The 57,671-nt window shown below is 56.5% G+C and carries 50 protein-coding genes and 3 tRNA genes (1 of these 53 running past the window's edge); 26 read left to right on the forward strand and 27 right to left on the reverse strand.

Annotated elements, in window-relative coordinates; translation table 11 throughout:
- Positions 1–1,249, reverse strand: a 1,249-nt coding sequence (locus tag NP603_RS04725; RefSeq protein WP_256609776.1) for an autotransporter-associated beta strand repeat-containing protein, incomplete at its 3' end; no start/stop codon positions are given.
- 388 nt (positions 1,250–1,637) lie between these two features.
- On the opposite strand from NP603_RS04725, the gene nifB reads away from it, so the two are divergent.
- The 7 genes from nifB (at position 1,638) to NP603_RS04760 (ending at position 6,720) form a co-directional block, all read left to right on the forward strand.
- Positions 1,638–3,131, forward strand: coding sequence for a nitrogenase cofactor biosynthesis protein NifB (nifB, locus tag NP603_RS04730; protein ID WP_064042575.1), 1,494 nt, complete (start codon positions 1,638–1,640; stop codon positions 3,129–3,131).
- An 89-nt stretch (positions 3,132–3,220) separates the two neighbouring features.
- Positions 3,221–3,505: a 4Fe-4S dicluster domain-containing protein gene (locus NP603_RS04735; RefSeq protein ID WP_054763154.1), complete on the forward strand. Its 285-nt coding sequence runs from the start codon at positions 3,221–3,223 to the stop codon at positions 3,503–3,505.
- Positions 3,506–3,510: 5 nt separating this feature from the next.
- Positions 3,511–3,936, forward strand: coding sequence for an ArsC/Spx/MgsR family protein (locus NP603_RS04740; protein ID WP_256609777.1), 426 nt, complete (start codon positions 3,511–3,513; stop codon positions 3,934–3,936).
- On the forward strand, positions 3,933–5,213 hold the full coding sequence (locus tag NP603_RS04745; RefSeq protein ID WP_256609778.1) for an FprA family A-type flavoprotein: 1,281 nt from the start codon (positions 3,933–3,935) through the stop codon (positions 5,211–5,213). Before NP603_RS04740 ends, NP603_RS04745 begins: the two co-directional genes overlap by 4 nt.
- A 204-nt stretch (positions 5,214–5,417) precedes the next feature.
- On the forward strand, positions 5,418–5,705 hold the full coding sequence (locus tag NP603_RS04750) for a 2Fe-2S iron-sulfur cluster-binding protein (protein WP_054763155.1): 288 nt from the start codon (positions 5,418–5,420) through the stop codon (positions 5,703–5,705).
- Between the two features lie 20 nt (positions 5,706–5,725).
- Positions 5,726–6,076, forward strand: coding sequence for a 2Fe-2S iron-sulfur cluster-binding protein (locus tag NP603_RS04755; RefSeq protein WP_256609779.1), 351 nt, complete (start codon positions 5,726–5,728; stop codon positions 6,074–6,076).
- A gap of 41 nt (positions 6,077–6,117) precedes the next feature.
- Positions 6,118–6,720: a nitrogen fixation protein NifQ gene (locus NP603_RS04760; protein WP_256609780.1), complete on the forward strand. Its 603-nt coding sequence runs from the start codon at positions 6,118–6,120 to the stop codon at positions 6,718–6,720.
- 241 nt (positions 6,721–6,961) lie between these two features.
- Here NP603_RS04760 and NP603_RS04765 read toward each other — a convergent pair whose 3' ends face one another.
- The 3 genes from NP603_RS04765 to NP603_RS04770 all read right to left on the reverse strand — a co-directional run bounded on the left by NP603_RS04765 (position 6,962) and on the right by NP603_RS04770 (position 10,076).
- Positions 6,962–7,231: a BrnA antitoxin family protein gene (locus NP603_RS04765; RefSeq protein ID WP_256609781.1), complete on the reverse strand. Its 270-nt coding sequence runs from the start codon at positions 7,229–7,231 to the stop codon at positions 6,962–6,964.
- Positions 7,215–7,514, reverse strand: coding sequence for a BrnT family toxin (locus NP603_RS21975; RefSeq protein WP_371928754.1), 300 nt, complete (start codon positions 7,512–7,514; stop codon positions 7,215–7,217). Before NP603_RS21975 ends, NP603_RS04765 begins: the two co-directional genes overlap by 17 nt.
- Positions 7,515–7,829: 315 nt before the next feature.
- A complete protein-coding gene (locus NP603_RS04770) occupies positions 7,830–10,076 on the reverse strand; it encodes a TonB-dependent receptor (protein WP_256609782.1) in 2,247 nt (748 codons plus the stop codon).
- A gap of 953 nt (positions 10,077–11,029) precedes the next feature.
- On the opposite strand from NP603_RS04770, the gene NP603_RS04775 reads away from it, so the two are divergent.
- Both NP603_RS04775 and NP603_RS04780 read left to right on the forward strand, forming a co-directional pair.
- The gene (locus tag NP603_RS04775) at positions 11,030–11,518 is read left to right on the forward strand and encodes a TlpA family protein disulfide reductase (protein WP_256609783.1); all 489 of its coding nucleotides are present in this window, start codon (positions 11,030–11,032) and stop codon (positions 11,516–11,518) included.
- A 130-nt stretch (positions 11,519–11,648) separates the two neighbouring features.
- Positions 11,649–12,974 carry a cyclic di-GMP phosphodiesterase gene (locus NP603_RS04780; protein WP_256609784.1) on the forward strand — a complete coding sequence of 442 codons (1,326 nt, stop codon included), beginning with the start codon at positions 11,649–11,651 and terminating at the stop codon, positions 12,972–12,974.
- Here the strand turns inward: NP603_RS04780 and NP603_RS04785 are convergent.
- The 5 genes from NP603_RS04785 to NP603_RS04805 form a co-directional block, all read right to left on the reverse strand.
- Positions 12,959–16,033 (reverse strand): multidrug efflux RND transporter permease subunit, encoded by a 3,075-nt coding sequence (locus NP603_RS04785; protein ID WP_256609785.1) that lies wholly within the window; start codon positions 16,031–16,033, stop codon positions 12,959–12,961. The two genes, NP603_RS04780 and NP603_RS04785, sit on opposite strands and share 16 nt — an antisense overlap.
- A complete protein-coding gene (locus tag NP603_RS04790; RefSeq protein WP_256609786.1) occupies positions 16,030–19,107 on the reverse strand; it encodes an MdtB/MuxB family multidrug efflux RND transporter permease subunit in 3,078 nt (1,025 codons plus the stop codon). The genes NP603_RS04785 and NP603_RS04790 overlap by 4 nt, the downstream gene beginning before the upstream one ends.
- Positions 19,104–20,294 (reverse strand): MdtA/MuxA family multidrug efflux RND transporter periplasmic adaptor subunit, encoded by a 1,191-nt coding sequence (locus NP603_RS04795; RefSeq protein WP_256609787.1) that lies wholly within the window; start codon positions 20,292–20,294, stop codon positions 19,104–19,106. The genes NP603_RS04790 and NP603_RS04795 overlap by 4 nt, the downstream gene beginning before the upstream one ends.
- A 107-nt stretch (positions 20,295–20,401) precedes the next feature.
- Entirely contained in the window at positions 20,402–20,677 is a 276-nt protein-coding gene (locus NP603_RS04800; RefSeq protein ID WP_256609788.1) for a cupin domain-containing protein, read from the reverse strand.
- Positions 20,678–20,740: 63 nt separating this feature from the next.
- Complete coding sequence (locus NP603_RS04805; protein WP_256609789.1) at positions 20,741–22,198, reverse strand: GumC family protein; 1,458 nt, start codon at positions 22,196–22,198, stop codon at positions 20,741–20,743.
- 314 nt (positions 22,199–22,512) lie between these two features.
- On the opposite strand from NP603_RS04805, the gene NP603_RS04810 reads away from it, so the two are divergent.
- A complete protein-coding gene (locus NP603_RS04810; protein WP_256609790.1) occupies positions 22,513–23,736 on the forward strand; it encodes a cyclic di-GMP phosphodiesterase in 1,224 nt (407 codons plus the stop codon).
- 44 nt (positions 23,737–23,780) lie between these two features.
- Positions 23,781–24,938 (forward strand): cyclic di-GMP phosphodiesterase, encoded by a 1,158-nt coding sequence (locus tag NP603_RS04815; RefSeq protein ID WP_256609791.1) that lies wholly within the window; start codon positions 23,781–23,783, stop codon positions 24,936–24,938.
- Here the strand turns inward: NP603_RS04815 and waaC are convergent.
- The 9 genes from waaC to NP603_RS04860 all read right to left on the reverse strand — a co-directional run bounded on the left by waaC (position 24,935) and on the right by NP603_RS04860 (position 33,904).
- The gene (waaC, locus tag NP603_RS04820) at positions 24,935–25,954 is read right to left on the reverse strand and encodes a lipopolysaccharide heptosyltransferase I (protein WP_256609792.1); all 1,020 of its coding nucleotides are present in this window, start codon (positions 25,952–25,954) and stop codon (positions 24,935–24,937) included. The genes NP603_RS04815 and waaC overlap by 4 nt on opposite strands.
- The gene (gene waaF / locus NP603_RS04825) at positions 25,951–26,964 is read right to left on the reverse strand and encodes a lipopolysaccharide heptosyltransferase II (protein WP_256609793.1); all 1,014 of its coding nucleotides are present in this window, start codon (positions 26,962–26,964) and stop codon (positions 25,951–25,953) included. The genes waaC and waaF overlap by 4 nt, the downstream gene beginning before the upstream one ends.
- Before the next feature lie 6 nt (positions 26,965–26,970).
- Complete coding sequence (locus NP603_RS04830) at positions 26,971–27,897, reverse strand: branched-chain amino acid transaminase (RefSeq protein WP_256609794.1); 927 nt, start codon at positions 27,895–27,897, stop codon at positions 26,971–26,973.
- 100 nt (positions 27,898–27,997) lie between these two features.
- Entirely contained in the window at positions 27,998–28,843 is an 846-nt protein-coding gene (locus NP603_RS04835; protein WP_256609795.1) for a CHAD domain-containing protein, read from the reverse strand.
- Positions 28,844–28,845: 2 nt separating this feature from the next.
- Complete coding sequence (gene pssA / locus NP603_RS04840; RefSeq protein ID WP_256609796.1) at positions 28,846–29,586, reverse strand: CDP-diacylglycerol--serine O-phosphatidyltransferase; 741 nt, start codon at positions 29,584–29,586, stop codon at positions 28,846–28,848.
- A 158-nt stretch (positions 29,587–29,744) separates the two neighbouring features.
- The gene (locus NP603_RS04845; protein ID WP_256609797.1) at positions 29,745–30,518 is read right to left on the reverse strand and encodes an outer membrane protein OmpK; all 774 of its coding nucleotides are present in this window, start codon (positions 30,516–30,518) and stop codon (positions 29,745–29,747) included.
- Between the two features lie 65 nt (positions 30,519–30,583).
- Positions 30,584–31,600 (reverse strand): ketol-acid reductoisomerase, encoded by a 1,017-nt coding sequence (gene ilvC, locus NP603_RS04850; RefSeq protein ID WP_140913126.1) that lies wholly within the window; start codon positions 31,598–31,600, stop codon positions 30,584–30,586.
- A 76-nt stretch (positions 31,601–31,676) separates the two neighbouring features.
- A complete protein-coding gene (gene ilvN, locus NP603_RS04855) occupies positions 31,677–32,168 on the reverse strand; it encodes an acetolactate synthase small subunit (protein WP_256609798.1) in 492 nt (163 codons plus the stop codon).
- Positions 32,168–33,904, reverse strand: coding sequence for an acetolactate synthase 3 large subunit (locus NP603_RS04860; RefSeq protein ID WP_256609799.1), 1,737 nt, complete (start codon positions 33,902–33,904; stop codon positions 32,168–32,170). Before NP603_RS04860 ends, ilvN begins: the two co-directional genes overlap by 1 nt.
- Before the next feature lie 235 nt (positions 33,905–34,139).
- On the opposite strand from NP603_RS04860, the gene NP603_RS04865 reads away from it, so the two are divergent.
- Positions 34,140–34,748 carry a 4'-phosphopantetheinyl transferase family protein gene (locus NP603_RS04865; RefSeq protein ID WP_256609800.1) on the forward strand — a complete coding sequence of 203 codons (609 nt, stop codon included), beginning with the start codon at positions 34,140–34,142 and terminating at the stop codon, positions 34,746–34,748.
- Between the two features lie 65 nt (positions 34,749–34,813).
- Here the strand turns inward: NP603_RS04865 and rpsI are convergent, their stop codons facing one another.
- From rpsI to def, 8 genes are all read right to left on the reverse strand, one after another.
- Positions 34,814–35,203 (reverse strand): 30S ribosomal protein S9, encoded by a 390-nt coding sequence (gene rpsI / locus NP603_RS04870; RefSeq protein ID WP_256609801.1) that lies wholly within the window; start codon positions 35,201–35,203, stop codon positions 34,814–34,816.
- Between the two features lie 15 nt (positions 35,204–35,218).
- Positions 35,219–35,647, reverse strand: a complete 429-nt coding sequence (gene rplM, locus NP603_RS04875; protein WP_054759837.1) for a 50S ribosomal protein L13 — start codon at positions 35,645–35,647, stop codon at positions 35,219–35,221.
- 77 nt (positions 35,648–35,724) lie between these two features.
- Positions 35,725–37,086, reverse strand: coding sequence for a sigma-54-dependent transcriptional regulator (locus NP603_RS04880; RefSeq protein ID WP_256609802.1), 1,362 nt, complete (start codon positions 37,084–37,086; stop codon positions 35,725–35,727).
- Positions 37,079–39,238 carry a sensor histidine kinase gene (locus NP603_RS04885; protein ID WP_256609803.1) on the reverse strand — a complete coding sequence of 720 codons (2,160 nt, stop codon included), beginning with the start codon at positions 39,236–39,238 and terminating at the stop codon, positions 37,079–37,081. Before NP603_RS04885 ends, NP603_RS04880 begins: the two co-directional genes overlap by 8 nt.
- On the reverse strand, positions 39,220–39,786 hold the full coding sequence (locus NP603_RS04890) for a DUF4390 domain-containing protein (RefSeq protein WP_256609804.1): 567 nt from the start codon (positions 39,784–39,786) through the stop codon (positions 39,220–39,222). Before NP603_RS04890 ends, NP603_RS04885 begins: the two co-directional genes overlap by 19 nt.
- Positions 39,761–41,056, reverse strand: coding sequence for a 16S rRNA (cytosine(967)-C(5))-methyltransferase RsmB (gene rsmB / locus NP603_RS04895; RefSeq protein WP_256609805.1), 1,296 nt, complete (start codon positions 41,054–41,056; stop codon positions 39,761–39,763). The genes NP603_RS04890 and rsmB overlap by 26 nt, the downstream gene beginning before the upstream one ends.
- Positions 41,053–41,979 (reverse strand): methionyl-tRNA formyltransferase, encoded by a 927-nt coding sequence (gene fmt, locus NP603_RS04900; protein WP_256609806.1) that lies wholly within the window; start codon positions 41,977–41,979, stop codon positions 41,053–41,055. The genes rsmB and fmt overlap by 4 nt, the downstream gene beginning before the upstream one ends.
- Positions 41,980–41,981: 2 nt before the next feature.
- The gene (gene def / locus NP603_RS04905; protein WP_256609807.1) at positions 41,982–42,494 is read right to left on the reverse strand and encodes a peptide deformylase; all 513 of its coding nucleotides are present in this window, start codon (positions 42,492–42,494) and stop codon (positions 41,982–41,984) included.
- A gap of 240 nt (positions 42,495–42,734) precedes the next feature.
- Here def and NP603_RS04910 point away from each other — a divergent pair, with 240 nt between their 5' ends.
- The 4 genes from NP603_RS04910 (at position 42,735) to topA (ending at position 47,738) form a co-directional block, all read left to right on the forward strand.
- Positions 42,735–43,766, forward strand: coding sequence for a LysM peptidoglycan-binding domain-containing protein (locus NP603_RS04910; RefSeq protein WP_256609808.1), 1,032 nt, complete (start codon positions 42,735–42,737; stop codon positions 43,764–43,766).
- Positions 43,767–43,883: 117 nt separating this feature from the next.
- Entirely contained in the window at positions 43,884–44,930 is a 1,047-nt protein-coding gene (gene dprA / locus NP603_RS04915) for a DNA-processing protein DprA (RefSeq protein ID WP_371928773.1), read from the forward strand.
- 8 nt (positions 44,931–44,938) lie between these two features.
- Complete coding sequence (locus tag NP603_RS04920) at positions 44,939–45,406, forward strand: Smg family protein (protein WP_256609810.1); 468 nt, start codon at positions 44,939–44,941, stop codon at positions 45,404–45,406.
- Between the two features lie 16 nt (positions 45,407–45,422).
- Positions 45,423–47,738 (forward strand): type I DNA topoisomerase, encoded by a 2,316-nt coding sequence (gene topA / locus NP603_RS04925; RefSeq protein WP_256609811.1) that lies wholly within the window; start codon positions 45,423–45,425, stop codon positions 47,736–47,738.
- An 11-nt stretch (positions 47,739–47,749) separates the two neighbouring features.
- Here topA and NP603_RS04930 read toward each other — a convergent pair whose 3' ends face one another.
- A complete protein-coding gene (locus tag NP603_RS04930; protein ID WP_504137675.1) occupies positions 47,750–48,220 on the reverse strand; it encodes a DUF192 domain-containing protein in 471 nt (156 codons plus the stop codon).
- A gap of 68 nt (positions 48,221–48,288) precedes the next feature.
- On the opposite strand from NP603_RS04930, the gene NP603_RS04935 reads away from it, so the two are divergent.
- The 10 genes from NP603_RS04935 to NP603_RS04980 form a co-directional block, all read left to right on the forward strand.
- Positions 48,289–48,372, forward strand: a tRNA-Leu gene (locus NP603_RS04935).
- A gap of 107 nt (positions 48,373–48,479) precedes the next feature.
- Positions 48,480–49,772 (forward strand): trigger factor, encoded by a 1,293-nt coding sequence (gene tig / locus NP603_RS04940; protein ID WP_256609813.1) that lies wholly within the window; start codon positions 48,480–48,482, stop codon positions 49,770–49,772.
- A 48-nt stretch (positions 49,773–49,820) separates the two neighbouring features.
- Entirely contained in the window at positions 49,821–50,426 is a 606-nt protein-coding gene (gene clpP, locus NP603_RS04945; protein WP_256610005.1) for an ATP-dependent Clp endopeptidase proteolytic subunit ClpP, read from the forward strand.
- Positions 50,427–50,528: 102 nt separating this feature from the next.
- Positions 50,529–51,806: an ATP-dependent Clp protease ATP-binding subunit ClpX gene (clpX, locus tag NP603_RS04950; protein WP_256609814.1), complete on the forward strand. Its 1,278-nt coding sequence runs from the start codon at positions 50,529–50,531 to the stop codon at positions 51,804–51,806.
- 159 nt (positions 51,807–51,965) lie between these two features.
- Positions 51,966–54,374, forward strand: coding sequence for an endopeptidase La (lon, locus tag NP603_RS04955; RefSeq protein WP_256609815.1), 2,409 nt, complete (start codon positions 51,966–51,968; stop codon positions 54,372–54,374).
- A gap of 207 nt (positions 54,375–54,581) precedes the next feature.
- Entirely contained in the window at positions 54,582–54,854 is a 273-nt protein-coding gene (gene hbs / locus NP603_RS04960) for a non-specific DNA-binding protein Hbs (protein WP_054759825.1), read from the forward strand.
- Between the two features lie 13 nt (positions 54,855–54,867).
- Positions 54,868–54,943 (forward strand) — tRNA-Val (locus NP603_RS04965).
- Between the two features lie 6 nt (positions 54,944–54,949).
- Positions 54,950–55,026 (forward strand) — tRNA-Asp (locus tag NP603_RS04970).
- A 98-nt stretch (positions 55,027–55,124) separates the two neighbouring features.
- A complete protein-coding gene (locus NP603_RS04975; protein WP_256609816.1) occupies positions 55,125–56,993 on the forward strand; it encodes a SurA N-terminal domain-containing protein in 1,869 nt (622 codons plus the stop codon).
- A 238-nt stretch (positions 56,994–57,231) separates the two neighbouring features.
- Positions 57,232–57,671, forward strand: the 5' end (the start) of a protein-coding gene (locus tag NP603_RS04980) for a peptide-binding protein (protein WP_256609817.1). The gene runs 1,408 nt beyond the window's last position; 440 of the gene's 1,848 nt are visible here — the first part of the coding sequence; it begins with the start codon at positions 57,232–57,234; its stop codon lies off the right edge, out of view.

Consider the following 57,671-nt stretch of genomic DNA (forward strand, 5'->3'; position numbering starts at 1 on the left):
CGCTGCCGGCCGTGGTTTTGTCGGCACCGTTGCTGCCGGCCAAAACGGCGCTGACGTTGCCGGATTGCAGTATGAATTTGCTATCCGAAGTCAGCGTCCCGGTGCCACTGATCGTGCCGGATTGCAGTGTGACGCCGGCGACGCTGTCGCTGAACGCGCCCATTGCAAGCGTGCCGCCATCGACGACGATACTGGAGCCGTCGGCGAATACATTGCTGGCGCCCAAGGCCAGGCTGCCGGCGCTGATCGTGGTCGTGCCGGTGTAGCTATTGGCGCCGCTCAAGGTAACGCTGCCGACCGTGGTTTTATCGGCGCCCTGGGTTCCGGCCAGAATGGCGCTGACGGTGCCGGATTGCAGTATGAATTTGCTATCCGAGGTCAGAACCCCGCCGCTGCCGCTGATGGTGCCGGATTGCAGCGTGACGCCGGCGACGCTGTCGCTGAACGCGCCCATTGCAAGCGTGCCGCCATCGACGACAATACTGGAGCCGTCGGCGAAGACGTTGCTGGTGCCCAACGCCAGGCTGCCGGCGCTGATCGTGGTCGTGCCGGTGTAGGTATTGGCGCCGCTCAAGGTAACGCTGCCGGCCGTGGTTTTGTCGGCACCGTTGCTGCCGGCCAAAACGGCGCTGACGTTACCGGATTGCAGTATGAATTTGCTATCCGAAGTCAGAACCCCACCGCTGCCGCTGATCGTACCGGATTGCAACACGACACCGGCGACGCTGTCGTTGAACGCGCCCATTGCAAGCGTGCCGCCATCGACGACGATACTGGAGCCGTCGGCGAAGACGTTGCTGGCGCCCAAGGCCAGGGTACCGGCGCTGATCGTGGTCGTGCCGGTGTAGGTATTGGCGCCGCTCAAGGTAACGCTGCCGGCCGTGGTTTTGTCGGCGCCCTGGGTTCCGGCCAGAATGGCGCTGACGGTGCCGGATTGTAAGTCGAATGCGCTGTTCGAGGTCAGCGGCCCGCTGCCTTGCAGCACGGCGTTGGCGGAAGCCAGGGTGAATTTTTGCACGGTTGCGGCAACATCCAGATCCAGGTTGTCGTCGGTATTCAGCACCGCGTCGTCGGCATTGCCCGGCACGGCGGCGCAGCTCCAGTTGCCGTCGCTGGACCAGACCGAGTCGCCGCCCTCCCAGGTACAGACAGCGGCCGCGGCGGGATCAGGCAAGGACAGAAACGCTACGCCCAACCGGAACGAAAATCCTAAAACGCCCATCGCGGCGGGAGAACGAAACCTGTTCATAAGCGTTGGCCCTGCTCCATATTAAGGTCGTAGACGCGTTATCCGTTGGGTTGGGCGGCAGCGCAGCCCTATTCGCCAGGGAGGCGAATGTTGATTTATGTGAAGTCTATCACGCGGATTGCGGCATCACACTCGAAATAGTAGGGTTTTCACCGTGAAGTTGCCGCGCCGGGCTCGGTTATATCCGACCGCAAAACCCAATTTTTTCCGAAATTTCCACAATTCCGCGCCGCGGTTTGTGCTCTTGCAAACATCGGCCTGTGATATTTGCGACAAGCTAAACGGTGTTGGATTGTAAAACATATGTAAATCAGTATGTTATGGATAAATAAGAACTGGCATGCCCTGTGCTACCTCTCTTGCAACCCATTTAAGCGAGGTGAAGATCATGGAATTGCCAGTTTTGAACGAAACTCCCGCGGCCAGCGCAGGCGGCTGCTCCTCCCACTCCTGCGGCTCATCCGACGACCAATTAGGCCATTTGTCCGACGAGATCCGGGCCAAAGTGGAAAATCATCCGTGCTATTCGGAAGACGCCCACCATTATTTTGCCCGCATGCACGTCGCGGTGGCGCCGGCCTGTAACATCCAGTGCCATTACTGCAACCGCAAATACGACTGCTCCAACGAGTCGCGGCCGGGCGTGGTTTCGGAACTGTTGACGCCGGAACAAGCGGTAAAGAAAACCATGGCGGTGGCGGCCAACATTCCGCAAATGACCGTGCTCGGCATCGCCGGCCCTGGCGACCCGCTGGCCAATCCGGAACGCACCTTCGAAACCTTCCGCCGCCTGAGCCAGGATGCGCCGGACATCAAACTGTGCGTATCGACGAATGGCCTGGCTTTGCCGGAATCGGTCGAGGAACTCTCCAAACACAACATCGACCACGTCACGATCACGATCAACTGTGTCGATCCGGAAATCGGTGCCCAAATCTATCCGTGGATTTTCTGGGAAAACAAACGGATCAAGGGCGTGAAGGGCGCGAAGATTCTGATCGAACAGCAGCAAAAAGGTCTGGAAATGCTGACCGCCAGAGGCATTCTGGTCAAAGTCAACTCTGTAATGATTCCCGGCGTCAACGACAAACACTTGGCCGAAGTCAGCAAAATCGTCAAAGCCAAGGGCGCTTTCCTGCACAACGTCATGCCGCTGATTGCCGAAGCCGAACACGGCACCTTCTACGGCGTAATGGGCCAACGCGGTCCGACTCAGGATGAGTTGATGGACCTGCAAGACGCCTGCTCCGGCGACATGAACATGATGCGCCATTGCCGGCAATGCCGGGCCGACGCGGTCGGTCTGCTGGGCGAAGACCGCGGTGACGAGTTCACGATGGACAAGATCGAGGCGATGGAAATCGATTACCAATCGGCGATGGAAAAACGCAAGGTGATTCACGAAGCGATTGCCGAGGAAATGCACAGCAAGCGCGCCGCGAAAGCCGAAAAAGCCGCCAGCCACGCCGACGAGCCCAAACTGAACACCCGTCCGGTGTTGATGGCCATCGCCACCAGTGGCCAGGGCGTGATCAACCAGCACTTCGGTCATGCCAAAGAGTTCTTGATCTACGAAGCCTCGCCGGACGGCGTGCGCTTCATGAGCCACCGCAAAACCGATCTGTATTGCAGCGGCGACGACACCTGCGGCGACGGCGAGAGCGTGTTGCAACGCACGATCCGGGCGCTGGAAGGCTGCGAAGTGGTGCTGTGCTCCAAGATCGGCTACGAGCCTTGGGACATGCTGGAGCAAGCCGGTATCCAACCCAACGGCGAGCACGCGATGGAACCGATCGAGGACGCGGTCATGGCGGTTTATAAGGAAATGGCCGCGGCCGGCAAGCTGGATGAGAGCAACGCCGAGCAGCGCGCAACCGCTTAACAACCCCGGCCGGGTTGCACAACGCAAACTCGGCCATCGAATCCAATGCCGGGTTACGGCCGTAACCCGGCCTGCATAGGACGAACGTCATGGCTCTACAAATCATTGAATCCTGTGTCAACTGTTACGCCTGCGAGCCTTTGTGCCCGAGCAAGGCGATTTTCATGTCCAGCAAAGCAGGGCATTTTCGGATCAATCCGAACAAATGCACCGAATGCGAAGGCGATTACCAGGATACCCAATGCGCCAGCATCTGCCCGATCGAAGGCGCGATCCTGGATGCGAACGGCATTGCCGTCAACCCGCCCGGTTCGTTGACCGGCATCCCACCGGAAAGAATGGCCGAGGTGATGGCGGAACTCCAAGCCCACTGACGGCTATGGCTACCGTCCACTTTTACGAGAAGCCGGGCTGTTTGAACAACACCCGGCAGAAACAGCTATTGAGCGCAGCCGGCCATTTGCTGGTGGTCTACGACTTGTTGCAACAGCCCTGGGCCAAGCAGCAGGCCAAGCTGCGTTCGTTTTTCGGCGACAAGCCGGTGGCGGAATGGTTTAACCGCAGCGCGCCGGCCATCAAGCAGGGTTTGATCGATCCGGCAGCGCTCGACGAACAACAGGCGATTGCGTTGATGGTGGAACAACCCTTGTTGATCCGGCGGCCGCTGATGGAAGCGGACGAGCGGCGAGTGTCCGGCTTCGACGAAGCCGAAGTCGATGCCTGGCTGGGATTGAAATCCGCGCCGAGCGGCAAAGATCTGGAAACCTGCCCGCGCCAAGCCCACGCCGAGGCGTGCAGGCCATGAACGGCGTCAAGCTGGAAGGCGACGACGGCACGCCGATTGCCGTGCCGCTATCCGAGCGGGTGCATTGGGTCGGCGCCTTCGACCCGAATCTGCGCATCTTCGACATCATTTTAAAAACCGCCAACGGCACCAGCTACAACGCCTATGTCATCCGCGGCAGCGACGGCGTTGCGGTGATCGACACGGTCAAGGAAGGCTTCGCCGGCGACTTTTTTGCCCGGCTGGAAAGCGTCGCCGCTTACAGCGAAATCAAAGTCATCGTCCTCAATCATCTGGAACCGGACCACACCGGGGCGTTGCCGGAACTGATGCGACGGGCACCGCAGGCGCAATTGTTCATTTCCCAGAAAGCGCAAACGATGCTGAAAGGTTTGCTGAAGCAGGATACCTTGAGCTTTACGCCGGTGGTGACCGGCGATTCGGTGTCGCTGGGCGACCGCAGTCTGGAGTTTTTGCACACGCCGTATCTGCATTGGCCCGATACGCAGTGCACCTACGCCCCGGAAGAAAAGATGCTGTTTTCCGGCGACGTGTTCGGTTGCCATTTCTGCGACAAGCGTCTGTTCAACGACAGCGTCGGCGATTTCCGCTTCTCGTTCGAATACTACTACGCCCACATCATGCGGCCGTTCAAGGAGTACGTGGTGCGGGCGCTGGAGTTGATCGAACCGTTGCCGCTGACGCTGATCGCGCCGACCCACGGCCCGATTCTGCGCGACCGGCCGCAGCACTACATCCAGCGCTACCGGCAACTCTCCAGTCCGGCCTTGCACAACGAACTCAGCCCCAATCAGAAAACCCTGCTGATTTTTTACATCAGTTCCTACGGCAATACCCGGCGCATGGCCGAGGCGATTTACCAGGGGGCGATGCAGGTCGAGGACGTGCGGGTGTCGCTGTACGACCTGGAAGGCGGCGAGGTTGGGCCGTTCGTCGATCTGATCGAGGAAGCCGACGGCCTGGTGCTGGGCACGCCGACCATCAACGGCGACGCGGTCAAGCCGATCTGGGACCTGTTGTCGTCGCTGGCGGTCGTGAATCTGAAGAACAAACTGGGCGGCGTGTTCGGTTCCTACGGCTGGACCGGCGAGGGCGTGCGTCTGGTCGAGGACCGTTTGCGCGGCCTGAAATTGCGGGTGCCGATTCCGGGCTTGCGGGTGAAATTGATCCCGACCGACGACGAAATCCTGGAATGCACGGCCTTTGGCTTGGAACTGGCGCAGGAGTTGACCGGCGCCCGCTTATCGAAAGTGATTAATTTTGCGGATCTGGCCTGAGCCGGATGCGTGTTCAACAGTTTTAGACATACGTCACGCGTTGAGCCGGTGCAGTAGGCCGGCTAAGCCGATCCCAGGACGGATAGGCGAACCCCGCCGGCTTTCGAGCGGGCGGGAATCGGGAATCTTTGCGGATTCCAAAACGGCAGTCCTCAGATTGGAGGTTGCCGAGATGACACTTAAATAGCGTAAGGAGTTTTTTCAATGGCCAAAGCGACCATTACATTCGAAGACATCAACGTCACCGTCACCGTACCTGCCGGGACCCGAATCATCGAGGTTTCCGAGAAGGTCGGTTCCGGTATTACCTACGGCTGCCGAGAGGGCGATTGCGGCACCTGCATCATGAAAGTGACGTCGGGCTGGAATCATCTGACCGAGCCCTCGGTATTGGAAGACAAAATTCTGCGGGAAAACATGGCCGGCAAGCACAACCGTCTGGCCTGTCAGGCGCAGGTGTTGGGCGGCGAGATTTCCGTCAAACCGGTGTAAGCCGTTCAAGGAGACAACACATGGCATTAGTCACATTTTCAAGCCCGGAATACCGGGACAAAACCGTTTACGCCGTCGCCGGCAGCCACACCCAAACCGTGTTGAAGTTGGCGCTGGAAAACAAAATCCCCATCAACTTCGAATGCGAAGACGGGGAATGCGGTACCTGTCTGGTCAAAGTCACCAGTATCGACAAGAAAAACCAACGCATGGGCGGTCCGCTGACCGAAAAAGAAAAAGCGGTGCTGAAACAGCTTGGCAAGGTCACCAGCGAAGAGCTGGAGAAAATGATCGTCGACGACCTGCCCTGCGAATGGCGTCTGGCCTGCCAGATGATCGTCAGGGACGAAGACATCCGCGTTGAGTATTAGTCCGTTCCATCCCTAAACGCCGGAGGACCGAAATGAATTGCATGCCTGCTGTAGAACCGACCCAAACCATTCCGAGTCTAGCGGTTACGCCAAAGTCACGGCAGCAAATTTATCAGGAACTCGCGGCGTGCGCCGGCTGGTCGCCCAACAGCGTCTGGCTGGCGCAAATCATCGCCAGTTGGGCGGTGGGAGAGGGCGCGTTGCCGGATCGGCTGGGTTTGGCGCCTGAGCAATTCGTCGCGTTGCTGGCCAGCCATTTTCCCGGGTACGCGTTGGATGAGGCCGCTGTGTCCGGCGTCACACTGGATTACAGCCGGATGCTGGAAAAGCAGGATCTGGAAACGCTATTGCGCCAATTCGCCGCGCAACCGGGCGCCGATACCGAATGGCTGATTGCGCTGATCGTCGCCGCCTGCCTGGGCAGCGACCATTTGTGGCAGGATTTGGGTTTGTGGTCGCGCGCCGATCTGTCGGCGATGCTGGCCTACAACTTCCCCGACTTGGTCGCGCGCAACAGCAAGGATATGAAATGGAAGAAATTTATGTACAAACAGCTCTGCGAAGCCGAGGGTTTGTACGTCTGCCGGGCGCCGTCCTGCGAAGTCTGCAAGGACTACCAGCAGTGTTTCGGGCCGGAGGATTAATGGGCTGAGGTAAATTCCGGTTAGAGCCCTCAGGCAAATCAAAAGTGCTAATGTAAATAGCAGACTCAGGGGCGTTGAGTTTAGGAACCGGACCAAGCGCGAATGATGAGGTGTAAGTTGTATACGTATCGGCATCAATTGGCATTAAAAATCAAGCCTTTTGGGGGTGATGCCGCAGATCGTTGTTGATACGGGGTATTTCACGACCCCAAACGATATGGATTGTCCATATCGGGTACGCTCAAGATTGGCCTTGCGCTTTTTCCTGCAGCCAAATCTTGATTAGGGATTGATAAGGCACATCACGGGCATTGGCCGCCGCTTTAATCGAATCCAACAGATGCTGTGGCAGCCGCAGGGAAATGGTTTTGGTGGTTGGCTTGAGATTGGTGAACACCACTGGCTGAGCTTGATGCCAATCCAAATATTCAGTGGAATCGTGAGTTTCCCAAAATTGTTGTTCTTCGGTTTCAGTAGAAAATTCCGGAATTTTTTTAAGGTGCTTGCTCATAAATGCTCCGTTCTTTTTTGTGCATGTCTCTCGCCGAGATGACGCGGATATGGCTATTTTGCCGGCGCAAAGTAAACGTGATGTGTAACAAACGGTTTTGATGCGTTCTGCCGAGCGCGTGAAACCTCGGTTCCTGGTGGCTATGTCTAACGTCTGCCAGCAGAAGCAAAGGCGCGTTAAAGAACACCTGCTCAGCCTCCGCTGTCGAAACCCCGTGTTTGCTGTTTTTAAGGCTGTTACCGTCGTCCCAGTCGAAGCCAATTATCGCGGATAAATCAATCATTTTTTTGTATATTATGAAAATATACAGGCTGATACAAGGTCTTTGAGATAAGCTCCATTTTGTGTCATCGGTTGCCAATCATTTCCAGGGTCGCAAGTTGGGTGTAACAACGCGAAACCCAGCAGGGGCCTTGAGAATAACCCAGTTTCGTTGTATCGGAAATTTTTTGAAACTCAAAGCTATGGGCTTCGAAGCTGGATTTCATAATCACTGAACCCTGCCCAATCGTTTCCACTACCGGAAAACCGTAAATATTGGCGGCAGAGCCAAAATTCGGTTTACCGGCGTGGATTCGCCAATACCAATACGCGTCGATCAGAAACTTATTGCACCTTCGACGAAGAACGTTCTTTGCGGATAAGGATGGAAGACATATGCGGTTTTGTCGGTCAAGTTGTTGATACCGAAAGATACTCGGCTTTTTGCCGGTTTACCCAATAGGTCGTATTTGAACCGGTAGCTGGTTTTGAAATCCAGGAAGAAAAAACCGTCCTGGGAACCGAAGACATTGTTCACGTTGTCGTTATTATCGATATCGTTGAATGAATCGTTGGTATATCTACCCGCCATCGATACATCCCAGACTTCGCTAACATGGTAAGTCGCCAAAGCGTTGAAACGCCATTCGGGTAAGCGGATACGCTGTTTGCCGGTTAAATTGAATCGGGTGTTGGTACCGTTCGCTTCCCTGAAAAACAAGTCGGGGCCGCCATCCTCGACAATTGCGTTCATCCACGTAGCGTTGAAGTTCAGGTCGAAATCACTACCCAACACCCGTTGCTGATCGTAAATCAATTCGACGCCGGTGGTGCTGGTAGCCGGTATGTTCTGAAACGCATTCTCGGTCAAAATGCCGCTGGCGCGGCGGACTTGCTGGATAGTATTGCGAATGTCGTCTCTGAACACGTTGACGCGCACGTAACCCGAGTTCAGCCCGTACTCAATCATGAAGTTGTGGTGCCAACCATCCTCGGGTTTCAAGCTGGCGTTTGCGGTGGTGAGACTGGTAGGCGTGCTGAGGTTTTGATACATCTCGGCAATGACCGGAAATCGGTAAGCTCGGCCGAACGAGTAGCGGAATTTCCATGGGCCGGGTTCGAAACCGAGCGATGCTTTCGGTGAAATCGCATCGTCGCTGCGGTCCGGTAGCGGCGTGTTGGAACCTACACCGCTGGAAGCCAGCCACCATTCGTAGCGCGCACCCAATGTCAAATCCCAGTCCGGTGCAAAGTGGTAAGCGAACTGGCCGAAAAAGGCATTGGTCGTAACTTCGCCTTGATTGCGGCGGCTGACCGTTTCGGGGCCGACGCGGTTACCGTTATAACTGTTGAATGAAAATTGCTTGAAGTCCAAGTTGTAGTTGTCGAAATGGTAACCGGTCAAAAATTCCAACGGCTTCCAGCCGAACAGCTCGCGAGTGCTTAGCTTCAAGTCGTAATTTTTCCAGTTGAAATCATCGAACACCTGCAATTGGCCGGTGTCCTGGTTGCGCGGATCGTTGGGCGAGAAAAACGCGGTTCGGCGTTCGTCTTTGATAACGTCGAGGTAACTGAAGGTAGTATCGATATCCCATCTTTCGGAGATGGCCCCTTTCAACTGCATGCCGATTTGCATGGTTTGCCGCTCGTCTTCGGACGGGCCGAAACCGCTATTGAGGACATTGAAAGTACGCCCGCTGAATACGGCGTCGCGGGAATTGGTATTGCCGTCGCCGAAATAGGCGCCGCTGGCGGAAGTCAGGTAATTTCGAGGATCAGTTGCTTTGCGGGTTCTTTCTTCGAATGCTCCGGTGAAGATTGCCTGTAAGTCGGGAGTAATGTCATATCCCAATTTAAGTTTGACCAAGTCTGTGTTAACTAACTCTGGTCCTGTATCGCCGTAGATGTAGCTCGGAGTCCCCCGCGTATCCAGCACTGGTACTGCGCCGGAAACAGGAGTTTGGGCGCCGGTAGGATTGCCCAAGCCTGTGTTGTCGATAAAGTAGCTCATCGGCTGGCTTTCGGCTTCAAGGCGATTATAAGACAACAAAACCGACCAGTCGTCGAGCCGATTGCCGTACGAGAAAAACTGGCGGTTGCCGTCGAAGTTGCCGCTGTCGGCCCCCAGATTCTCCCAAGGTTGGGCGAAATAACTGGCTTCAGCGTAGTATTCTTCTTTCATCGGCATATGGGTTTTGATATTCACCACCCCACCGATCGAGTTGCCGCTATATTCGGCCGAGAACGGACCGTAAACCACGTCCACCGCGTCGATTTCGTTGGGGCCGACCATGGACCAGCGCGGGGCGCCATTGAATGAGAATTGTAACTGGTTGTGTAACGGTAATCCGTCGGCGTAAACCATGTTTCTCGCGGTCGAAAACATATCCGCACCGCGAATGCCGAGTACGCCGTTCGGATCGCCAATGTAGCGTTGCCGGATTTGTAGACTTGGCTGATATTTGACGGCTTCTTCAGTGGTCTGCGCATTCTGCCGTTCGATTTCGGCGCGTTTCAGTCGCGTGGACGGAGACGTAAAATGAGAATCCTTTGCTACAGCTTCGGTAACGACCATTTCTTCCATAACATCAATATTCTCAGCGGACGTGTCTGAGTCGACTTGGGCCGCCTTGGCTACTTTAGCAGGAGCTTGCTTGCCCGCTTCTTTTGTATTTTGAATTTGATCGTTCTTTTTACCGGCGGTGTCCGCCGCCGAAACGATGCCGCTGGAGAGTGCTAACAACACCGCTGTGGATAAAATGCTCCGCTTCTGCGAAAAACGGGGTGAAACGTAGTTAGATGGATTCTGTCGATTATTCACGCGTAATCTCTGTTGTTGTTATTTTCTACTCGATTACCCGGCATGTCGCCGACAATCGTCGTTGAAGTATTTATCTGGTTTTACCTACCACGTCCAGACGTTACCGGGCTAAACCCGATGTCCGACATCCTGGTGTCGAGTCGCGAACTATGTCGAAGGAGGCTGGACATCGAAGCTAGACGCGCTTTTTGTAACTATAGGAAGTGCTTCGCCGAATGCAGGATTCGAGCCATGGAATAAGATTTTGATTTTATTTTATATTTGTTCCCTTCAATAAAAAAACTATGTTAAATAACTGTGCGTGGTTGAGTGATATGCACGATTTAGCGTTTCCTTATGGCATGGTTTGCCGGTTTCGTTTCGCCAGATCACCGATATGCGTTACTTTCGACATTTTCGAGAAAACCTAACGTTTTTTCTTATTCGATTGGGAGCGTGATGTCGCCCTGTTACCTGATGGTGGGGGGCGGAGCTGAGGATGTTTTTATTAATCTATGTTAAATAGCTCAATGTTGTGTAAGAAAATCTTTACGCATTAAGGATTAAGGTTAGGCGGCTTACGCCTGCTTGGCTGGCATTCTTGCGAGTCAAGATGTTTGTTGGTGCGCGGATAGAGTTAAAATCGGTCGGCAATATTGAAAGAAAAATAAAAAACAGTTCGAATCGGCCGCCATCCGGCCCGAATTTATCGATTTATTCTTCAGGGAACATAATTCATGAAAATCAAGCCAATTATTTTCGGGTTCGTGTCAATGCTGAGCTACACCGGATACACGCTGGCCGAACAAACACCGATAAAGCCCTTCATGCCCGGCAGCTACCAGCAAATTCTGGCGGCGAATGCAGGCAAACCGTTGATGCTGGCGATCTGGTCGGTCGATTGCCCGTCGTGCCTGAAGGACATGGCCGTCATCAACCAATTGCACGACAAACACCCGGCGTTGAAGATCGTGATGTTGGCGGCAGACGAGGCGGAGGCGATGCCGGAGATTCAACGCATTGTCGATACCCACAAACTGGGCGCGCTGGAAAACTGGGCCTTTAGCGGCGACAACCCGGAAAAGTTGCGTTACGAGATCGATCCGGCTTGGTACGGCGAACTGCCCAGAACCTATTTTTTCGATGCCGCCCACCAGCGTGAAGGTAAAAGCGGGGCGATGACGCTGGAAGAATTCGAGGTCCGGCTCGCCAAACTCAAAATATAAACCGGCGTGCCGCCGATTCTTTTATTGCAGCGGAAATGTAAATATTTTGTCGGAATTTTCCGACTGTTGTCAGAATAACATTCCCCAATTTGAACTAGGCTTGAGCCAGTGTTTGGACAAATGGAATCGCATGGCAATAGCAGATTGGTGGCCGTTCCGCCGCCGTAAGAAAAAATCGCTGCAGAGTAACGTAAACGTTTACGACGTTAACCAGCGGGTTTATACGCCGGTGGCTCAGCTCAAGCTTGGCATGTACGTGATCGAGTTGGACCGTCCCTGGCTGGACAGTCCGTTTCTGTTTCAGGGTTTCGAACTGCAAACCGAGGAAGATATCCGCAGGGTGAGAGAGGTCTGCGAATACGTGTACATCGATGTCACCAAAAGTCGGAAGAAGGTGGTCGAGTACAAAGGCTCGCAAGAGAACCTGTCGCTGGACAGCATCGCCGATTTCCCGCCGCCGCCGCCGAAATTGAGCGTATTCGAGAAGGAAATCGACCGCGCCGAGGCGGTGTACCAGGAAATGGGCGTGCTGGTTGCCGATTTCATGGAACGCATCGCCCGCGGCGAAGGCGTCGATACCAAGGCCGCCAAGGCGGCAGTGGCCGAATGCGTCAACAGCATTTTGCATTCGCCGGATGCGTTTTTATGGCTGAGCCAATTGAAAAACAAGGACCAATATACTGCTCAGCACAGTCTGAACGTCTGTGCCCTGGCCATCGTATTGGGCCGGCACCTGAACTTTTCGGTGTCCAACCTGAATCTGGTCGGCCTGTGCGGAATGATGCACGACATGGGTAAGATGCTGATTCCGCTCGAGATTCTGAACAAGCCGGGCAAGCTGGACGACGCCGAAATGGAAATCATGCGCTCGCATACCTCGTTGGGCCACGAGTTGCTGAAATCCAGCAAGGACATGTACACGGGGGCTATCGACACGGCGCTGGCCCACCACGAAACGTTGGACGGCAAGGGCTATCCGCGGCGGATCAAGGATAAGGGCATATCCTTGTTTACCCGGATGGTGACGATCGTCGATATTTACGATGCGATGACCAGCGACAGGGTGTACCAGAAGGGCCGCACTCACCTGGAGGCGACCGGTATTCTGTCCAACTTGAGCGGCAGCCAGTTGGACGGGCGCTTGGTCGTCAAATTCATCGAAGCCTTGGGGGTTTATCCGCCGGGCAGTCTGGTGCAGATGACCAACGGTGCGGTGGCGATCGTGGTCGAAGTCAACGAACTGGTGCGGCTGCGGCCCAAAGTCATCATTTTGCTGGATCCGGAAGGGCAGCCGGTCGAGGAAAGGGTAGTCAATCTGGCCGACATGGAATTAGACCGGCGCGGCCAGGTGTTAACCATCAAAAGCATTGTCCGGCCGCAGGATTACGGCATCGACATCGGCAAGTATTACCGCCAGGGCGTATTGCAAAAAGGCTTCGCTTACGGCAGATCCTGAGAATGCCGGCGCCGGCCGCTCAGGCGGTCCAGCGTCAAATACACCACCGGCGTCGTGTACAGCGTCAGCAGTTGGCTGACCAGCAGGCCGCCGACAATGGAAATCCCCAGCGGCTGGCGCAATTCGGCGCCGTAACCCGAGCCTAATGCCAACGGCAACGCCCCCAACAGCGCCGCCAGCGTCGTCATCATAATCGGCCGGAAGCGTTGCAGACAGGCGGTGAAGATGGCCTGTTCCGCGTCCAGGCCCTGTTCGCGTTGCGCGTGCAGCGCAAAATCGATCATCATGATTGCGTTTTTCTTGACGATGCCGATCAACAGAATCACGCCGATCAGTGCGATGATGCTGAATTCGGTATCGCAGGCCATCAGCGCCAGCAACGCGCCCATGCCGGCCGACGGCAGCGTCGACAGAATGGTCAGCGGATGGATAAAGCTCTCGTACAAAATGCCCAGCACGATGTAGATGCTGAACAGCGCCGCGGCGATCAGCCAGGGTTGGTTGCGCAGCGATTCCTGGAACGCCTTGGCCGAACCCTGGAAACTGCCGCGCACCTGTGCCGGTGTGCCGATGTTGCGCAGCGTGCGCTCGATCAGGCGCGTGGCGTCCGACAACGACACGCCCGGTTTCAGATTGAAGGATACCGTCGCCGCGGCGAATTGGCCCTGGTGGTTGACGGTCAGCGGCGTGTTGCCTGGGCGGAATTCGGCCAGCGTCGCCAGCGGCACCTGGGTTCCGGCATCGGAGCCGACATACAGTTGCCTTAACGTCTGCGGATCGCTCCAATAGCGCGGCGCCAGTTCCATCACCACCCGGTACTGGTTCAGCGGTTTGTAAATCACCGATACCGGGCGCTGGCCGAAGGCGTTGTTCAGCGCGCTATCGATCGCCGCCTGGCTGACGCCGAGCCGGGCGGCCCGGTCGCGGTCCACCTGCAGCGCGATTTGCCGGCCCTTGTCCTGCTGGTTGGTGTTGACGTCGGCCAGTTCCGGCAGCTCCGCCAACGCCGCGACAATCTTCGGCGTCCATTCCCGCAGCAGGTTCAGATCGTCCGATTGCAGCGCGAATTCGTATAGCGCCGCCGAGCCGCGGCCGCCGATGCGCAGGTCCTGCACCGGTTGCAGAAACAGGCTGGCGCCGGGCTCGTCGGCCAGCTTTTCCCGCAATTGGCGGTTGATCTCGGCGATTGGGCGGTCGCGTTGCTCCGGCGGCTTCAAGATCGCGAACATCAAGCCGCTGTTGCTGTTCTGCATGCCGCCGGCGAAGCCGACCACGTCGTTGATCGCCGGGTCCTGGCGCAGGATTTCGGCAAAGTCGCGCAGTTTGTGCTGCATGGCCTGGAAGGAAATGCTCTGGTCGGCCTGAATCGTGCCGCTGAGCCGGCCGTTGTCCTGCACCGGAAAAAAGCCTTTCGGCACGATGACGTACAAATACACATTGGCGGCGATACAGGCGCCGAGAACCACCAACATCAGCCGCGGATGGCGCAGCGCCCAGTGCAGACTATGGCGGTAACCGTCGCGGCATTTACCGAACAACGCCGCCATCGTCGCCGACACACGGCCGGCCGGTCGCGGCGGTTCCAATTGCAGCCAGTGTGCGCACAGCATCGGCGTCACCGTCAGCGATACTACCAGCGATACCAATACCGCGGCGGACAGCGTCACGGCGAATTCGCGAAACAGGCGGCCGACGATGCCGCCCATCAGCAGGATCGGGGTAAACACCGCGATCAACGACAAACTCATCGCCAGCACGGTAAAACCGACTTCGCCGACGCCGCGCAATGCGGCCTGCAGCGGCGGTAGGCCTTGTTCCAGATGGCGGTTGCTGTTTTCCAGCACCACGATCGCATCGTCCACGACAAAACCGGTCGCGATGGTCAGCGCCATCAACGACAAATTATCCAGGCTGTAGTCGCATAAATACATCACGCCGCAGGCACCGATTAGCGACACCGGCACCGCCACCACCGGAATCAGCGCAGTGCGCAGGCGGCGCAAGAACAACAGCACCACCATGATCACCAGTGCGACGGCGATCAGCAGGCTGCGTTCCACTTCGGCTACCGAAGCGCGTATGGTTTGCGAGCGGTCGGAAACCACCGACAGTTCGACCGCGGCCGGCAACAGCGCGCGCAGTTGCGGCAGCATCGCTTTGACCCGATCCACGGTTTCGATGATATTGGCGCCGGGCTGCTTGTTGACAATCAACAATACCGCCGGTTTGCCGTTTTTCAGGCCGGTACTGCGCAAATCCTCCACCGAATCCACCGCAGTGCCCAGATCGGCAATCCGTACCGGCGCGCCGTTGCGGTAAGCGACGATCAACGGCAGATAATCCGCCGCGCGCTCCACCTGGCCGTTGGTTTGTATTTGCCAGTGGCGCTCGCCGCTTTCCAGCGCGCCTTTGGGCCGATTGGTGTTGCCGGCGGCGATGGCGGCAGCGACCTGGTCCAGGCCTATGCCGTATTTAGCCAGCGCATCCGGATTCAGTTCGACTCTGACCGCCGGCAAGGAACTGCCGCCGGCCGTAACCTGGCCGACGCCGGCTAGTTGGGCGATTTTCTGCGCCAACACGGTCGAGGCGGCGTCGTACATTTGACCGCGGCTCAGCGTGGTCGAGGTCAGGGCCAGAATCAGAATCGGCGAATCGGCCGGATTGACTTTGCGGTAACTCGGCCGGTTCGGCAGATTGGCCGGTAACAGGCTGGCGGCGGCATTGATCGCGGCCTGCACGTCGCGGGCCGCGCCGTCGATGTCGCGGCTCAGATCGAACTGCAAAGTGATGCGGGTGTTGCCGAGCGAGCTGGCCGAAGTCATTTCGCTGATGCCGGCGATCCGGCCCAACGCGCGTTCCAATGGCGTTGCCACCGTCGCCGCCATGGTTTCCGGCGAGGCACCGGGCAAGCTGGCGCTGACCGAAATGGTCGGGAAATCGACTTGCGGCAGCGGCGCTACCGGCAATTGCAGAAAGGCCAGCAGGCCGGCCAGCGCCAAGCCCAGCGTCAACAAGGTCGTAGCGACCGGACGGCGGACGAACAGTGCCGAGAAATTCACCGGCCCTCTCCGCGCAGCCGGCGCGCCCAACGGTCCAGGCTCAGGTAGACCACCGGCGTGGTGTACAGGGTCAGCAATTGGCTGAGCAGCAGGCCGCCGACCATGGCCGTGCCCAACGGCTGGCGCAGTTCGGAACCGACGCCGCCGCCCAGCATCAACGGCAATGCGCCGAGCAGCGCGGCCAGCGTGGTCATCAGAATCGGCCGGAAACGCAGCAGGCAGGCCTGGAAAATCGCTTCCCGCGGCGGCAAGCCCTGGTTGCGTTCGGCGTCCAGCGCGAAGTCGATCATCATGATCGCGTTTTTCTTGACGATGCCGATCAGCAGCACGATGCCGATCACGCCGATGATGCCGAGATCGTCGCCGGCGACCAGCAGGGCGAGCAAGGCGCCGACGCCGGCCGACGGCAGCGTCGACAGGATGGTCAGCGGATGGATGTAACTTTCGTAGAGCACGCCGAGGACGATGTAAACCGTGACCACGGCCGCCAGTATCAGCCACAGCGTATCGGCCAGCGAAGCATTGAAGGCCAGGGCCGCGCCCTGGTAATCGAACTGGATCGCCAACGGCAGGCCGATCTCGCGTTTGGCGGCTTCGATGTCGTTCAGCGCGTCGCCCAGCGCGGCGCCCGGCGCGAGGTTGAACGACACCGTCGTCGCCGGAAACTGGTCGAGGCGGTTGACCGCCAGCGGCGTCTGCCGTTCCGACAGCCGGGCCAACGCCGCCAGCGGAACCTGTGCGCCGCTGGCGGACGCCACCCGCAGTTGCAGCAGTTGTTCCGGCCCGGCGGACTCGCCGGCCGCGGCTTCCAAGACCACCCGGTACTGGTTGGACTGGGTGAAAATGGTCGAAATCAGGCGTTGGCCGTAGGCGTTGTACAAGGCGTTGTCGATCGCGGCGACGCTGACGCCGTAGCGCGCTGCGCTGCTGCGGTCTATTTCCAGATAGGCTTGCAAGCCGCGCTCTTGCAGATCGCTGGCGACGTCCGCCAACGCCGGCTTGCTGCGCAAGCGGTCAAGCAAGCGTTGGCTCCAGAGCGCCAACTCGCCGGCGTCGACAGTCTGCAGCGTGAATTGGAATTGGGTACGGCTGATCCGGTTTTCCAAGGTCATGTCTTGTACCGGTTGCAGATACAAGGCGATGCCGGCGACTTTGGCCGCGCCGGCCTGCAGCCGGCCGATAACCTCGGCGGCGCTGTCGCGTTGGTCTTGCGGCTTTAGCGCGATCAGAAACCGGCCGCTGTTCAAGGTCGGGTTACTGCCGTCTACGCCGATGAACGAGGCTAGGTTGGCGACCGCCGGGTCGGCCAGAATCCGTTCGGCCAGCGCCGTTTGCCGTTCCGCCATGGCCGCGAACGATATGCTGGGCGGCGCTTCGGAAACGCCTTGGATCAGACCGGTGTCCTGAATCGGGAAAAAACCTTTAGGAATCGCCAGATAAAGCGCGACGGTCAATGCCAGCGTCGCGAAACCGGCCAGCAGCGTCAGGCCTTGCCGTTGCAGCACCCATTCCAGGCTGCGGCCGTAGGCGGCGATGGTCCTGCCGATCGGACCGCGGCCGGCGCCGGTTTCGGTTGGCAGCGGCCGCAGCATTTTCGCGCACATCATCGGCGTCAGCGTCAGCGAAACCACGGCCGAAATCAGAATGGCCACGGCCAGCGTGATCGCGAATTCGCGGAACAGGCGGCCGACCACGTCACCCATGAACAGCAGCGGAATCAGTACCGCGATCAGCGAAACCGTCAGCGAGATAATGGTAAAGCCGATCTGGGCCGAGCCTTTCAACGCGGCTTGCAGCGGCGATGCGCCGCGCTCCAGGTAACGGGAGATGTTTTCGATCACGACGATGGCGTCGTCGACGACGAAGCCGCTGGCGATGGTCAAGGCCATCAAGGTCAGATTATTGATGCTGAAGCCGGCCAGATGCATCGCGGCAAAGGTGCCGACCAACGATAGCGGCACGGCGACCGCCGGAATGGCGGTCGCCGGCAGATTGCGCAAAAACAGAAAAATCACCATCACCACCAGCGCCACCGCCAGCATCAACTCGAATTGGACATCGTGAACTGAAGCCCGCACCGTGGCGGTACGGTCGCTCAATAATTTCAGTTCCACGCTTTCCGGCAGCGTGGCCTGCAATTGCGGCAACAGCCCGACGATGCGGTCGGCGACTTCGATGACGTTGGCGCCGGGCTGGCGCTGAATGTTGACGATGACGGCAGGTTTGGCGTCGGCCCAGGCCGCTAGCTTGACGTTTTCGGCGGCATCGATCGCAGTGGCGACGTCGCCCAGTTTGACCGGGGCGGCGTTTTTGTAGGCGACTACCAAATCGCGGTATTCGGCGGCGGAACGCAATTGGTCGTTATTGTCGATGATCGCCGAGCGGGTGGGGCCGTCGAACAGGCCTTTGGGCTGGTTGACGTTGGCGGCGGCGATGGCTTGGCGCAAATCGTCCAGGCTCAGGCCGTAAGCCGCCAGCGCCTGGGGGTTGGCCTGAATCCTGACCGCCGGGCGCTGGCCGCCGCCGATCGTCACCGCACCGACACCGGGCAGTTGCGAGATTTTTTGCACCAGCCGGGTATCGGCCAAATCCTGGACTTTGATCAAAGGCAAACTGCGCGAGCTCAAGGCCAGCGTCAGGATCGGCGCGTCGGCCGGGTTGACTTTGTTGTACAGCGGCGGCAGCGGCAGGTCGGGCGGCAGGAAATTGTAGGCGGCGTTGATTGCGGCTTGTACCGATTGTTCGGCGATATCCAACGCCAGGCTCAAATCGAATTGCAGCGTAATCAGCGAGGCGCCGCCGGAACTGGACGAGGACATTTGCCGCAGGCCCGGTATTTGCCCGAATTGGCGTTCGAGCGGCGCGGTGATCGCCGACGTGGCGACTTCCGGGCTGGCGCCGGGGTAAAGCGTCGTCACCTGGATCGTCGGATAGTCGACCTGCGGTAGCGCCGAAATCGGCAGCAGCCGGTAAGACAGCACGCCGGTCAACAGCAGTGCCAACATGATCAACGATGTCGCGACCGGGCGCTCGACGAACCGGCGCGACGGATTGAAACCGTCGGCGTCGCTCACGGCTGGGATGCGGCGACAGCCGGCGCCGGCCGGCCGGCTATCTTGACTGCCGCCCCGTCGCGTAGGCGGTCGGCGCCGTCGACCACCAGGGTTTGCCCGGCATCCAAACCTTCCAGGATGGCGACGGTTTCGCCGGCCGCCGGTCCGGTTTCGACTTGCCGTACCGTCACGGTATTGTCGGTATTGACCAGGTAGACGTAGGCGCCGGCAGCGCCTTGTTGGATGGCGGCATTCGGCGCCAGCACCGTGTCGCGCAGCAGGTCGAGCCGCATTTTGACGTTGACGAACTGGTTGGCGAACAAGGTGTGGTCCGGGTTGTCGAAAACAGCTTTCAATTTCAAGGTGCCGGTGCCGGGATCGATCTGGTTGTCGATTGCCAGCAATTTGCCGACCGCGAGTTTTTGCCGGCCGGCGCGGTCGTACGCCTCGACCTCCAATGCCGTGCCGGAGCGCCAGCGCGCCATCACGGCCGGGGCCTGGTCTTCCGGCAGCGTGAACACCACCGAAATCGGCTGCATTTGCGTGATCACCGCCAGGCCGTTGATATCGCTAGCGCGCACCATATTGCCCTGGTCGACCAGGCGCAGGCCGATGCGGCCGGAAATCGGCGCACTGATTTTGGTGTATGCCAGTTGCAATTTGGCGTTTTCGACCTGAGCCCGGTCGATTTCGACCGTGCCGCGGTATTGTTTGACCAGGGCCGCCTGAGTCGCGGTCTGTTGGGCGGCGATCGAATCCTGTTCCAGTAAGGTCTGGTAGCGGGCCAGGTCGAGTTCGGCGTTTTTCAGTTGCGCTTCGTCGCGCAGCAGTTGGCCTTGGGCTTGCTCCAATTGGACTTGGAACGGGCGCGGGTCTATTTCCGCCAGCAACTGGCCTTGGCGCACGTTGCTGCCCTCGTTGAACGCAACTTTGACCAGTTCGCCGTCGACGCGGGAGCGCACCGTCACGGTATGCAGCGGCGTGACGCTGCCCAGTCCGTGCAGATAAATCGGCATGTCGCCGCGCCGGGTTTGGCCGGTGGCGACGCTAACCGGCAACGGCTCGGATTTGCCGTTTTGGCCGGACTCCTGTTGCCGGCCCGGGCGATCCGCCAGCCAGTAGGCGGCGCCGGCTACGCCGAGCGCGGCGGCTAATAGCCAGACGATTCTGCTGCGCCGGCCGTCCGGGCGATGTGGTGTCTGTTGCATTGTGTTCGGTGCTGCCTGAGTGCCTGTCCGGAACTGCGCTTGGGCCTAATCAAAGCAAAAAGGCATCCTAGGATGCCTTTTCGAACCATGCCCGCAAGCGGCGAGGGTCAATCGTAGTGGTAATGTTTGCGCAACGGTTTGACGACTTCCCAGTGGCTGTCCAGACCGGCGTGAAACATGACCAGATCGCCCGGCACAATTCTGACCGGTTCGCCGCCGACCGGTGTGACGACGATTTCGCCTTCCAGCACGTAAGCGGTTTCTGTTTCGTCGAAATCGATGGTGAAGGTAGAGATTTCTTTTTCCCAGATCGGCCAGCTCGCGACGCCCAGTTCCTGCAAACGCTCTTCGCTGGGGTTGTGCTCTACGGTAATTTGGCTCATGAATTTCCTTGGTGGCTTAAGTTAAACGGAAGCCGGATTCTAGCATTGATGCGCCTGCGGCGCCTAGGATTGGGAGTGGTCGTCCGGCAACGGTTTCGGATCGTTCCAGCGCCTGAGCTGTTTGACTTGGTCGAATTCGACGTGGGGCGGGGGTTGCTGCTCGGCCAGTTCCGGGGGGGCATGCTGGTAGAGTTCGTATGCGGTGACGCTGTTGATGGTGGCCAGTGTCGGCTCCTTACCGAGGTAGTCGCGCAACCAGACGGCCAGCAAGGCCAGCGCCAGACAGCCTGCGCCGGCAATTGTGGCTTGTACCGGATAATCCGGCCGGATCGGGCTATCCGGCAACGAGGCCCAATCCACCACATCCAATTGCGGATTACTTTGCCGCTGTTTGACTTCGATTTCGACCAGGCGTTGCCGGGTTTGCCGTTGCAATTCTTCCAGTTTGGCCAGTTCTTCCAGCATGGCCTGGTGTTGGGCGAAGCGGTTGGTGTAATCGGCGGCCCGTTGTTTGTGGCGTTCCAGGTCCTGGCGCAGGTTTTTTACGGCGTAGCGGGCGGCGTTATAGGCATTCTCGGCTTCCTGTTCGGCGAAGCGGCTGGCGGCTTGTTCCTTTTCGGCGATTTTACGTTCCAATTCCGCCAGTTGGGATTTGACTGTGCGCAGGGTCGGATGGAAATCGATATATTCGTCGGTGTATTGGCTGCGTTGGCGTTCCAGCGTTTCCCGCAGTCTTTCGGCTTGCGCAGTCAATACCGCGAGGCTTTGCGAATCGGCATCGGCTACCACGGATTTGCCGGCCGCCAGCGCCTCGCGGATCGCGTCGAGCGTCGCTTTGGCCTTGGTTTCCTCTTCCTCGGCAGCGTTTAGCGCAGTATTAAGCCCTTGTAGTCGGGCGTGGGCTTCGTTGTCCGTGCTTTGCAGCGAGACGATGTTATGTTCACGGCGGAAGGCTTCGACGGAACGGCGCTGGTCTTGTACTTGTCGGTCCAGGCGCTGCAATTCGGCGTTGATGTCGGCCGTGGCTTTATCGCTGATTTCGGCGATATACTCACTGCGGCTTTGTTGGTAGGCCCTGATCCAGGTGTTCAAGGCTAACTGCAAAAACCGCGGGTCTTGACCTTCTGCACTCAACTGTACCAGGTTGGTATCGGCGAGCGGATTGACCTGAAACAACGCTTTGAGCTGGTTTACGCCGACATGCTGCGCGTTTCCGGCCTGATTCAGCACTGCCGCGGTGGTTTCCAGCACACTGTGCCCAAGCAATACTTGTTTCTGAATGCTGACGTGTTCCAGGTCTGCCACGGCGTGGGCTTGGTCGATTTCCCCCGCTGCCGTGGTCAGTACCAGCGCCTGGCTCTGGTAAACCGCGGGTTGCAAAAAGACGTAAGTTTCGGTGGCGGCCAACGCCGGCAGCAACACCAAAAAAAACAGGTATCTGCGCCGCAACCGTTTCGGAGCCGGTTCCGGAATGAAAAAATCGTCGGTGTCGATGTGGAAATCGTTGTGGTTCAGCAGCATAACGATTCTCTCCGCGGAAGTGGCCGGTCAGGCGCTATTCTGATTGTTCGCGAGCATGCTCCGCCGCCGAATGGAACGGCGACCGGAGGTTTGCAGCATGATGGCGGATGCAGTGTAAACCTTTCTTAAAATCTGGCAATTGAATTATTACCGCCGGCGCTACCCGAATAATCGGCGGTTAATTGTGACTGGCCGCATAATTATTGGCGCAATTTTGCGGGTTTATCGCCGAATAACTATAGGGTGCGGCGGCGGACTGTATTAAGCTTTACCGGTTAATTAATTTTTTAGAATATCGGGAAGTTTTTGCAGGTATGAAACAGAAAGACGACGGCTGGTTGCGGATTCACGTCTACGAATTGAGAGTCGGTATGTGCGTATGCCGGCTGGAAGACCCGCGCCAGGAGTCGCCGTTCCTGTTCGACCGCATCGTCATCGAAAGCCAGACCGATATCAAGACGCTGCAGGACATTTGCGATTACGTCTATATCGACGTCAAGTGGCAGAAGTCCTCGGCCGGCGCGATCCCGACCCGGGGCACCGATTCCATCAAGCATCTGAGTTTCGCCCGTTCGTTCAACCAGACCGCGAATACCTTCCACCGGACCGGCAATCTGATCAAAACCGTTTTGGACGACATCCGCTTCGGCAACCAGTTCAGCGTCAGTGCGGTGAAGCAGGCCGTGGCCGATACGGTGGACAAAGTGATGGAAAATCCGGACGCGATGCTGTTGCTGACCCAACTCAAGGACCAGGACCAGTACACCGCCCAGCATTCGATGAATGTCTGCGTGCTGTCGATATTGCTCGGGCGCGAACTGAATTATTCGGTCGACGAACTGAACAAGCTCGGGTTCTGCGGCTTGATGCACGATGTCGGCAAAATGAAAGTCCCGCTGGAAATTCTGAACAAACCCGGCAGGTTGGAAGACGACGAAATGGTCATTATGCGCCAGCATACGCTGCATGGCCGCAACGTGCTGATGTCGGCGCGCAACGCCTATCCCGGCGCGGTGGATGTGGCCTACGCCCACCACGAGCATTTGGCCGGCACCGGCTATCCGCGCGGACTGGGCAAGAGCGCGTTGTCGCTGTTTACGCGTTTGGTGGCGGTGGTCGATACCTACGACGCGATTACCAGCGACCGGGTCTACCAAAGAGGCAAACCGCATCTGGAAGCGCTGGGCATTTTGGTGAAAGGTATGAACCAGCATTACGAAGCCAATTTCGTAACTCAGTTCATCAACTGTATCGGTTTTTATCCGCAAGGCAATTTGGCCGAACTAAGCAGCGGCGAAGTCGGTATCATCGTCGAACAAAATAGGGCCGACCGGCTGAAGCCGAAAATTCTGCTGATCCGGGACCAGAACAAACAACCGATTCCGGAACAGATACTCGATCTGGCGCTAACCGCTACCGATAAAGACGGCAAGCGTTACGGGATCAAGCAGATTATCCGGCCGCAGGATTACGGTATCGATTTGAGCCAATACTGCCGGGACGGTAAATTCAGCCAAGCTTATCCTGTAGTTTCTTGACCCCCCGAACGCGGCGGCCCGGACCGGATTCGGATAATTCTCCTATGGAAAAAAAGATCAGCGTCAGCCAATTGCGTAAAGGCATGTATCTCTGCGCTACCGACCGCAAATGGCTGGACTTACCGTTTTTCGCCACCAAATTCCTGATTCGTTCCGATGCCGAAATCGATACCTTGCGCCAGTATTGCCGCGAGGTGTCCATCGACTTGGCGAAGGGGCTGGATGTAGCCGAGCCGGAGCATGAAGTGACAACTCGGCCGGACCCGGCGGCCGTGCCGGAGCTGGAGCCGTTGCGGCAATTTCGGAGCCGCTTCGAAATTGTGTTGGACAGGATTCGCACCGGCTCCGGCTTAGATTACGGCGCCGCTGAGGACATTGCCTGCGATATTGTGCACGCGCTGGATAGCTGCGGTATATCGCTAAACGGGATAGAAGGCTGGCGCCTGATTGGCGACAGGGTAGCGCACAAATCAGTCAATGTCTGTGTGCTGGCGGCGGCTTTGGCGCGGCGATTGTCATTCTCGCCGGACCTGATGCGGCACACGGCAATCGGGGCGTTATTGCACGATCTCGGTTTGCTTACCCTGCCGCAAGCTATCATTGGCAAATCTTCGGAGCTGACCGACGCAGAGCGGTTGGACGTTCGGCAACATGTGGCAGCCGGCCTAGCTCTGTTGGCCGAGGTTACGGAGGTACCGGGCACGGTTGTGGATGTTGTCAGGGATCATCACGAACGGCCGGACGGCGCGGGCTATCCGCGCGGCTTGGCCGGCGGGCAAATCGGTTTGCCGGCCCGTATGGTCGGCGTCGCATCGGTCTACGAAGCCCTGCTTAGCGATCGCGCGGACCGGGCGGGGCAAGTCAAAGTCGAAGCGCTTCGGTATTTGTACCAGGCGAGTCCGGCACAATTCGACGCCGCGGCGGTCGCCGGCTTGATCGAGGTTTTGAATGTCTATCCGCCGGGATGCGTCGTCGAGTTATCCAACGGGGCGTTGGCGATGGTGGATGAGGGATCGGTTGACGACCCGAGCCGGCCGCCGTGTCGCATGATTGCCGATTCCAAAAAACAGTTGCTGTTTCAGGAACAACGCATCGATTTGAGCCAAGCCGCGCATTCCAATTTATCCATAGCGCGGCTTCTGGCGCCCGACGAGCCGTTTATCGAATTGCTCGCCAGCTTTGCGGCGATGGAGCGGATTTAACTTTCTGCCGTTTCCGCGGCGGGGGTTGGCAACAATTGTTTGGACAAGGCCACGATATCGGCTACCGGAATTTCGCCGATCGAAAAATCGTTTTTGTTCAGTTTGAACGGATCGACCGCGGACGGCGACTTCAGCACTTTGTTGATTTTAGTCTGGTAGACGCGGCTGACGGGTGTCGGGCCGAACAGGGTAATTGAAGGCCGGTTCATGCCCCAGGCCATGTGGGTCGGCCCGGTGTCGTTGCCGATGACCAGATCGGATTTGGCCACAACCGCTTTCAAGTCGTTCAGGTTCATCTGCGGCAACACCCGCGCCAGACTGCGTTCCGCCAGCCACTGCGCCATCCAGTGTTCCTTTTCGTTGCCCCAGCAAATCAGAAAATTGGCCTCCACGCCGAAAATCACCTGCAGATATTTTTCCAGCGGATAATTGCGGCTGGGCCAGGTGGAACCAATCACCAACAGGATATTGCTTTGTTGCTTGGAAAAATAATCTTCCAGCTCGATTTGCGGCGGCCGGAAAAACAGAAAAGGCCGTTTTTCCAGGATTTGATGGGTGCCGACCTCGAGCCCGAGCGGCCGGGTCAGTACCTTAACATTGCGGTCTATGGTGTTGGCATCGTAAGGGCAGGCGACGGTCTGGGCATAAAACCAGGCCGCCGTTTTTTCGCGGATCGAGTTGCGGTCGAAGCCGGCGCAATTGGCGGCCAGCAGCCGGCTGACCAAGGCGGATTTGATCAAGCCCTGGGCGTCGATCACCAGATCGTAGCCGTGTTGAGCATAACCGCGGACTTTGCCGATTTCGCCGAATATGCGTAGCTTATCGGTTTTCAGGGCCTTCAAATTCACCGGCAGCACCTGATCGATATGCGGATTGTCTGCCAGCAGTCCGGAGAAACGTTCTTCGACCACCCAGTCGATTGTCAGGTCCGGATAGACTGCCTTGATGAACTGCAAGGCTACCATCGCATGCACGATGTCGCCTAATGCCGACAATTTGACGATCGCGATTCTCATCGCTCGGCCTCCAGTGCGGCCAGCACCTGTTCCGGGCGCAGGTCGACCAGGCAACGCGTGTGGCCGAAAGGGCAGTCGCGCTTGAAGCAGGGCGAACATTCCAATTTCAGGGTCAGAATATGCGCGGCCGGATTCAGCGGCGGGGTAAAGCCGGGATCGGAAGAACCGTAAACGGCGACGATTTTTTTGTCCAGCGCGGCGGCAACGTGCATCAAGCCGGAGTCGTTGCTGATTACGGCGTCGGCCAGCGACAGCAAGTCGACCGCTTCGGCCAGCGAGGTTTCGCCGGCGAAATTGCGGCAGACGCCGCCGGTCAAATTAACGATGGTGTCGGCGACCGGCCGGTCTTTATCGGAACCGAACAACCAGACCTGCCAGCCTTCGCCGATTTTGGCGTTGGCGACGGCGGCGAAATGCTCGGCCGGCCAGCGTTTGGCCGGACCGTATTCGGCGCCGGGACACAGAGCCAGGATTTTTTTGCCGGCATCGATGCGGAATTTGTCGCTGACTTGGCGGCGTTGTTCGGCGCTGATCGCCAGTTGCGGAATCGGATAGGTCGGCGGCTGTTCGTTTGCAGCGGGCAGTCCCAGCGCGACAAAGCGCTGCACCGTCATGGTTAGCTGGTTTTTGTCCAGTCGGCGGGCGTCGTTGAGCAGGCCCCAGCGCAATTCGCCGAGATAGCCGGTGCGCAGCGGGATGCCGGCAAAAAAAGGCACCAGCCCCGACTTCCAAGAGTTGGGCAGGACGATGGCTTGGTCGTAACGGCCGCGAAGCTGGCGGCCCAAGCCAAACCGGGCGCCGAGGCCGAATTGGCCGTGGCCGAGCGGCATCGCTATGCCTTGCCGCACTTGCGGCATTCTTGCCAATAATGGCAAAGACCAGGCTGGCGCCAGGACGTCGATATGACAATCGGGGAGTCGTTGTTTTAGCGTGATGAACAGGCTTTGCGCCATCACCATGTCGCCGACCCAGGATGGGCCGACGACCAGGATGTTATGCGGGGAAGGCACGTCGGTTTAGGATACCAGCGTCAACCATTCCTTGTGGTCGGCGCGGCGGCCGTGGACATAGTCGAAATACAAGGCTTGCAACTTCTCGGTAATCGGGCCGCGGCTGCCGGAGCCGATGTCGCGGTTGTCGTATTGGCGGATCGGCGTGACTTCGGCAGCGGAACCGGTGAAGAAGGCTTCGTCGGCCACGTAAACTTCGTCGCGAGTGATGCGTTTTTCAATGACTTCATAGCCTTGTTCGCGAGCTATCGTCATCAGCGTGTCGCGGGTGATGCCTTCCAGTGCCGAGGTGGTCTCCGGGGTATAAATCTTGCCGTTGCGGACGATGAACAGATTCTCGCCGCTGCCTTCGGCGCAGAAGCCTTCGTGGTCCAGCAACAACGCTTCGTCGTAACCGGTCGATAACGCTTCCTGCAAGGCCAGGATCGAGTTGATATAGTTGCCGTTGGCCTTGGCCTTGCACATCGTGCTGTTGACGTGGTTGCGGGTGTAGGACGAAGTGCGGATGCGGATGCCTTTTTCCATGTTTTCCGCGCCCAGATAAGCGCCCCAGGTCCAGGCTGCGATCATGACGTGGACTTTCAAGTTGTCGGCGCGCAGGCCCATGCCTTCGGAACCGAAGAACACCATGCTGCGGATGTAGGCCGATTCCAGGTTGTTTTTGGCGACCGCGTCGCGGTGGGCCTGGTTGATCTCATCCTTGGAGTACGGCATTTTCATGTTCATGATATGCGCGGAACGGTACAGGCGGTCGGTATGCTCGGCCAGTTTGAATATGGCGGTGCCGGCATCGGTTTTATAGGCGCGCAGACCTTCGAAGACGCCGCAGCCGTAATGCAGGGTGTGGGTCAGGACGTGGACTTTCGCATCACGCCAGTCAACCCATTTCCCGTCTAGCCATATCAAACCGTCTCTATCATCCATCGTTGCCATTTGTCTGAACCCGTTCTGTTAAAAAATCGTGCGCCGCCGTCGCGGCCGAAAACTGCCCGAAATTGTACTATAAAGCCGCGGCCGGCAATACCGGCGGCGTTTACTGCCAGGGGAAAGCTTGGTCTGGGGCGGGGCGCCAAAAACCGGACAACTCTTCGCACCGAGCGACAAATTCGCCGATCAACTGGTTTTGGCGTTGCCGATAGTGTGCCAACGCCGATTCCGGCGGATTTCCGCCGTAGAAGTTCTGCAGCGCTGCGAGTATGACGACGCTGTTCTGGATCTCGCCCATGGCAGTCAAATAACTTTGCAAGCGTTGGTCGTGGTCGGCAGGCAACTGCGGGACAGCTGCTGCCATTGCGGCGATGGCATAGCGTAGTTTTTTAACGGAGATACGCAGGTGGTGGATGCTGTGCAGGTCTTCGGCAGAAACCGCAGCATGGCGCGCCACCGCTTCCGCATAAATTTGGTCCAGCGCGCTGAGTATGTCGGCAGACATTTGGTTTCGGCGGGCTTTGGTATGCCGAAATTGGCGCGCCGCCATATCGAGTTTTCGGCGCAGTTTGGCTTGGCGCAGTCCGGCGACCAAGGTTGGTAGCCGCCGCAATTGTTGTTGCTCGCACCGGTGCAGGTGGTCGAGGAAGTCGCTTAATTCCGGCAATTGCGGCAGTTTGCCGGCCACTTCGTAAAGCATGACCTGCACGTCGCGCAGATCGTCGAAGCCATCCAGTTGGCGTTTTAGCGTCTTGCGTAACGGTTTCAGCGGCCGGCAAGGGCCGATTTGCTGCAATAGTCCGAGAATGCTCAACAAGCGGCGGATGCCGGTACGCAAAGAGTGGACGTGGTCTTCGCTGCACGTTTGGCAGCAGGCTTTCAGGCGTTTGCGGTATTGGCGCCACTGACGGTAAAGCGCTGCACTGAGCAAGTTACCGTCGGCGTCGGCCACGTCTAGCCCTTACGGCTTTGCAGCCGGCGTTTGCGCATCACCAGCGTGATGATCGGGCCGGATGCGGCATAACCGACCGATAGCAAAAACAGCATACGTTGCGGTTGGGCCATGACGAAGCTGATGAACAGCATCGCAATGATCGCGACGATGAACGGCACTTTGTTTTTCAGATCGATTTCTTTGAAGCTGGAATAGCGGAAATTGCTGACCATTAACAAGCCGGTGGTGATGGTGGTCAGCAGCACCAGGTATTTGAAGTTTTCGACGTCGTAACCGTTCTCGACGCAAAACCACAAGCCGCCGGCCAGGATAGCCGCCGCTGCCGGGCTGGGCAGGCCCTGGAAGTAGCGTTTGTCGGCGACTTCGACCTGCGTGTTGAAGCGCGCCAACCTTAGTGCGCCGCCGGCCATGTGCACGAAGGCCGCGAACAAACCGGCCTGGCCCATGCTGGACAAAGTCCACAAATACATGACGATGGCCGGCGCGGCGCCGAACGAAACCATGTCCGACAAACTGTCGTATTGCACCCCGAACTCGCTCTGGGTGTTGGTCAAGCGGGCGACCCGACCGTCCAGGCCGTCCAGCACCATGGCGATGAACAATGAAATCGCCGCCGTCTCGAAGCGGCCGTTAATCGCCGACGTGATCGCGTAAAAACCGGCAAACATGGCGCCCGTGGTGAATAGGTTGGGCAGTAGATAAATGCCGCGGTGGCGTTTCGGTTGAGGATTTTTCAGCATGGTGTTTGCAAGCGGTAACAAGTTGGCGGCATTTTACATGCTCGTTCCGGGCCGTGCTATTGCGATTGCGTGACAGTGTGTTATTGCGGGTGGCCTGGTGGATGGCGCGGCTGTCTGTTTGACCAGGTAGTTTTATGGCTTAATTCAGCATTGACTGTTCAGAATTTCCAAACCAGCAAAGCCTGCGGCACGTTGTCGTGCAAGCCTTTGATGCCGTATTTGTTATGCCAATACTGGTATTCCAGGCCTATAAACAGATGGCCGGCGTCGCCCCAGAAATCGCCGAGGTCGAATCTCAATTGAGGTTGGGCCAGCGCCTGGCGAGCGGCGGTTTGGTTGCGGCCGATGAAATCGGCGAAGCCTTCGAAACTCCATTTCGTGCCGGCGATTTGAAACGGTAATTGCCAGAATGGGGTGATTTGCCAGGAGGTACCAATGTCGGCGGTTTCGGTGACGCGTTGGCGCAGAAAATCGATGTTGAAGTAATTGAAGCCGGGCAAGTCGAAATCGACGCTGATGCCGTACAGCCAGGCGCGAAAACCGCTTTGTCGGCTGTTCATGTTCTCGCCGAGATTGATGCCGGCGGTCAGGCCAAAGTCTTTGAAAATACTATACGACAAATCCAATCCGCTGATTTTACTCAGGCTGAAGGTACTGTAGGCTTCGCCGTATAAATGGGTTTGCGGCGGTTGGCCGGATGCGGTGAACAGCGTGTCCATGAAGAAAAAGTTGCGGCCGTAAGCCCAGCCGTGGGCATGAGTGATCGTGACGATGGCTTGGCTGACGTCGTTAGGATTGAAAGGCTCGTGGTAGTTGCCGCCGTGCAGATATTGGATTTCGCTGTTGCTCCATTGCATGAAGTCGGCGGAGGCCTGCTCAGCTAGCGCTGCGGCTAGTAGGGTGATGCAGAGCGAAGGCGCAAGATTGGTCATATTTGAAATCCTGCAGGCAAAAAAAAGCCCATCGTGTAGATGGGCTTTAATCCTAGCCGATAAGCTTAGTTTTTGCTTTTATCGACGATTTGGTTGGCTTTGATCCAAGGCATCATCGCCCGCAGTTTGGCGCCGACGGTTTCGATCGGGTGCTCGGCGTTCAGGCGGCGGCGTGCGGTCATTTCCGGGTAGCCGGTTGCACCTTCCTGGATGAATTGCTTGGCATAGCGGCCTTCCTGGATGTTTTTCAGGGCTTCTTTCATCGCTTTGCGGCTTTCGTCGTTGATCACACGCGGACCGGTGACGTATTCGCCGTACTCGGCGTTGTTGGAGATCGAATAGTTCATATTGGCGATGCCGCCTTCGTACATCAAATCCACGATCAATTTCAGTTCGTGCAAGCACTCGAAGTAGGCCATTTCGGGTGGGTAGCCCGCTTCGGTCAGGGTTTCGAAACCGGCTTTGACCAGTTCCACCGCGCCGCCGCACAGTACTGCTTGTTCGCCGAACAGGTCGGTTTCGCATTCGTCGCGGAAGGTGGTTTCGATGATGCCGGAACGGCCGCCGCCGATCGCGGAAGCGTAAGACAAGCACAATTCTTTGGCTTGGCCGGAAGCGTTTTGATGCACGGCGATCAAGTCAGGGATGCCGCCGCCTTTGACGAATTCTGAACGCACGGTGTGACCCGGCGCTTTCGGGGCGATCATGATCACGTCCAGGTCGGCGCGCGGTACGACTTGGTTGTACAGAATCGAGAAACCGTGGGCGAAAGCCAGAGCCGCGCCTTGTTTGATGTTCGGCTCGATTTCTTCTTTGTACAGTTTGGATTGGAATTCGTCCGGGGTCAGGATCATGACCACGTCGGCGCCGGCGATGGCTTCCGGTACGTCTTTCACGATCAGGCCGCTGTTGGTGGCTTTGGCGACGGACGCGGAGTTGGAGCGCAAGCCGACCACGACGTCAACGCCGGAGTCTTTCAGGTTGTTGGCATGGGCGTGGCCTTGCGAGCCGTAGCCGATGATGGCAACTTTTTTGCTGCGGATTATCGAGAGATCGGCGTCTTTGTCGTAATAAACTTGCATAGTGTTTCTCGTTACTCTTGGTGTGAATTAAAAATTGTATTTGGCTGTCGACATGTGGGTTTGCGCTCCCCAGCGATCAAAGATGTAAGCCTTTCTCGCCGCGGGAAATGCCGGTCGGGCCGGAACGCGCCACTTCGATGATGCTGCCTTCCTCGAAGCCGTGAATGAAGGCATCCAGTTTGTTGGATTGGCCTGTCATTTCGACGACGTAGCTGTTCGGCGTCACGTCGATGATCTTGCCGCGGAAGATGTCGACCATGCGCTTTACTTCCTCGCGCGTTTCGTGAGTGGTTTTGATCTTGACCAGCATCAATTCGCGCTCGATATGGGCCGACTCGGCCAGATCGATCAATTTGACCACATCGATCAGTTTGTTCAATTGCTTAGTGATCTGCTCGATGATCTCGTCGCTGCCGCTGGTGACCAAAGTCATCCGCGACAGACTGGGATCTTCGGTCGGGGCGACGGTCAGCGATTCGATGTTGTAGCCGCGCGCCGAGAACAGGCCGGCAACCCGCGACAGGGCACCGGATTCGTTTTCAATCAAAATGGAGATGATGTGGCGCATCAGGACAACTCCCTCTCGACCGGGGTGCCGGGCGCAACGCGCAATTTCATGTCGTGGTGAGCTTTGCCTGCTTCAATCATCGGGTATACGTTTTCGGTTCTATCGGTAATGAAATCGAGGAACACGGTTCTGTCCTTCATTTCGAATGCCTGTTTCAAGGCGTCGCGCACTTCTTCCGGCTTTTCGACGCGGATGCCGACATGGCCGTAGGCTTCGGCCAGTTTGACGAAATCCGGGATCGTGTCCATGTACGAGTGCGAGTAACGGCTTTGGTAAGAAAATTCCTGCCACTGGCGAACCATGCCCATGTAACGGTTGTTCAGGTTGACGATCTTGACCGGCGTGTTGTACTGCAGCGCGGTGGACAGTTCCTGAATGCACATCTGGATGCTGGCTTCGCCGGTAATACAAGCGACGTCGGCCTCCGGAAACGCCAGTTTGACGCCGATCGCCGCCGGCAAGCCGAAGCCCATCGTGCCCAAACCGCCGGAGTTGATCCAGCGCCGCGGCTTGTCGAACTTGTAGTACTGGGCCGCATACATTTGGTGCTGGCCTACATCCGACGTAACGAAGGCGTTGCCGTTGGTGACTTCGTAGAGTTGCTCTACGACATATTGCGGCTTGATGATCCGGCTTTCGCGGTCGTATTCCAGGCAATTCACGTCGCGCCAGCTTTGAATCAGTTGCCACCAAGATTCCAACGCCGCTTTCGACGGCTTGGTTTTGCTGTCCTTGATCAGTTCGATCATTTGCTGCAACACCGGTTTGACTTCGCCGACGATCGGCACATCCACCTTCACGGTTTTGGAGATGGAGGCTGGATCGACGTCGATGTGAACGATCTTGGCATACGGGCAGAACTCGGCCAGTTTGCCGGTGACACGGTCGTCGAAGCGGGCGCCGACCGCTAAAATCACGTCGGCTTCGTGCATGCCCATATTGGCTTCGTAAGTACCGTGCATGCCGAGCATGCCGACGAACTGCTTGTCGGTGGCCGGATAGCCACCCAAGCCCATCAAAGTGTTGGTGATCGGGTACCCCAGCATCCGGGTCAACTCGGTCAATTCTTCATGGGCTTCGCCCAAAATGACGCCGCCGCCGGAATAAATCATCGGTCGTTGCGCGCAGAGCAGCATTTCCACAGCCCGCTTGATTTGGCCCTTGTGGCCGGTCACGACCGGATTGTAAGAGCGCATGCTGACTTTTTTCGGATACTTGTAAGGTATCTTGATATTCGGATCGGTGATGTCCTTAGGCACGTCGACCAATACCGGGCCCGGGCGGCCGGTGGTCGCCACGTAAAACGCTTTCTTGATCGTTTCGGCCAACTGGTTGACGTCCTTGACCAGAAAATTGTGTTTGACGCAGGGGCGGGTGATGCCGACCGTATCGACTTCCTGGAACGCGTCGCTACCGATTACCGGCGACGGTACCTGGCCGGAAATGATCACCATCGGGATCGAGTCCATGTAGGCCGTGGCGATGCCGGTCACAGCATTGGTGGCGCCCGGGCCGGAGGTCACCAGTACCACGCCCGGTTTGCCGGTCGCGCGCGCGTAGGCGTCCGCCGAATGGGTGGCGCCTTGTTCGTGCCGCACCAAAATATGTTTTACGTCGTCTTGATGGAAAATGGCATCGTAGATGTGCAAAACAGAGCCACCCGGATAGCCAAATACAAATTCGACACCTTCATCTTTAAGACACTGGACAAGAATTTGTCCGCCACTGAGTTCCAATTTTATGCCCTCGAAAAGCTAACCAAAGCGTGAAATGCGGATTTTACAAAAAAGGTTGGATAAGCTACTGTCTTTGGCCGGTTTCGTCAAGGAAAACCAAGGATTTTGCTTGGTTTCGAGGTGGGCGGTGAATGTTTAAAAAGTGAGGGATGTTTTGCGAACGCAATTTGTTGATGTTTGGCATGCCGAATTGGAGTCGTTGGATTCAAAGAACTCAATTACTTGGGATGCGCTGTTGTCGGATCAGGAACGGCAGCGAAGTGAGACGTACAAATGCCCGGAGCGGCGCCAGCGCTTTGTTGTGGTGCAGAGTTTGTTGCGTCGCACATTGGCCGGATATTTGGATGTTGAGCCGCAGGAACTGGTGTTTGAGCTGGGCGAGTACGGCAAGCCGGCGTTAGTAGGGGCAACGTTGTATTTTAATATTTCCCATTCCGGAGACCATTTGCTGATTGCAGTGTCCGACCTCGGCGAGTTGGGGGTTGATGTGGAGAAAGTGCGATCCGGACGCAACCTGCATGCGCTTGCCGGGCGCTGTTTTTCGGCGCGGGAATATTGGGAGTGGGTGGCATTGCCCGCTGATCAGCAATTGCCGGCCTTTTACCGTCTCTGGGTTAAGAAGGAGGCCTTCGTCAAGGCGGTCGGGCGCGGCATTGCGGCCGGGTTGGAGTTGTGCGAATTTGCTGTCGAGCCGGGCGGACAAATCGCTGCGATCCCCATCGAATTCGGCGTTGCCGGCGATTGGACCGTAGCGGAGTTGCCGCTCGCCGATGTCGCTGCGGCGTTAGTGGTACCGAATAAGCCGTACGTGTTGAGTTGCCGCAAGCTCGAGTTGGAGGCTTGACGCGGCACAGGGCGCCAAGCATAAAAAAAGCCGCTGAAAAGCGGCTTTTTTGCGTCGGTGGGCGCTTAACGTTTCGAGTATTGCGGACGCTTTCTGGCGCCGTGCAAACCGATTTTTTTACGCTCGACTTCGCGGGCGTCGCGAGTCACGTAACCGGCTTTTCTCAATGGAGAGCGCAGGGATTCGTCGTATTCCATCAGTGCGCGGGTCAGGCCGTGGCGAATCGCGCCAGCCTGGCCGGACGGGCCGCCGCCGGAGACGATGATGTTGATGTCGAAGTCGCCGGATTTGGCCAGCAGTTCCAGAGGTTGTCTGGCGATCATTTCATCGGTTTTGCGGCCGAAGTATTGGTCTACAGGCCGGTTGTTGATGATGAACTTGCCTGTGCCGACCGTTGCGTAAACGCGGGCTACCGAGCTTTTGCGGCGACCTGTTCCGTAGTATTGAGCTGCCATAAACTATCTACCTGCTTAGAATTCTAAAACTTTAGGTTGTTGAGACTGATGATTGTGCTCCGGACCGGCATACACTTTCAGTTTTTTGAACATCGCCCGGCCCAGTGGATTTTTAGGCAGCATGCCTTGAACTGCGGTGGTGATGATGCGGTCGGGGAAGGTTTGTCTCAATTTGCCCAAAGAGGCAGACTTCATGTTGCCGACATAACCGGTGTGGCGGTAATACATTTTGTCTTTTTCTTTGTTGCCGGTAACGCCGATTTTTTCGGCATTGACGACGATGATGTAGTCGCCGGTGTCGACGTGCGGGGTGTATTCTGGTTTATGTTTGCCGCGAAGACGTCGTGCAATTTCAGTAGCAAGGCGACCCAATGTCTTTCCTTCTGCATCAATCACGTACCAATCGCGCTTAACTTCTGCGGGCTTTGCACTAAATGTTTTCATCGTTGCTTTCTTAAAATCGGTTGAAGCTGTAAAAGCACGGCATTCTACTTAAACCAGCCGCTAACTTCAAGTTTCAATTACAGCTTGATTTTCAAGGAATGTAACTTCCGGTACAAATGGGTGCGCTCCATGCCGATCGCCGCCGCCAGTTTGGCGACACTGCCGCCGTTCTTCTCGAAGTGGTATTCCAGATAGGATTTTTCGAAGTGGTCGCGCGCTTCTTTCAACGGCAGATTGAAAAACTCGGGCACATTCAAGCCCAGTTTGGGTTGCTCGGCGATCGAGCCTAACGCTGCTTTGACTTCGTCCAGCTCGATGTCGTCGCCGGCACCCAGAATCATCAGGCGTTGCACCAGATTGCGCAACTCGCGGACATTGCCGGGCCAACTGTAATTGCGCAAATAATTTTGCGCGGCCATCGAAAAACGGCGGAAAGGCAGTTTTTCATGCACGACGAAATGGTCGACGTAAAAATTCAGCAGACCCGGCACGTCCTCGCTGTGCTCGCGCAGCGGTGGAATCTCCAAAGTCACCACATTCAGCAGATAGTACAAGTCCTGACGGAAGCGGCCGCTGTTGACTTCTTCCTCCAGCGCCATCCGGGTCGAGGCTACGACGCGCACGTCGACGCGCACGGCCTGGCTGCCGCCGACCCGCAGGAATGAACTGGATTCCAACGCACTAAGCAATCGAGTTTGGGTTTCCGGGTCCATACCGCCGATTTCGCCCAGGAACAGCGTGCCGCGGTCGGCCTGCTCCAGCAGGCCGCGGTAAATCCGGCCGTTGTCTTCGCGGCCGAAAAATTCGACCGCAGCGTTTTCCGGCGAGATGCTGCCGACCGATACGTCGACAAAGGCGCCGTCGCGGCGCGAGCTGTTGTTGTGCAGGTAACGGGCGTACATTTCCTTGCCGACCCCGGCTTCGCCGACCAGTAGCACGCGGGCGTCGTGTTGCGCCAGGCGTTTCAGTTTGTCTTTGGTGCGCTCGACCACGGCGCTTTTGCCGACGGGTTCCACGCCTATCATCAATTGCTGCTTCAGGCCGGCGTTTTCCCGCTGCAAGGAACTGGTTTCCAGGGCGCGCTCGACGATCAAGAGCAATTTCGCCATCGACAACGGTTTTTCCAGAAAATCGTAAGCGCCGAGGCGGGTGGCTTCGACTGCCGACTCCACCGAGCCGTGACCGGACATCATTACTACCGGGCACAGCGCGCTGTCTTCGCCGACCCATTCCCGCAACAGCGTGATACCGTCGCTATCGGGCATCCAGATGTCGAGCAGGATCAGATTGGGCTGGCGCTGGTTTTTAAGTTTCCTGGCTTCCGTGGCGTTTTCGGCCATCGCGACTTGATAGCCCTCGTCTTCCAAAATCTCAGACACCAGTTGACGAATGTCCTGTTCGTCGTCGACCACCAAAATGTAGGGCGCTTGTTTATTCATGCATCGTTCCAAATTCAAAAACCGGTAGCTGGAGCAGAAAACCAGCCCCGCCATTATATGACGTATCGACCCAAATCACGCCGCCATGTTCTTCGACGATTTTTTTGACGATGGCCAGGCCCAGACCAGTACCCTTGGACTTGCTGGTAACGTAGGGTTCGAAAATGGTTTCGATTTGATCGGCATTCAGGCCGCTGCCGTTGTCGTACAAACCCACTTCGACATAATCGGTGTTATTGCGCGTGACTTTGCCGATTTTAATCGTGATATGGCATTTTTCCGCAGTGGCTTCTTGAGCGTTCTTGATCAGGTTATGCAGCACTTGGCGAATACTGACCGGATCGACCTCGACGATGACGTGTTGGCTGGCGGCGGCCATCGCGAAGGTAATTCCGGATGGCAGGTACAGCGTGGTGACCTGCTGGATCAAATCCACCAGATTGATTTTTTCGACCTGCTTTTTCGACGGTCGGGCGTACTCGGAGAAGTCATCGACCATGCGTTTCATCGCTTCAACTTGCTGGACGATGGTGCGGGTGCCGCGCTGCAGAAATTCGGCTGAGCCATCCTGCAGCTCTTTGGATAGCTTGTGTTGCAAACGTTCGGCGGATAGCTGAATCGGTGTCAATGGATTCTTGATTTCGTGGGCCAGGCGCCGGGCTACCTCACCCCAGGCCGCGTTTTTCTGGGCTTGAATCAAATCGGTGACGTCGTCGAATACCACCACGGCGCCGGTGCGGGCGCCGTGTTGCGAAAACAGCGGAGTGCCGCGGCACAGCAACTCCTGGCGGCCGTTCGGGCCGAGAAAGACGATGCGCTGTTCCCAGATGTCGTCGGCTTTTTCCAGCAGGCTTTGGATTGCCGTCAACACGTCGGCCAGTTCGGGGTGGAGTCCGGCCAAGGCCGGCAGATTCTGGCCGACGAAATGGCTGACCGGGATGTGCAAAATCCGGTAGGCGGCCTGGTTGGCGGTGCGGATGAAGTATGCGGCGTCGAAACTGATTACGCCGGCGGTCAGGTTGGCGAGGATGGTTTCCAGGTAGGCGCGCTGGTTTTCCACCTCCAGGCCGGCGGCGCGGGTTTCGTCGCGGGAACGGGCGATGCGCCGGGTCATCTGGTTGAACGATTCGACCAGAAAGCCCAGGTCGTCCTGGCTCATCACCGGCAATTGCTGCTGATAATCGCCGTCGGCGACTGCCTGGGTGCCTTTTACCAATTCCCGGACCGGAGCGACGATATTGCGGATGCTGATAAAGGCCACCCAGATCGCCGCCAACATGCTTAACAACAGCACCAGCAACAGAATCAGCGAAAAGCTGGTTTTCAGCGAGTCGCGCAGGAAATTCATTTCCTGGTAGCGAATGAAGGCGAATTCGATCGAATCGGCCAAATCGGTGACCCGCACCGGAATCGGATACAGCACCTGTAAGAAACGGCTCTGGTCGGCTTCGATCGCGACGATGATGCGCACCAGCATTTCGTCGTTGTCGCCGGGATCGAAGGCAAAATATTCCTTGTTCTGTTTCAATTGCAGCCAGATTTGCTCGTCGGGCAAATGCGGCAGAATGTCGCTGGGGTTGATGCTGCTGGAGGCCAGAATCCGGCCTTGGTTGGTGAATACCGCCAGTTCCAGCGCCCCCGATTCGCGCCACAATGAACCGACTTCCAATGCAATCAGCGTTTCCGATTTGTGCTGCAATTGCTCCGCCATTTGCTTGGTTTGCTTGATGTGCCAGTTCATGCGCTGATTCATCGCAGACTGGCTCAGTTCCAGCGCGTCGTCCATGGCGCGGTCGATTTCGACGTTAAACCAGCTGTCGATGCCCTGGTGCAGGAACTGTACCGAAAAGTAGAACACGATCGCCGCCGGTGCCAGCGCCAACAACACGAACAGCGAGACCATGCGCGTGGTGAGTTTGGAGCCGGCTTCCTTTTTCTTCAGCTCCCGCACTAGCGAATAGGCGTTCACCACCACCAGTCCCAGCAGGATCACCGAACCCAGGGTGTTGATCACCAACAACCAAGAATACATTTCGCCGAGTTCCGACGACTCCTGGGTGGCGCTGCTCATCAGTTGCAGCGATAACAGCACGAAACCGAACAGAATGACGATGGACGCGCTGGCCGGCAGCTTCATTTTTGAATAGGCCATAAGCTCCAATGGCTGGAAAGAAACCAACGGTGATCCAGATACGCCACCGGGCGTAGCGGAATCGGCAGCGCCTCGCGGTTAAACTCGCTACGCACCGCCAGTTGATAATAGCGGCCGGGTTGCAGTACGGCAGCTGGGATCGGTTGTTGGTCGCGCACGCTGGCCATGAAATGCAGCGCGGCGCTCAGGGTCAAAAACATCTCGCTATGATTTTGCGGGGTTTGCACTGCGTATTGGTTCAATAGCGCGTGAAACTGCAACCGGTAGCGCTGCTTGCTGCGATAGGCGACGCTGTCCCACAGCCAGCCCGGTTCGCGCAATTCCATCACCACGTCCCAGGTCAACGGCACGCCTTTGTCCAGCGCCACTTTGGCGACGGGGCTCAGCCGATACTCGATCTGGCTGGCGATGGTCGCGGTATCGCCTTCGGTTTGCAATTCGGCGTACTCTATCCGGGCGGCGTAGTTTCCGGCCCAGGCCGGCGCCGAACCCAATGCCAGGCATAATGCAAACAGGCTTTGGCTAAACCGCTTTGCGCAGCTTGGCATAATAAAAGCCGTCCATTTGCCGTTCCCCGGTCAAGATTTGCCGGCCGTGCGGGCGGGCCAGGCCCCAATGCGCGTCTATCGCCACCTCTTCGGCGTCGGTGCGGGCCGCCAGAAATGCGGCGACTTGCTGTTCGTTTTCCGCTTTCAGCACCGAGCAGGTAGCGTAAAGCAGGATGCCACCGGGACTGAGCAGTTGCCATGCCGCATGCAGGATTTTGGCTTGCGTGGCCTGCAATGCGGTAATGTCATCCGGTCGACGTAGTAATTTGATGTCCGGGTGGCGGCGGATTACGCCTAAACCGGAGCAGGGAGCGTCCAGCAAAATTCGCTGAAAACGGCGCGGTCCGGCCCAATCGGCGGGGTTTCCGGCGTCGGCCACCAAGGTTTCGGCCTGCAAATGCAGCCGGGCCAGATTCTCCTCGACCCGTTGCAGACGCTGGGCGTCGACGTCGATTGCCACCAGCCCGGCCAACGCCGGCTGCCGTTCCAGGATCGCAGCGGTCTTTCCGCCCGGCGCCGAGCACATGTCCAGTACCCAGTCGCCGGCTTCGGCGTCGATAAGTTCGGCTGCCAGTTGGGCGGCGGCGTCTTGCACCGAGACCTGGCCTGCGCTGAATCCGGGCAATTGCTCGACCGCCACGGCCTGATCCAGACGAATCGCCGTGTCGCAGCAATCGACCGGCTGCCCGGCAATACCCTGCGCCGCCAATTGGTCCAGGTAGGTTTCGCGACTGGTCTGCCGTTGATTGACCCGCAAAAACATCGGTGCGGCTTGGTCGTTGGCGTGCAGAATTTTTTCCTGGTGTTCGGGCCAGTCGCGGCACAGCGCGTCGATAATCCATTGCGGATGGTTGAGTCGGGCCTGTTGATCCCGGTCTGCGGCTTGCAACAGGCTTTCCGCGTCCCGCAAATACTGCCGGAGTACGCCGTTAACCAAGCCTCTCGCCCAAGGTTTGTGGCTGGTGGCGGCAACGGTTTCCGAAACGGCGGCGTGCGGTTTGACGCGCATGTGTTGCAGTTGGTAAAGGCCGACCAACAGCAGGGTCTTGATGTCGGCGTCCTTGGCCTTTAGCGGCTTGCCGAGCAGTTTGCCTAACGCGAAATCCAGCGCGTAATAGTGGCGAACCACGCCGTAGCATAAGGCCTGGACGAAGGCCCTGTCTTTGCTGTCCTTCAGCTTGGGCAGGCCGTGTTCCAGAGCCGCTGTCAGCGATTGGCCGTCGCCGATGACCTTGGCCAGAATTTGCGCCGCGCAGCCGCGAAGATTCATGAGCCGAGCACGACGCCGGCGGCCGGATGCGCGTTCAGGAAATCCTTACCGTTGATGCGCTTGCCGCCGGGCAGTTGCACTTCCAGCAGTCGAAGCATGTCTTTGCCGGTGGCAACGTCCAGGGCCGGCGCCGAACAGTCTACAGTTCCTGGGGGGGCGCTTGTCGACCTATTCAATACTTCGCTGCGCCAGATCCGTAATACCTGGCCTTTGAACGTGGTTTGCGCCACCGGCCAGGCGTTTAGGCCGCGGATTTTCCGGTCCAGTTCGATAGCCGCTTGCCGCCAGTCGATTGATGCTTCCTGTTTTTCCAGTTTATGGGCGTAGGTCACCAGGCTTTCGTCCTGGGCTTCGGCTTGCACCGTGCCGTTTTCGATCATATCCACGACTTTCAGTAAAGCGTCGGCACCGAGTTCGGCCAGACGATCGTGCAGTTCGCCGGATGTGGTGTGGGCACCGATCGGGCACTCGACCTTGTAAAGCATGTCGCCGGCGTCGAGTTTTTTGACGACCTTCATGATCGTGACCCCGGTCTTGCTGTCGCCGGCCATCACTGCGCGGTGGATCGGCGCCGCGCCGCGCCAGCGCGGCAATAACGAGCCGTGGACGTTGATGCAGCCGAATTTGGGGGTGTCGAGCACGGTTTGCGGCAGGATCAGGCCGTAGGCAATGACGACCATCAAGTCGGGTTGCAAATCGGCCAGCGCCTGAATGGCTTCGGCCGATTTGAAGTTTTCCGGTTGGGCGACCGGAATCCCCGCTGTCAGCGCCAAGTCTTTTATCGGGCTGGGCGTCAGTTTTCGGCCGCGGCCGGCCGGCCGGTCCGGTTGGGTATAGGCTGCGACCACCTCGTGCGGCGAATCGATTAGGGCTTGCAGGGTCGGGACGGCAAATTCCGGGGTACCGGCGAAAACGATTCTCATGCCTATCCTTGATGTCCTTGAGCGCGGTGGATTTTATCCAGCTTGGCTTTGATCCGGTTGCGTTTGAACGGCGACAGGTAATCGACGAACAGTTTGCCTTCCAAATGGTCCATCTCGTGCTGAATGCAGACCGCCAACAGATCGCGGGCTTCGAGCTCGAAACTGTCGCCGTTGCGGTCCAGCGCTTTAACTTTGATATGCTCGGCGCGGCTGACCTTTTCGAAGAAGCCCGGCACCGACAGGCAGCCTTCTTCCGACTCTTCGACCCCGTCGCGTTCGACGATCTGCGGATTGATCAGGCAGATCGGATCGTCCTTGTTTTCGGAGACGTCCATCACGATCACTCTCTTGTGTACGTTGACCTGGGTGGCGGCTAGGCCGACGCCCTTGGCCGAATACATGGTTTCGATCATGTCGTCGACGAGCTTTTTGATGCCGGCGTCGACCTGTTCCACCTCGCTGGCGACAGTGCGCAAACGTTTGTCGGGGAACTCCAAAATCGTAAGAATACTCACGTTTTACTCCGAATTGCTGAAATCGATGGCAGGGATTCTATCCGAAATCGGCCCGGGTTTGCATGTTGCGGCCGAGTGGAATCATCGTGGCGTACTGCTGGCAATCTGCGCCAATTCATCTAAACTGTGCGGAAATTTCGATTGGCGGCCGGCGGCGATTGCACCGGCCGGCGCATATCATGTCCGGTGCCGGTTATGGGTGTCGGGTAGGCTAATCACTGGCTTCGGCAGGAAAAAATTATGTTGCTTCGTACCGTTATGGGTATCGCGTTTTCGCTATTGGCCGCCGCTGCACGGGCCGACGAATTGCAGATTAACCCAAACCATCCCGACCAGTACACGGTGGTGAAAGGCGATACGCTGTGGGATATCTCCGGCAAATTTTTGCAACATCCGTGGCAATGGCCTGAACTCTGGCATAACAATCCGCAAGTGAAAGACCCGCACTGGATCTATCCGGGCGACACCTTGTATTTTTCCTACGTCGACGGTAAACCAAGGCTCAGTTTGACGCCGGGCGATGCGAGCGAAGAAAAGCTATTGCCGCGAGTGCGCGAGTCGTCGGTCGAACAGGCCATACGTATGGTGCCTAGCGATGCCATTATCCAGTTTCTGAATTCGCCGAAAGTGGTGACGGCCGAGGAGTTACAACGCGCACCGTACGTGATCGGTTTCGTCGGCGAGCATTTGATCGGCGGTGCCGGAGACGGGGTTTATGTCCGCGCGATCGAAGACCCACAAGGCTTGGGTTATACCATTTACCGCCAAGGTAAACCCTACATCAGTCCGGTGACTAAAGAGATTCTGGGATACGAGGCCCAGTTCATCGCCGATACCACGTTGCAGACGCCCGGCGATCCAGCGACGTTAGTGATCAACAAGTCCGATTTGGAGGTTCAGCGCGGCGACCGCTTGATGTTGACCTCGGAGGGTGAATTGGCGTTGAACTATTTCCCGCGCCCGCCGGAAAAACAAATCATCGGCAGCATCATCCGGGTGATGGGCGGCGTATCGCAGATCGGCCAGCACGACGTGGTGGTGATCGACAAAGGGAGCATCGATGGTATCGAAATCGGCCATGTATTCGATGTTTATCGGCGCGGCAATGTAATGCTGGATCGCTACCAGTCTCCGGAAGGGGTTGCGGTAAAAATGCCGGACGAAATTGCCGGCGAATTGATGGTATTCCGTACCTTCGAGCGAGTTAGCTACGCTCTGGTGATGAAGGCTTCGGCGGCAATGCATACCTTGGACAGGGTTCAGACACCTTGATCCTTGTCACGAAGCGGGGCCTAGGTTTGGCGGCCTGGGATTGAGCATTTCGATTGGTCGGCTGCATTGGACCTGGCGCGCAATTCCGAACTGAAATACTGGTTGGCGTTGCTGCGTATGCCGGGTGTCGGCGGCGGAACGATTCAGCGCTTGCTCGAGCATTTCGAACCCGAAATGATTTTCTCAGCGTCCCGCGCCAGCCTTGGCGCGCTCGGATTTAGCGACAGATTAATATCCCTGCTGCAGGCGCCGGACTGGCAAGCCGTCGAAACCGATCTGGCTTGGCTGGAGCAAGCCGGTAACCATGCGTTTACGCTACGCGATCCGGAATATCCGCCTCAATTGAAAGAAATCGATCGGCCGCCGCCGGTGCTGTTCGTCAAAGGCGATCCGGCCGTGTTGGCCGAGCCGCAGTTGGCGATCGTCGGCAGCCGCAATCCATCCCCGGTCGGCATCAGCACCGCACTCCAGTTTGCCGAAGTGTTGGCGGGTGCTGGTTTGGTCATTACCAGCGGTTTGGCGTTGGGTATCGATGCCGCCAGCCACCAAGGAGCTTTGAACGCTAACGGCCGTACCGTTGCCGTGGCCGGCACCGGGCTGGACCGGGTTTATCCGGCCCGGCATAAGGACTTGGCCATGCAAATCGTCGAGCACGGCGCTTTGGTATCCGAATTTCCGCCCGGTACCGGCGCCAAGGCCAGCCATTTTCCGCTCCGAAACCGCATAATTAGCGGCCTATGTCTCGGCTTGCTGGTGGTCGAGGCGGCGCAGCAGAGCGGGTCGCTGATCACGGCGCGGCTGGCGCTGGAGCAAAACCGGGAGGTGTTTGCGATTCCGGGCTCGATCCATAATCCGTTGGCGCGCGGCTGCAACGCCCTGATTCGGCAAGGTGCGAAACTGGTGGAGACCGCCGAGGATATTTTTGAAGAATTAGGCCAATATAATCAACAAAGTATGCGAGCCGAGCCGGAATCGGCGCAGACTGTGCTTGACCTGGAACAACAAAATCTATTGAATTTGATTCCGTACAGCCCTACAACCGTCGATGCTCTGGTGCACGCGGGTACCTGGTCGGTCGAAGAGGTGTCTTCGATGTTGCTAGTGTTGGAGCTGCAGGGCTACGTGGCCGGCATTGCCGGCGGTAGCTACCTTCGAATCAAATAAAGGTTCTAATGAAAGAAGATATTTTTGATGTGCTGATATATCTGTTTGAAAACTATCTGGATGGCGATAGCGATAACTACCCCGATACTTCAATCATTGCCAGCGAATTGTTGGATGCCGGTTTTCAGCAGCCGGATGTCAATAAAGCCTTCGATTGGCTGGAGTCGTTGGCGGAAATGGACAGCATATCGCCGGCGATTTCGTCGTCTTTTCGGATTTTCAGCCAGCAGGAAATTGCCGTTTTCGATTTGGAATGCCGCGATTTTCTGATGTATCTGGAGCATGCCGGGATTCTGACGCCCGGCAACCGCGAGATCGCTATCGATCGTGCCATGGCTTTGAAAGACGAAAACATCACCATCGACAAGCTGAAATGGATCGTTTTGATGGTGTTGTTGAGCCAACCCGGCGACAGCGCCGCATTTTCCAGAATGGAAGACATCGTCTACGATCTGATACCGAATTCTTTACACTGAGGCTTTTACCGACTATATGAGCAAAAGTTTAGTCATTGTAGAGTCGCCTGCAAAATGCAAAACCATCGAAAAATACCTGGGTAAAGACTTTCAGGTACTCGCCTCCTACGGCCACGTTCGCGATCTGATACCTAAGGAAGGTGCGGTCGATCCGGACAACGGCTTCGCCATGAAATATCAAGTGATAGACCGTAACCAGCGGCATTTGCAGGAAATCGGCAAGGCAGTCAAGAACGTCGATACCTTATACCTGGCTACCGACCCGGATCGAGAGGGGGAGGCAATTTCCTGGCATGTATTCGAGCATTTGAAAGAAAAGAAATTGCTGAAAGACAAGGAAGTGCGGCGGGTCGTATTTCATGAAATCACCAAAAAAGCCGTAACCGAAGCCATCGCTCATCCGACCGAATTGTCCAACAGCCTGGTCAACGCCCAGCAAGCGCGGCGAGCATTGGATTATTTGGTGGGCTTCAATCTGTCGCCGTTGTTGTGGAAAAAAATCCGCCGCGGTTTATCCGCAGGCAGGGTGCAGAGTCCGGCGCTGCGAATGATCGTCGAACGCGAGATGGAGATCGAAGCGTTCAAGACCCGGGAATACTGGTCGCATACTGCCGAAGCCAACGCCCAAGGACAGGTATTCAAAGCCAAATTGACCCATTTCAACGGCGAGAAGCTGAATCAATTCAGTTTTACCGACGAGACGCAAGCGCACCAGGTCCGGCAAACATTGTTGGATGCGGCCGACGGCCAATTGATTGTCGCCAAGCTGGAAAAGAAGCAGCGCAGCAAGCATCCGGCGCCGCCGTTCATCACCTCTACCCTGCAGCAGGAAGCCGCGCGGAAGCTGGGGTTCACCACCAAACGCACGATGATGGTTGCCCAGCAGTTGTACGAGGGCATCGATCTCGGTGGCGAAACCGTGGGCTTGATTTCCTATATGCGTACCGACTCGGTGAATCTGGCCGAGGAGGCCATTGCCGATATTCGCGGCTTGATCGCAGAAAAATACGGTGCCGAAAATGTGCCGAAAGAGCCGCGTCAATTCAAAACCAAATCCAAAAACGCCCAGGAGGCGCACGAGGCGATTCGGCCGACCTCGGTGCAGCGCTTACCGGATCAGGTCAAGGGCCGGCTGACGGCGGAACAGTTCAAACTTTACGACCTGATCTGGAAACGTACCGTGGCCTGCCAAATGATTCACGCGACGTTGAATCAGGTGGCCGTGGATCTGAATTGCGGCAGCGACAAAAATGTGTTCCGCGCTACCGGTTCCACAGTAACCAACCCTGGTTTCATGATGGTCTACCTGGAAGGCGTCGACGACAGCAAGGAAGCCGCGGACGACCAGGAGAGTATTCTGCCGCCGATGGAGGAGGGGCGGCCAGTGAAGTTGCAGGAGATCGTTGCAGCCCAGCATTTTACCGAACCGCCACCGCGCTACAGCGAGGCCAGCCTGGTCAAAGCTTTGGAGGAGTACGGCATCGGTCGGCCGTCGACCTATGCCGCGATCATTTCCACGCTGCAAAACCGCGAGTACGTGACAATAGAAAACAAGCGTTTTTATCCGACCGACGTCGGCCGTATCGTCAACAAATTCCTGACCGAGCATTTCACCAAATACGTCGATTACAGTTTCACCGCCAACTTGGAGGATGAGTTGGACGCGGTATCGCGCGGCGAAAAGGATTGGATTCCGTTGATGAACGACTTCTGGCGGCCGTTTACCCAGTTGATCAACGAGAAAGAAGAGAGCGTTCAGCGCAAGGACGTCACGCAGGAGAGTATCGACGAGAAATGCCCGGAATGCGGTAGCGCGTTGTCGATTCGGTTGGGCCGGAACGGTCGCTTCATCGGTTGTACCAATTATCCGACCTGCTCATACACCCGCAATCTTGGCGAGGACAATGCCGTGGCGACCGGGGAGCCGGAAGTGGTGGAAGGCCGAGTCTGCCCGAAGTGCGAGTCGGCGTTGGTGATTAAGACCGGTCGTTACGGCAAGTTCGTCGGCTGCAGCGCGTATCCGAAATGCAAGCATATCGAACCGCTGGAGAAGCCGCAGGAAACCGGGGTCGAATGCCCGCAGTGCAAGAAAGGCGCGATTTTGAAGCGCAAGGCGCGTAGCGGCAAGATTTTCTACTCCTGTTCGGAATACCCTAAATGCGATTACGCGTTATGGGACGCGCCGATCAAGGAAGAGTGCCCGGATTGCCATTGGCCGATCTTAACTCTAAAAACCACGAAACGCCGCGGTACCGAAAAAGTCTGCCCGCAAAAGGAATGTAAGTACGCAACGCCTTACGAAGGCGATGCGGCGGATGTCAGCGGGCCTTAATTGGCCTCGGTTTACGGAAGTCCGGCGGGCAGGGTTATTTTTCGGCCGAGGCCTAGTCCGTGCCGGTCGACAAAGCCGGCCGGCAATTCCAGCATGTATTGAGCGGGAATCTGCGAATCGTAAATCTGGCAGGGATCTTTTCTGCAGGGCGGTAAATTTTTCAAGATAGCGACGATCTCGGCGTCTGCGGAGATGAATAATACGTCGAGAGCTATCAATGTGTTCTTCATCCACATGCTGCGCGGGCGTTGGTCCGCATAAACAAACAGCATGCCTTGGGCTGGCCCCAGTTCCTGACGAAACATCAGCCCCAACTCGCGTTGTTCGGCCGTGCTGGCGATAGCCACGTAGACCGGGTGTTGTTCGTTTTCAAAAAAAAGTTTGTTTGGGAATGTGTTTTGGTCCGCTGCGAGTGCCAGGCCATGTGTCGGTGCGGAGTTTAACATCAGGGCAGCGATCGCGCTGCGCAGTCGATTGTTCATTGCGGAAGCGGTTAAACCGGGTTGTCTTTGCTTGGGCTGCTGATTATAATGTCGCGTTCCTTTGTTTTGCGAGCGTGGCGAAATTGGTAGACGCGCTGGATTTAGGTTCCAGTGGTAACCCCGTGAGAGTTCGAGTCTCTCCGCTCGCACCATACCCGCTTCGTTCGTCACCATACGACTTTAAGCTCCCCGGATTTGAACATCGTCGACGGTTCTCCCGAATCATAAACTCCTATTTTCTAGTTATCGAGGTAAAGCAATGCAAGTTTCTGTCGAGAAGACATCAGAATTAAGCCGGAAAATGACGGTCAGTATTCCTGACGCCGTGGTTCAGGAAAAAATGGAAACTCGCTTCAAAACTCTGGCTCGCACCGTAAAGGTCGATGGTTTCCGCCCCGGTAAAGTGCCGGCGAGCATGGTGAAAAAGCTTTACGGCGATCGGGTCAGAAGTGAAGTGACCGGCGATTTGATTCAATCGACTTATTTCGAAGCCTTGCAGCAACAGGACTTGAATCCGGCAGGCCATCCGCATATTCATCCCAGCGAAAAAACCGAAGGCTTTGAATACGTGGCCGAATTTGAAGTGTATCCGGAAATTGCCCTGGATGGCATCGGCAACTTGCAGATCGAACGCCCTAACGCAAGCGTCGAAGAAAGCGACGTCGACAACATGATCGAAAAGTTGCGGCAACAGAAAAAAACCTGGAATGTTGTCGAGCGCGCATCGCAAGAAGGCGATAAAGTCCTAATCCATTTTTCTGGTACGTGCGAAGGCGAAAATTTCACCGACGGTAAAGTCGAGAACTATCAGGTCGAAATCGGCGGAAAGCAGATGATTCCTGGTTTCGAGGATGAACTGAAAGGCCTCAGCGCGGGTGAAAGCAAAACCTTTACCGTGACTTTTCCGGAAAAATACAACAGCGAAAAGTTGGCCGGCAAACCGGCTGAGTTCGCGGTGGAATTAGTTAAGGTCGAAGAGCCAGTGTTGCCCGAAGTCGATGCCGACTTCATCAAAGCTTATGGTGTGGAAGAAGGCGACGCGGCGACATTTCGTGCCGATGTTCGCGCCAACATGGAGCGTGAACTGGCGCAAGGCTTGAAAAACAAATTGAAAACCGCAGTGATGGATGCATTGTTCGAGCACGTTCCGGTCTCGATCCCGAATGCATTGATCGACCAGGAAATTCAAGCGTTGATGAAGCCTTACGCGGAACGGGCGAAAAATATGCGCTTGAAACTGGAAGATCTGAATCTGCCGCGCGATATGTTCGAAGAACAGGCCAAACGTCGCGTCGCATTGGGCTTGATTTTGGGCGAAATCATCCATAAAAACGAATTGAAGGTCGATGCCGACAAAGTGCGTGCTGTCGTCGAAGATATGGCCAAGAGCTACGAACGCCCCGAAGACGTCGTGAACTGGTATTATGCGGACAAGTCTCGGCTGAACGACGTGCAACAAATGGTTCTCGAGGACCAGGCTGTAGCATGGATCGTAGGCCAGGCTAAAGTCGCCGACGTCACCGTCGGTTTTGATCAGGTAATGGAGCGATAGCGACAATGAGGGCTTAACGTGTTTAACCAAAATGTGATTAGCGAAATGATGGCGCCGCAAGCGGCGGGCGGTCTAGTGCCGATAGTGGTTGAACAAACAGCCCGTGGGGAAAGATCGTTTGATATATACTCCCGCTTACTGAAAGAGCGGGTCATTTTTCTGGTGGGTAAGGTTGAGGATTACATGGCCAATCTGGTCGTGGCTCAATTATTGTTCCTGGAATCTGAGAACCCGGATAAGGATATTCATCTGTACATCAACTCGCCGGGCGGATCGGTAACCGCGGGCATGGCCATCTACGACACGATGCAGTTTATCAAGCCGGATGTCAGTACCATGTGCATTGGTCAGGCAGCCAGTATGGGCGCGTTGTTACTGGCTGGCGGGGCCGCGGGTAAACGTTACTGTTTGCCTCACTCCCGGGTCATGATCCACCAGCCTCTGGGTGGTTTCCAGGGGCAGGCTTCGGATATCGACATCCATGCGCGGGAGATACTGCAGATTCGGGACCGGTTGAACAAAGTGCTGGCTCACCACACTGGCCAGTCCTTGCAAAAGATCGAACAGGACACCGATAGGGATAATTTCCTGAGTGCCGAACAGGCCGTGGATTACGGTTTGATCGATAAGGTATTGACCAGCCGTAGCTTTTAAATCGGCGCACCCCGGTTGCCGCGATGTGCGGGGGAGTTTACTATTGGTTTTTGAAGTATTTCATCTCTGTGATGAAGCGAAGTGAAACGGTGGAGTCTGTCTATGAGTAGAGACAAGAAAGGTAAAGACGACGAAAAGCTTCTTTACTGTTCTTTTTGCGGTAAAAGTCAAAATGAAGTGCGGAAACTGATTGCCGGGCCATCCGTTTATGTTTGCGACGAGTGTGTCGAGCTTTGCAACGACATCATCAGGGACGAATTGCTCGAAGACGAAATGGCGGTATCCGGCGGTGCGTTGCCTAAACCTAAAGAAATCAAAGCCGAATTGGATAATTACGTAATCGGTCAGGAGAATGCCAAGAAAATTCTGGCGGTAGCCGTTTACAATCACTACAAACGCCTGCGTAGCAACAGCAAGAAAAGCGATGTCGAGTTGGCGAAAAGTAACATTCTGTTGATCGGCCCTACCGGGTCCGGCAAGACCTTGTTAGCGGAAACGCTAGCCAGATTGTTGGATGTACCGTTCACGATCGCGGACGCGACGACTCTGACCGAAGCCGGGTATGTTGGCGAGGACGTCGAAAATATCATTCTGAAGATTCTGCAAAAGTGCGACTACGACGTAGAGAAGGCGGAAACCGGTATCGTCTACATCGACGAGATCGACAAAATCTCGCGTAAATCCGATAACCCGTCGATTACCCGGGATGTTTCCGGCGAAGGGGTGCAGCAGGCATTGCTCAAACTGATCGAAGGCACGGTAGCTTCGGTGCCGCCGCAAGGCGGACGCAAGCATCCGCAGCAGGATTTTCTGCAGGTGAATACCGCGAATATTCTGTTTATCGTCGGCGGTGCTTTTGCCGGATTGGACAAGGTTATCAAAAATCGTACCGAGAAAGGCGGGATCGGTTTTGCTGCGGAAGTCAAAGCCAAGGACGACAACAGAAATGTCGGCGAGATTTTTGCCGATGTCCGTGCTGAAGATTTGATCAAATACGGTTTGATCCCAGAGTTCGTCGGTCGTCTGCCGGTTATCGCCACGCTGGATGAATTGGACGAGGCGGCGTTGATCCAAATTCTGACGCAGCCGAAAAATGCGTTGATCAAGCAATACAAGCATTTGTTCGAAATGGAAGGCGCCGAACTGGAATTTAGAGACGATTCTCTGGCGGCGATTGCGCGCAAGTCGATGGAGCGAAAAACCGGCGCCCGCGGATTGCGTACTATCGTCGAAAATGTGCTGTTGGATACGATGTACGAATTGCCTTCCAACGACAAAATCTCGAAAGTCGTGATCGACGAAAGCGTGATTTTGGGCAATTCCGAACCTATTTTGGTGTACGAAACAGAACCGAAATTAGCGGCATCCGACGCCTCTTAAGCACTAAACTGTGCTTGCGGCCCGGCCGAAGCTAAAAATCAGGGGGCTTTGCTCGGCAAAGCTCCCTTTTTTTTGCGCCGAGTCCAAGATACTTGTTTTCTCCGAGATCATCCTCATATAGGATTGACTATGTATTGACGTGCTCCGGGAGCAATTAAAATGACCGATTTGAAAAACCAAGACGAACTGATCCCGGTCCTGCCTTTGCGGGACGTGGTGGTTTACCCGCATATGGTGATCCCGTTGTTTGTCGGCCGAGGCATGTCTATCGATGCACTCGATGCCGCGATCAAGCAGGATAAACAGGTACTGCTGATCGCCCAAAAACAAGCCGATGTCGACGAGCCTGGCTTCGACGATTTGTATAAGGTTGGAACTCTAGCCAACATCCTGCAATTGCTGAAATTGCCGGACGGCACCGTGAAAGTATTGGTGGAGGGTAGTCAACGTTGTTCGGTGATTCAATACTGCGAAGTCGACAGTTATTGCGCCGCCAGTGTGGTCGAATTGGACGACGAACTGAATATTTCCGAACAAGAAGCGGAAGTATTGCAACGCACCGCGATCAATTCGTTCGACCAGTACGTGAAGCTCAACAACAAGATTCCGCCGGAGGTATTGAACTCGCTGTCCGGCATAGACGACCCGAGCCGTCTGGCCGATACCATGGCCGCGCATATGGCGCTGAAGGTCGAAGAAAAGCAAGCCATGTTAGAGATGGTGGATGTTGCCAAGCGTCTGGAAAACCTGATGACGCTGATGGAAGGCGAAGTCGATATTCTAGAAATGGAAAAGAAAATTCGCGGCCGTGTCAAAAAACAGATGGAAAAGAACCAGCGCGAATACTATCTGAACGAGCAAATGAAGGCGATTCAGAAGGAACTGGGCGAAATGGACGAGGCCAGCAACGAAATCGAAGAGTTGGAGAAGAAAATCGCCGCAGCGGGTATGTCGGCAGAGGCTAAATCGAAGGCGACGGCCGAATTGAACAAGCTGAAAATGATGTCGCCGATGTCTGCCGAAGCGACCGTGGTACGTAACTACATCGATTGGATGGTGAACGTGCCGTGGAAGAAAAAGACTAAAGTTCGCCACGACCTGAAAGTGGCCGAAGAGGTGCTGGAAGCCGAACATTTCGGGCTGGAGCGGGTCAAAGAGCGGATTCTGGAGTACCTCGCCGTGCAGCAGCGGGTCAAAGCGTTGAAAGGGCCGATTTTGTGCTTGGTCGGGCCTCCGGGGGTCGGCAAAACCTCCCTAGGGCAATCGATTGCGCGGGCCACCAACCGCAAGTACGTGCGCATGGCCTTGGGCGGGGTGAGAGACGAGGCGGAAATTCGTGGCCATCGCCGCACCTACATCGGTTCGATGCCGGGTAAGATTCTGCAGAATCTGGCGAAGATCAAAACTCGGAATCCGATGTTCCTGCTCGACGAAATCGACAAAATGGCCGCCGATTTTCGCGGCGACCCGGCATCTGCGCTGTTGGAAGTGCTTGATCCGGAACAGAACCATACCTTTGCCGACCATTACCTGGAAGTGGATTTCGACTTGTCCGACGTCATGTTCGTCGCCACCGCCAACACGATGAATATTCCGCCGGCATTATTGGACAGGATGGAAATCATTCGCTTGGCCGGTTATACCGAGGACGAGAAAATCAATATTGCCACCCGGTTTTTGATTCCGAAACAGATCAAGAGTAACGGCTTGGCCGAATCGGAAATCCATATCTCGGAAGGTGCGGTAAAAGACATCGTGCGCTACTACACACGGGAAGCCGGCGTGCGCGGACTGGAACGAGAAATATCGAAAATTTGCCGCAAGGTGGTCAAGGACCTGCTGTTGAAGTCGAAAAAGTCGCGTACCTCGATCACCGAAAAGAATTTGGACAAGTACCTCGGCGTACGCCGGTTTAGTTACGGCATGGCTGAGGATAGCGACCAAGTCGGCCAAGTGACCGGGCTAGCATGGACCGAAGTCGGTGGCGAACTGTTGACGATCGAAACCGCAGTCATGCCCGGTAAAGGCAAGCAACTCGCCACCGGCAAACTCGGCGATGTCATGAAAGAATCGATCGAGGCGGCGGTGACCGTGGCGCGTAGTCGAGCCGACATTCTGGGCATCGACAGCGAGGTGTTCCAGAAAAGTGACATTCACATCCACGTTCCGGAAGGGGCCACGCCGAAGGACGGGCCGAGCGCCGGTATCGGCATGTGCACGGCGATTATCTCGGCTCTGACCAAGATCCCGGTGCGAGCGGACGTAGCGATGACCGGCGAAATTACGCTACGGGGCGAGGTGTTACCTATTGGCGGTTTGAAGGAAAAGTTGCTGGCGGCTCACCGCGGCGGCATCGCTACGGTGGTTATTCCTGCCGAAAACGAAAAAGATTTGGCCGAAATCCCCGAAAACATCAAACGTAATCTGGCGATCAAGTGTGTGCGTTGGATCGACGAAGTCTTGGAGTTGGCGTTACAGCGCATGCCCACCCCTCTTTCCCCGGCGGAATTGTCCGATGCTGCGGCTGCAAAAGTCGAGGTAAAACAGCCAGGAGTCGTGGCACATTAAGGGCCGGTTAAAATCCTTGGAAACCGCAAAAAATCACGGTTTCCAAGGTTTCCAATGCTTGACACCGATTACAGCCCGTTGATATAAATGTCGGCCTCTCGCAGAGGAGAGGCTGTAATCGGGTTGGTGGAAAATACCGGTTGGCGGGCAAAGCATGCGTTTGTTTGCCGAGCATAATTAATACAACGACATCCTAAGGGGAAATAAATGAATAAATCGGAACTTATTGACGCTATCGCCAGTGCGTCACAGTTGACAAAAGCCGATGCTGGTAGGGCTTTGGATGGTTTTATCAAAGCTGTAGAAGACGCATTGAAACAAGGCGATTCCGTTGCCTTGGTTGGTTTCGGTACTTTCGATGTTAAAGAAAGAGCTGAGCGCAAAGGCCGCAATCCGCAAACCGGTGAAGAGATTACCATTAAGGCCGCAAAAATTCCTGCATTTAAAGCTGGCAAATCTTTAAAAGATGCTGTAAACTAGTCGCTCTTTAGTCGGGTGCTTAGCTCAGCTGGGAGAGCATCGCCCTTACAAGGCGAGGGTCGGGGGTTCGAACCCCTCAGCACCCACCAGACTTTGGAGCGGTAGTTCAGTTGGTTAGAATACCGGCCTGTCACGCCGGGGGTCGCGGGTTCGAGCCCCGTCCGCTCCGCCAAAACAGAAACCTCGGGCCGTACGGTTCGAGGTTTTTTTTTGCTTGTAATTTTTATCGCCTTTAGCGATCGGGTTTAATTCTGTTTAAGGAAAGCGTTTATGCTTTTAGAAATAAGAGAAAAGGTGCATGGAGTTTTTGCATCGATCATATTGATATTTATTTGCGTGCTGTTTGGTTTGTGGGGCATTCAAAATTATCTCGGCGGCGGCAAAGAAGCGCCGGTAGTCACGGTGGAAGGCAAGGAGTTTTTCCAGCGCGACGTCAATCAGGCCTACCAGCAATACGCCCAAAACCTGGCGGGTATGAAGTTCGACGAAGAAACGCTGAAAAAGCAGGCGTTGGAAAAACTGGTGCGCGACGAAGTATTGTTACAATACGTCCAGTCTGAAAACCTGATTGTCAGTGACGACACCGCCAGAGATTTCATTCAATCGCTGGAGTATTTCCAAAAAGACGGCAAGTTCGATAAAACCCAATACCAAACCTTGTTGGCGTCGCAGGGCATGTCGTCTGCGGAGTTCGTCAATCGCATCAAAAAAGCCTTGGTTATGGAGCAGTTTCAGCGGGCCATCGTCGATAGCAGTTTCGCGACTCCTGCAGAAATCGCCGGGTTCTTCAAAATCCAGAACCAAACCCGAGATATCGAATACGTGGCAGTGCCGCTGGTTCCCGTCTCGCAACAGCCTGGTGACGATGAAATTACCGCGTATTACCAGCAACACCAGGACGATTACCGTACCGACGAACGCGTTTCGGTCGAGTATGTCGAATTGTCGGTCGATAAACTGGCATCCGGTATTGCAGCCGACGAAGAGCAGTTGAAAGCGTACTATGAAGATCAGAAAGCTCAATTCACCACTCAGGAGCGTCGCAAAATCAGCCATATACTGTTCGCTTTCGGTAAAGACAAGGACGCCGACGCCCAGGCGCTGCAAAGAGCCGTAAAAGCCAAGCAGGATTTGCAAACCAAGGATTTCGCCGCGTTGGCGGCGGAAGTGTCCGACGACAAATTGACGGCGAAAAACGGCGGCGATTTGGGCCTGTTTAACGTCGGCGTGATGGAAAAAGCCTTCGAGGATGCCGCCAGCAAACTGAAGCTGGGCGAAGTTTCGGAACCGGTCCGTTCCGCTTTCGGTTACCACCTGATCAAAGTGACCGAACTGGTTCCCGGCGAAACCAAGCCCTACGAAGCGGTGAAAGCCGAAGTCGCCAAGGCCTATCAAAAGAGCCAAGCCGAAGCCAAATTCAATACCTTGGCTGAAAAGTTGGCCGAAGTCAGTTATGAAAACCCGGACAACTTAGCCGCCGCGGCCGATTTGCTGGGTAGTCCGCTACAGAAAACGGCTGAATTTACCCGGGTAAACGGCGAAGGCATTGCCGCCGAAGAAAAAGTCCGTGCCGCCGCGTTCTCGGAAGACGTGTTGAAGGGCGCCAACAGCGAGCCGATCGAAGTCGGTGGCGATAAACTGGTGGTGTTGCGCGTAGCCTCGCACCAGCCCGCGGCAGTTAAGGAATTGAAAGATGTCAAAAAAGAGGTGATTGCCGCTATTCAACGCGACAAGGCCAGTCAGCAAGCGGTCGCCGCGGCGGATCAGGTCAAACAGGATCTGGCGTCCGGAAAAACGCTGGCTCAGGCTGCCGAAGCCAGAAAATTGGTTTTGAAAAAGGTGGACGGGTTGGCCCGCAATTCCAACCAGTTGCCCGCACCGGTCGTGCAGGAGATATTCAAAACCGCCAAGCCGCAAGCCGGTCGGCCGACTATCGCCGTGCTGGATAACGCCGGCGGCGGCAAGTTGGTACTGGCCATTCACAAAGTCAACGAAGGCGCAATGTCCGAGGCCGACAAAAGCAAACAAGCTGCGATCTCGAAAAACATCGCTGCCGCTTTCGGCAAAGCGCAACTTGAAGCAGTGCTGAACGCGTTACAGGCCAAAGCCGATATCGAGATTCGGCCAGAGAAGCAATAATCCGGTTAGCCAAGCTTGAAAAGGGAGCGTTGAGCTCCCTTTTTTATGCCCGCAACCGGCCAAACTGGCGATCTCGGCGAATTGTTGGCAGCGGATTGTCGAAGCCATTTTGCAAATCGCCGGCCTGCGGTTAAAGTAAACCCGAATTAAGGACGATTTCTGAAAATCGGGGTACCGGACTCGAGTCAAGCCGATAACAGCCCGTCCTTTCGCATCGAAACTCTCGGACAGACTTACCATGGAAAAACCATTCGCTTCTCGGGATTGGACGCTTTACGGCTTGGTTTGCTTGGCGCTCGTGCTGATCGTATTGACGATGTACCAGATAGATCGGCAGTGGCTGAAGCTTAGCGAAATGCAGGCCGCATTGGCCGAACAAGCCCAGGCCATGCGCGAATTGCGCGGCTTGGCAAGCAGCGGTGCGTTGACAGCTCAGACGCAAAATGCACAACCTGGCAGTGTCGCCCCAGCTTTTCAACGGGCCCATGCCGCAACCAAGCTGCCGGATTATGCCCCAGGCGACTGGAGCGTCGAAGCCTTCGGCACTAATCTGAAAACCATTACGCCACTGGTATCGACCGATGCCTACGCCTCGAATGTGCAAAGCTACGTTCAGGAAAGCCTGATCACCCGCAACCCGGATACGCTGGCCTGGGAAGGTTTGATCGCCAAAAGCTG

It is taken from the genome of Methylomonas aurea (genome assembly GCF_024505045.1).
Taxonomy (GTDB): domain Bacteria; phylum Pseudomonadota; class Gammaproteobacteria; order Methylococcales; family Methylomonadaceae; genus Methylomonas; species Methylomonas aurea.

What these genes read in the sequence shown, in the direction of transcription:
- NP603_RS04910 (WP_256609808.1), top strand. Translation starts at nt 42,735, where the DNA reads ATGTTGCTTCGTACCGTTATGGGTATCGCGTTTTCGCTATTGGCCGCC.
- nifB (WP_064042575.1), top strand. Translation starts at nt 1,638, where the DNA reads ATGGAATTGCCAGTTTTGAACGAAACTCCCGCGGCCAGCGCAGGCGGC.
- NP603_RS04810 (WP_256609790.1), top strand. Translation starts at nt 22,513, where the DNA reads ATGAAACAGAAAGACGACGGCTGGTTGCGGATTCACGTCTACGAATTG.
- pssA (WP_256609796.1), bottom strand. Translation starts at nt 29,586, where the DNA reads ATGCTGAAAAATCCTCAACCGAAACGCCACCGCGGCATTTATCTACTG.
- NP603_RS04815 (WP_256609791.1), top strand. Translation starts at nt 23,781, where the DNA reads ATGGAAAAAAAGATCAGCGTCAGCCAATTGCGTAAAGGCATGTATCTC.
- waaC (WP_256609792.1), bottom strand. Translation starts at nt 25,954, where the DNA reads ATGAGAATCGCGATCGTCAAATTGTCGGCATTAGGCGACATCGTGCAT.
- NP603_RS04760 (WP_256609780.1), top strand. Translation starts at nt 6,118, where the DNA reads ATGCCTGCTGTAGAACCGACCCAAACCATTCCGAGTCTAGCGGTTACG.
- NP603_RS04800 (WP_256609788.1), bottom strand. Translation starts at nt 20,677, where the DNA reads ATGAGCCAAATTACCGTAGAGCACAACCCCAGCGAAGAGCGTTTGCAG.
- dprA (WP_371928773.1), top strand. Translation starts at nt 43,884, where the DNA reads ATGCCGGGTGTCGGCGGCGGAACGATTCAGCGCTTGCTCGAGCATTTC.
- hbs (WP_054759825.1), top strand. Translation starts at nt 54,582, where the DNA reads ATGAATAAATCGGAACTTATTGACGCTATCGCCAGTGCGTCACAGTTG.
- NP603_RS04740 (WP_256609777.1), top strand. Translation starts at nt 3,511, where the DNA reads ATGGCTACCGTCCACTTTTACGAGAAGCCGGGCTGTTTGAACAACACC.
- NP603_RS04770 (WP_256609782.1), bottom strand. Translation starts at nt 10,076, where the DNA reads ATGGAAGAAATGGTCGTTACCGAAGCTGTAGCAAAGGATTCTCATTTT.
- NP603_RS04830 (WP_256609794.1), bottom strand. Translation starts at nt 27,897, where the DNA reads ATGGCAACGATGGATGATAGAGACGGTTTGATATGGCTAGACGGGAAA.
- NP603_RS04745 (WP_256609778.1), top strand. Translation starts at nt 3,933, where the DNA reads ATGAACGGCGTCAAGCTGGAAGGCGACGACGGCACGCCGATTGCCGTG.
- NP603_RS04755 (WP_256609779.1), top strand. Translation starts at nt 5,726, where the DNA reads ATGGCATTAGTCACATTTTCAAGCCCGGAATACCGGGACAAAACCGTT.
- NP603_RS04750 (WP_054763155.1), top strand. Translation starts at nt 5,418, where the DNA reads ATGGCCAAAGCGACCATTACATTCGAAGACATCAACGTCACCGTCACC.
- NP603_RS04885 (WP_256609803.1), bottom strand. Translation starts at nt 39,238, where the DNA reads ATGGCCTATTCAAAAATGAAGCTGCCGGCCAGCGCGTCCATCGTCATT.
- NP603_RS04930 (WP_504137675.1), bottom strand. Translation starts at nt 48,220, where the DNA reads ATGAACAATCGACTGCGCAGCGCGATCGCTGCCCTGATGTTAAACTCC.
- rpsI (WP_256609801.1), bottom strand. Translation starts at nt 35,203, where the DNA reads ATGGCAGCTCAATACTACGGAACAGGTCGCCGCAAAAGCTCGGTAGCC.
- tig (WP_256609813.1), top strand. Translation starts at nt 48,480, where the DNA reads ATGCAAGTTTCTGTCGAGAAGACATCAGAATTAAGCCGGAAAATGACG.
- NP603_RS04920 (WP_256609810.1), top strand. Translation starts at nt 44,939, where the DNA reads ATGAAAGAAGATATTTTTGATGTGCTGATATATCTGTTTGAAAACTAT.
- NP603_RS04775 (WP_256609783.1), top strand. Translation starts at nt 11,030, where the DNA reads ATGAAAATCAAGCCAATTATTTTCGGGTTCGTGTCAATGCTGAGCTAC.
- NP603_RS04880 (WP_256609802.1), bottom strand. Translation starts at nt 37,086, where the DNA reads ATGAATAAACAAGCGCCCTACATTTTGGTGGTCGACGACGAACAGGAC.
- fmt (WP_256609806.1), bottom strand. Translation starts at nt 41,979, where the DNA reads ATGAGAATCGTTTTCGCCGGTACCCCGGAATTTGCCGTCCCGACCCTG.
- NP603_RS04845 (WP_256609797.1), bottom strand. Translation starts at nt 30,518, where the DNA reads ATGACCAATCTTGCGCCTTCGCTCTGCATCACCCTACTAGCCGCAGCG.
- rplM (WP_054759837.1), bottom strand. Translation starts at nt 35,647, where the DNA reads ATGAAAACATTTAGTGCAAAGCCCGCAGAAGTTAAGCGCGATTGGTAC.
- clpP (WP_256610005.1), top strand. Translation starts at nt 49,821, where the DNA reads ATGGCGCCGCAAGCGGCGGGCGGTCTAGTGCCGATAGTGGTTGAACAA.
- ilvC (WP_140913126.1), bottom strand. Translation starts at nt 31,600, where the DNA reads ATGCAAGTTTATTACGACAAAGACGCCGATCTCTCGATAATCCGCAGC.
- NP603_RS21975 (WP_371928754.1), bottom strand. Translation starts at nt 7,514, where the DNA reads ATGATTGATTTATCCGCGATAATTGGCTTCGACTGGGACGACGGTAAC.
- NP603_RS04765 (WP_256609781.1), bottom strand. Translation starts at nt 7,231, where the DNA reads ATGAGCAAGCACCTTAAAAAAATTCCGGAATTTTCTACTGAAACCGAA.
- rsmB (WP_256609805.1), bottom strand. Translation starts at nt 41,056, where the DNA reads ATGAATCTTCGCGGCTGCGCGGCGCAAATTCTGGCCAAGGTCATCGGC.
- NP603_RS04780 (WP_256609784.1), top strand. Translation starts at nt 11,649, where the DNA reads ATGGCAATAGCAGATTGGTGGCCGTTCCGCCGCCGTAAGAAAAAATCG.
- NP603_RS04735 (WP_054763154.1), top strand. Translation starts at nt 3,221, where the DNA reads ATGGCTCTACAAATCATTGAATCCTGTGTCAACTGTTACGCCTGCGAG.
- NP603_RS04975 (WP_256609816.1), top strand. Translation starts at nt 55,125, where the DNA reads ATGCTTTTAGAAATAAGAGAAAAGGTGCATGGAGTTTTTGCATCGATC.
- lon (WP_256609815.1), top strand. Translation starts at nt 51,966, where the DNA reads ATGACCGATTTGAAAAACCAAGACGAACTGATCCCGGTCCTGCCTTTG.
- ilvN (WP_256609798.1), bottom strand. Translation starts at nt 32,168, where the DNA reads ATGCGCCACATCATCTCCATTTTGATTGAAAACGAATCCGGTGCCCTG.
- NP603_RS04890 (WP_256609804.1), bottom strand. Translation starts at nt 39,786, where the DNA reads ATGCCAAGCTGCGCAAAGCGGTTTAGCCAAAGCCTGTTTGCATTATGC.
- NP603_RS04795 (WP_256609787.1), bottom strand. Translation starts at nt 20,294, where the DNA reads ATGCAACAGACACCACATCGCCCGGACGGCCGGCGCAGCAGAATCGTC.
- NP603_RS04805 (WP_256609789.1), bottom strand. Translation starts at nt 22,198, where the DNA reads ATGCTGCTGAACCACAACGATTTCCACATCGACACCGACGATTTTTTC.
- topA (WP_256609811.1), top strand. Translation starts at nt 45,423, where the DNA reads ATGAGCAAAAGTTTAGTCATTGTAGAGTCGCCTGCAAAATGCAAAACC.
- clpX (WP_256609814.1), top strand. Translation starts at nt 50,529, where the DNA reads ATGAGTAGAGACAAGAAAGGTAAAGACGACGAAAAGCTTCTTTACTGT.